Source organism: Paenibacillus sp. FSL H7-0918, from assembly GCF_038007025.1.
Taxonomy (GTDB): Bacteria; Bacillota; Bacilli; order Paenibacillales; family Paenibacillaceae; genus Paenibacillus_AQ; species Paenibacillus_AQ odorifer.
In genome coordinates this window covers 576715-634385 of record NZ_JBBOWJ010000002.1, presented here as the reverse complement: position 1 = coordinate 634385, position 57671 = coordinate 576715, and the positions used below count along the sequence as shown (strand labels likewise).

Below are 57671 nucleotides of genomic sequence, written 5' to 3'. Positions count from 1 at the left end.
GTGGTTGATAATAACAATAGTGCCCAGCATTACTCCGTACAGGCCAAAGCAGCCTGCCAATATGATCAATGGAAATCTAAGCATTCTTGAAGAGATTGCGGCATTGTAAGCGGGTGTGGCAAAAGACCCTATGGTCGTTATAGCCACAACAACTACGGTAGTTGGACTCGCCAGACCTGCTGCTACGGCTGCCTGACCAATGACAAGCACACCTACAATAGAAAGAGCCCCGCCAATCATTTGCGGTAGGCGAATGGTTGCTTCGCGCAGCACCTCCATGAAGACTTCCATAATCAGAACTTCCAATACGGCTGGAAAGGGTACGCCAGCTCTTGCACCTGTTATTGCTACGGCGAACTCTGTCGGCAGTAGCTCAGGATTGAAAGAGATAATGGATACATATAAGGCAGGGAAGAAAAGGGAAAATAATAATGCGATCAGGCGGATCATTCTTAGGAGGCTTCCTACGATAAAACGTTCCGTATAGTCATCCATCGTCTGAAAGAATTGATTGAAAAGTGCCGGGACGATGAGGCAGAAAGGTGAGCCATCTACAAGGATGATGACTCGTCCTTCTAATAAAGAGGCTATAGATTTATCAGGACGTTCAGTTGGCTGAACCTGTGGAAACGGGGAAAGGGGATGATCCTCTATAAATTGCTCGATATACCCCGCATCAAGGATGCCGTCTACATTAATTGCTGATAATCTCTTCATCACCTTTTGAACTAGCCCTGGATCGGCTATTCCTTCGATATAACAAACAGCTACTTTTGAGCGCGTCCGTACGCCAAGAGGGGCAGTTACTACACGAAAATCCGGCGTTTGTAGTCGATAGCGAAGCAAAGAGATGTTGGATTCTAAATTCTCTATAAACCCATCACGTGAACCGCGTATAACTTGTTCAGTTTGAGGTTGCTCAATGCTACGATGCTCAATTTTACGCAGATTGAAGTAAAGTGCCTGATCCATTCCATCTATGATTAGAACTACATTTCCATCCAACAAGACGGAGACTAGAGTATTTAGGTCCTTAGTGCGGTTACCTTGTGTGACTTGTACAGTCATACTCCAGATGTAATCAGGTAAATCCTTTAGATCTTTTGGAATTTCTGAGTGGTCGGAGGAAACATTCATTAATGGCTTTAAAACATAGTTCTGAATTTGATTCTGGTCCACCACAGAAGAAAAAAAGATAATAGCCGCATCATATCTACCGTATACCTTGAAGTTACGGACAATAAGGTCGCTGTCTTCTCCAAAGACTTGTCGAATGAAGCTTATATTGCTCTTCAGGCTGGAATCCAATGGCTTTACTGGACGATTGTCCTGGGCAGAGGACTCGTTACGTGCAGGCTTTTGTTTAAAGGAGGTATATTTTTGTTTCCAATTTTGCACGGTCGCTCCACCTTTCTATGAAATCACGCTTATTAAAGCTTGGCTTAAAAGAAGACCTTTTATGTAAATATTTCAAAAGAAGAACAGGGTGATGATAGTTAAGAAGTGTTGCTCATTACACCATTGACCGCTAAACTAAAGATAGAAACGCCTAAGGAGTTATGAGAGATATGAAGATGCAAGCACCTACTATTGAACAGGCGCAGGCTGAGCTGCAAAAATATTACGGTTATCCAGACTTTCGGGATGGCCAGAAAAAGATTGTTCAGAACTTGCTGGAAGGACGCGACACACTGGGAATCCTCCCTACGGGTGGCGGGAAATCGATCTGTTATCAGGTTCCTGCACTGCTCCTGCCAGGGCTGACACTGGTGATATCACCACTGATCTCGCTGATGAAAGACCAGGTGGATGCGTTAACTACTGCGGGTATTCCGGCAGCCTTTATTAATAGCACGTTAAGCGGAAAAGAAGTGAATGAGCGGATTCGGGCTGCCCGGCGGGGCGATTTGAAGCTGCTCTATGTTGCGCCCGAAAGACTTGAGCTGGACTGGTTCCGTCTGGAAATGGCTGAGCTGTCTATTTCCTGCGTGGCTGTTGATGAAGCGCACTGTGTATCCCAGTGGGGACATGATTTTCGGACAAGTTATCTGTCGGTATCTCCATTTGTAGATGAGCTGCCTAAACGTCCGATCCTGGCAGCATTTACCGCCACGGCGACGCCGGAGGTTATAGAGGATATGGTCCGGCTGCTGCGCTTACGCGAGCCGGGTATTTTCATGACGGGGCTAGGAAGAGATAATCTGGCAATGTCCGTGCTGCGGGGAGAGAACAAGCGGGAGTTCGTTATGGATTATGCGGCTACGCATTCTCACCAGCCGGGGATTGTATATGCGGCAACCCGCAAAGAAGTAGATGATCTGTATCAGAGGCTGCAAGCTTCTGGCATAGCGGCAGGTCGCTATCATGCGGGTATGAACGACCAGGAGCGGGCAGATAGCCAGGAAGGGTTCCTCTATGACGATATCCGGGTCATGGTGGCTACGAATGCCTTTGGGATGGGGATTGATAAATCCAATGTCCGGTACGTAATTCACTACAATATGCCCAAAAATATGGAAGCTTATGTTCAGGAAGCAGGTCGTGCTGGACGTGACGGGGAGCCGAGTGAATGTATTTTGCTGTTTAGTGCGCAGGATATTATGACGCAAAAGTTCCTGATCGAGCAGAATCCACAGGATACTGACCGTAAAGCTAACGAATATCGCAAGCTTCAGCAAATGATTGATTATTGCTATACTACTCGCTGCTTGCGCAGTGCCCAGCTGGATTATTTCGGGGAAGAGCATGGGGACAAGCCATGTGGTATCTGCAGCTCATGTACGGATGAACGAGAGCTAGTGGATATGACCGTCGATGCGCAAAAGATTTTCTCCTGCATCCACCGCATGCGGGAGCGTTATGGTGTAGCGTTGGTGGCATCTGTGCTGAAAGGCTCTCGCAATCAAAAGGTGATGCAGTACGGCTTCGATAAGCTGCCCACACATGGGGCGATGTCGAGCCGGACGGAGAAGGAAATCTCAGAGAGTATCAATGTGCTCATCTCAGAAGGGTATCTTGCCTTGTCGGAAGGCCAGTACCCTGTAGTACGGCTTCAGCCTCTGGCTGCTGAGGTCCTGCGCGGACAGCGTGAGGTGATGCAGCGTGTGGCACGGCCTTCGCGGACAGGTACAACATCTGGTACGAGAGTTCGTAGCCGGGGGCATGACCTGTCGCCATCAGCCGTCAATGAGACTGTCTTTGAGCAGCTGCGTCTTATCCGGCGTGAATTGGCAGGACGCGAGCATGTGCCGTCGTACATTATTTTTAATGATGCCACGCTGCGTGAGATGAGTGTGGTTTGCCCGCAGACCGAAGCGGAAATGCTGAGGGTAAAGGGTGTTGGGGAAGTGAAATACCGGAAGTACGGTAAGGCATTCTTAGAGTTTTTTCAAAATGAAATGTAGAAAAGGTCGTGTAGCATGAAAATCGTCCTGACCACGTTAAACGCCAAATATATTCATACCTCACTCGCAATCCGCTTGCTAAAAGCGTACAGTGAGCATGAATTTAAGGATATTCATTTGGCAGAGTACACCATCAAAGATCCCGTGATGAATATTGTGTCCGACTTGTTTCAGAAACGGCCAGATGTGATTGGTTTCTCCTGTTATATCTGGAACATCGAAGAGACGCTGAAGCTGATTGGTATTCTTAAGCAAGTGATGCCTGAAGTTAAGATTGTTCTCGGAGGACCGGAAGTTTCGTATGAGCCGCTTCATTGGATGAAAAGAGAAGCTGGTATTGATTTTATAGTTAATGGAGATGGGGAAGAGACGTTCCACCATTTGCTGCAGGAGCTAAGGGATGATCGTAAGTTTCACTTTGTGTATGGAGCCGCTTATCGCAAGGGAGAAGAGATCATTGTCAATCCACCACGTCCCAAAAGCGATCTGAATACGCTGCCTACGCCGCATCGTTTTCCTGAGGATATTCCAGATTTGAGTAAACGTATTGTTTATTTTGAGACAAGCCGCGGGTGCCCATTTAACTGCCAGTTCTGTTTATCCAGTATTGAGGTAGGCGTACGTTATTATGATATTGAACGAGTGAAATCCGATCTGCTCTATTTAATACAGAATGGCGCCAAAATCATTAAATTTCTGGATCGTACCTTTAATATCAACCGCAACTATGCGATGGAAATGTTTCAATTCCTGATCGATAATCATCAAGGCTGCGTGTTTCAGTTCGAAATTACCGCAGATATCATGCGGCCTGAAGTTCTGGATTTCCTATCTAAGAATGCGCCTCCGGGTATTTTTAGATTTGAAATTGGGGTGCAATCTACCAACGATGAGACGAATGAGCTTGTTAAACGCCGCCAGAATTTCAAAAAGCTGTCCCGTACCGTAATGAAGATTAAGGCAAGCGGCAATATCGATCAGCATCTGGATTTGATTGCCGGATTACCTATGGAGGATTACAGCACCTTCCGTAAAACGTTTAATGATGTATTCGTTATGGAGCCGGAAGAGCTACAGCTAGGATTCCTCAAAATGCTGCGGGGAACGGGGCTGCGGGCACAGGCGTCTAAATATGAGTACACGTATATGGAACACGCACCTTATGAAATCCTTAGCAGTCATATGATGCCTTTCTCAGACATTATCCGTTTGAAGCGGCTTGAGGATGTGCTGGAGAAATACTGGAACAGCCACCGGATGGACCATACGGCCAAGTACTTGATCCGTCATGTATTTGATTCGCCATTCGATTTCTTTCAGGAGTTCGGTGACTATTGGGAGGAGAGAGGCTGGCAAAAGATTGGCCATCAGCTGGAAGATCTCTTTACCCGCTTGCAGTCCTTCCTGATAGATCGCGGGACGCCGTCTATGGATGTTATAACTGGCTTGATGAAGCTGGACTATTTTCTTGGACACAAGTACAAGCCGCGCAAAATCTGGTGGGATTTCGTGCTGGATAAGTCGGATTGGTCGAGCTATTTGAAAGATATCGCGGCTAATCCGGGTCAAATTTCTGCCCAGTTAGCAGAAGCAGGACTTAACGAAAGAGAACTGCAAAAGTATACTGTGCTGGAAGTATTGCCATTCTCGCTGGAAGCGGTGCTGGATTCCATCAGCGGCATGCGTGCCGATGAAGGCTTGGAGGATAGTGAAGCTGATATGGCTAATCTGGAGGCGTTGCCTTCGGCAGACTCGCCATTACAGGGAGCAGCGGATAGTAGTTTAGAAGAGACTGCGCAAGCAGCAAGCTCGGCTGTAGCTGTAGCGGAGCCCGCTTCCATTAGAGAAGGGCGCACGCTACTAATCGTAATGTATCAGCAGAACGAGAGTCAACGCGCTCAGTACTACACACTGCCCTTGTAATAGGCGGGTGGAAGGATAGACCGTTCCTTTATGGGACGGTCTATTTTTTTGTCTTGGGCGATAGCGACAACGGAGTTCGGAAGTGGTGAGTAACCCGTCGCAGGCGGACCCAGCGGACCTTATACGTGGAAATATCCTGTTTTTTGGTGCTAACGGACCGCATAGTCGCTATTGGCACGAAAAACACCTAATATGAACCTGTTTCGCATGAATAGCTGCACTGGAGTCCGAAACCTAGCTCGAAAGGCTATAAATTAGAAAATAGCGTCATCTGAGTCCGGAAGCGGTGAGTCACCCGACGCAGGCGGACCCAGCGGACCTTATACGTGGAATTATCCTGTTTTTTGGATGCTAACGGACCGCATAGTCGCTATTGGCACGAAACACACCAAATATGAACCTGTTTCACATGAATAGCTGCACTGGAGTCCGATATCTAGCTCGAAAGGCTATAAATTAGCAAATAGCGTCAACTGAGTCCGGAAGTAGCGGGGAGAGTAATGACGCAGGCGGACCCAGCGGACCTTATACGTGGAAATATCCTGTTTTTTGATGCTAACGGACCGCATAGTCGCTATTGGCTTGAAAACATCCAATATGAACCTGTTTCGCATGAATAGGTGCACTGGAGTCCGAAACCTAGCGCGAAAGGCTATAAATTAGCAAAAGCGTCAACTGAGTCCGGAAGTAGCGGGAGAGTAATGGTGTGTAGTTAGTGTCAACTGAGTCCGAGAGTAGGGGGAATGGTGATGATGTGTAGCTAGCGTCATCTGAGTCCGAAAGCGGTGAGTAACCTGACGCAGGCGGACCCAGCGGACCTTATACGTGGAAATATCCTGCTTTTTGGATGCTAACGGACCGCATAGTCGCTATTGGCACGAAAAACACCTAATATACACCTCTTTGGAAGGAATAGGTGCACTGGAGTCCGAAACCTAGCTCGAAAGGCTATAAATTAGTAAATAGCGTCATCTGGGTCCGAAAGCGGCGGGGGAAGGTGATGATATGTAGCTAGTGTCAACTGAGTCCGAAAGTGGAGGGGGAAAGTGATGATGTGTAGTTAGTGACAGCTGAGTCCGAAACCTAGCTCGAATGTCTGAAAATAGCAAATAGCATCATCTGAGTCCGGAAGCGGTGAGTAACCCGACGCAGGCGGACCCAGCGGACCTTATACGTGGAAATATCCTGTTTTTTGGATGCTAACGGACCGCATAGTCGCTATTGGCACGAAAAACACCTAATATACACCTCTTTGGAAGGAATAGGTGCACTGGAGTCCGAAACCTAGCTCGAAAGGCTATAAATCAGCAAATAGCGTCATCTGAGTCCGGAAGTAGCGGGGAGAGTAATGAAGTGTGGTTAGTGTCAACTGAGTCCGGAAGTAGCGGGGAGAGTAATGAAGTGTGGTTAGTGTCAACTGAGTCTGGAAGTAGCGGGGAGAGTAATGATGTGTAGTTAATGTCAACTGAGTCCGAAAGTGGAGGGGGAGAACGATGAGCTGAAGACAGCGTCAACTGAGTCCGAAAGTGGTGGCGGAAGTTTATTTACTAAAGTTCAGATGCGCGGAGGAACTGGAGATTGTTAGATTGAGAAGTCTGCTGAGATAAGTTACGCAAACCGCAAAGAAGCGATCTCCCAAATACCGGGAGCATCGCTTCTATGTTGTCTCAATTCTCGTCTCATAAATTCACTAACAACCGCGTTTTCTCTTAACTTATCGTTGAAACCTCTGAAGGAAGGTGGCGCTCTAACCAGTTGAGCACATCGGCTGTGACTTGATCTCGATTCACTTCATTTAGCATTTCGTGTCTACCTTCTGGATAGAGTCGGAACTCAACGTCTGACACTCCTCGTTTCTTATACAACTCCGCAAGACGGGGAATGCCTTGACCGTTCATCCCGACAGGGTCCTTATCCCCACCAAATATATAAATGGGCTTACCTGTACATAATGTGCTAAGTGATTCCTCAGTATGGATCTCTCTTAGGAGGTGGAAGAAACCACGGAAAAAGCGTGTTGTACAAATAGCTCCGCAGAATGGATCGGAAATGTACTTATCTACTTCCGCAGTATCGCTGCTCAGCCAGTCAAATGTTGTTCTGACCGGGGAAAAGGCGCGGTTATAGCTGCCGAATACCAGACTGTTCAGCAGTACACTGCGATGATGCTCACCCTTTAGCTTAAGCTGCGCGCTAGCCAGAGATTCTCCAATACGCAGCATACTGCGTGGACCATTTGTCCCGCTTAGGATAAACCCTGAATAGATTTCGTTGCCTTCTTCGCACATGAGTTTTTGACCCAGAAAGGAACCCATACTGTGTGCGAATAAAATGATGGGCTTTCCTTCATGCTTGGAGAGTGCTGCGGCACCTACCTGCAGAAGATTGCGCCGCATCCAATAAAATCCGTCCTCCCCAACATCACCAAGCAGATTGACTTGACCAGCGGTTCTACCATGTCCCCGGTGGTCATTGGCATATACTGCATAACCAACCCCGGTTAAAGCTTCCGCAAAACGAGCGTAGCGGGCAGCAGTTTCACACATCCCGTGTGAAATTTGCACGATTCCTCTAACTGGCACATCGGACTCAGGTAACCATTCATAGACATGGATGGTTACACCTATGGGATCCGTTAGAGTAAAGCTGTTTTCCTTCATGGTCCATTCCTCCTAAAGGTTCTCGACTTATGGTAAATAAGAGCGAAGCACAGTAGAATGACCCTCGATAGTATAACGGCCTAGGTTGGAAGGAATCAGATAACATTCCCCTGCGGCATAAGGCTGGGAGCCGCCTTCCCAAGTCAGATGTCCGCTGCCTTCGCAGATAACCAGAATAGTGAAGCTGTCTTCTGAAGTGGTGAGATCCCATGAACCATTTACGATCCCTTTTTCGACAATAAAATAAGGTGAAGCGGCAAGCTGCAGCCACTCTCCAGGCACTGCATGATCGGTCTTCATCGAAGTAGCGCCAGCGCCTTCATAAGCTGTAACATTCAGAGAATCCTCGATATGAAGCTCGCGTGGTTTTCCATCTAGACCTGGACGGTCGTAGTCATAAATACGGTATGTAGTGTCGGAATTCTGTTGAATTTCCGCTACAACGACACCAGCGCATAGAGCATGTACCGTTCCGGCAGGGATGTAGAAGGAATCGCCAGCGGAGACAGATACCTCTTGAAGGCTATCCATAACCGTGCCTTTTTCCAGTGCTTCGCGTAATGTTTCACGGTCTACGCCTTCTTTAAGGCCGTAGATGATTTTTGCATCTGGCTTAGCGTCTAATACGTACCACATCTCTGTTTTACCCAGTTCACCTTTAGGCAATCCTACATAATCATCCGTAGGATGGACTTGAACGGAAAGGTTGTCGTTGCAATCCAACAATTTGATCAAGAGTGGAAATCTTCCACCAGCTTCTGATATTCCCTTGCTTCCGAACCACTCGTGACCAAATTGCTCACGAATTTGATCCAGACCTTGTCCAGCTAATTCTCCATTAACCACCGAAGATGTTCCATTCGCATGATCGGCAATCATCCAGCCTTCACCAATATGGCCTTCTGGTAGATTCAGGCCGAATTTCTCCAGCGCGCGGCCACCCCAGACACGTTCTTTAAACTCCGGTTGAAATTTTAAAGGATATGGTTGTGTCATTCGTAATCTTCCTTCCCAATTACAAGATTGTTTGATTGTTTACAAAGCTTAAGAGGGGGAACCTTTTTTCTTCTCGAGGGCAACTACATAAGGTGCGTCCGTGCGCTGCAACTGGCGATATACAATGCTCTGCGCTACCTTAGGGGAAACAGTCGCAGCCCAAGCTTCAACAGCGGCGGCCTCGAGATCTCCGCCTGCATGGCCAGGATACAGTACAGCCGTAATAATTCCCCCCGGACGCAGCAGCTGGAGTGAAGCTTCCAGGGCTGCAATAGAGCTATCCGGCTCAGTAATGATATTCTTGTCGGCATCGCCTGAAGGCAGATAGCCAAGATTGAACATTACAGCACCAACGGTGCCTGGCCAGTTAGCCGGGACGGCTTCTGCCATTTCGGCATGGCTGCGTTCCAGTAAGGTAACGGCAGAGAGTGAGGAAGTGTCCTCCCGCGTAAGCCGGAGACGTTCTTCTGCCAGCTTCAGCGCCGCAGCTTGAATGTCAAAGCCGTAGACTTCGCCACGAGCTCCGGTTGTTTTGGCTAGAAAAAGCGTGTCAGCACCAGTACCTACAGTTGCATCAATCGCACGGTCACCTAAAGTTAGCCGCTCAGAGATTAATTTATGAGCAAAGCTTAGAACGGACATAAAGCCCATTAGCCCTTCCTCCAATACTTACCCTGCCAAGTATCACGAGCAACAAGCTCATCGTCAATGGCATTTAGCACTTCCCATTTCTTGAGACTCCACATCGGTCCAACTAAGAGATCCCGTGGGGCATCTCCAGTCAAGCGATGAACAATCATCTCAGGGGGCAGAATTTCAAGTGAATCAGCAATCAGCTTCACATACTCGTCCTGTTCCATGAATCGGAGCAATCCTGCTTCATACTGCTTCACCATTGGTGTTTTGCGCATGAGATGCAGAAGGTGAATCTTAATTCCCTGCACATCCATGCGAGCTACAGCAGATACCGTTTCAAGCATCATTTCGTGCGTCTCCTGTGGGAGACCGTGAATGATATGGGTACAGATTCGAATATTGTGACGGCGCAGCTTCTCCACAGCCTCCACATAACACTGCGTATCATGCGCCCGGTTAATAAGCTCAGAAGTGGAGTCATGTATAGTCTGAAGACCCATCTCTACCCAAAGATACGTACGCTTGTTCAGCTCTGCTAAATATTCGACCACATCATCCGGCAGACAGTCAGGGCGAGTAGCAATAGACAATCCAACGACACCAGGCTGCTGCAAAATAACTTCGAAATATTCTCTCAGCTCTTCGACCGGAGCGTACGTATTAGTATAGGCTTGGAAGTAACCGATATATTTAGCATTTGGCCATTTCAGATGCTGTCTGTCACGGACGTTATTGAATTGTGTGACTAGGTCATCTCGGCGGCTTCCGGCAAAATCACCAGAACCTCTGGCACTGCAAAATGTGCAGCCTCCCTTAGCAATGGAGCCGTCACGATTGGGACAGGTAAAGCCTGCATCAAGCATAACTTTGAATACCTTGGTGTTCATGTGTTCACGCATTTCGTAATTCCAAGTATGAAAACGTTTATCTCCCCAAAGTTGCGGAGGAGAAGTGTATTGAAGATTAGACACGAGAAGCCCCTTTCTGAAAATATAATTATGGATAACATTCCTTATCCTTATATTTTTCTGAGACAGATGGCGTCCTTATCCCAGAGAACGCACAGCCGTTTCTTATAATCCAATACATTGTATCAAAAAACCGAGCTCGGCGTAACATTGACTCCTCATAACGGCATGAAAAATAGGCAGGAAATAAGGCGCTTTCAGCTTGAAAATGCTTACATAGTATGTTATATTCAGAGTGTGAAAAGCTGCTGTGGCATAAAGAAATTCATCCAAGAGTTCATAATTTCGTGTCGTCCGATCCATAATAATAACCGTGAGGTGATAGCAATGAATTCTCAAACGGTATATGCTGAGGGTAAAGATTCGATTGAAGTCCACTTAACACCAGATGAAGCCCTTGCACTAACGGGCGTGGAATTTAACGGCAACCCTAAGATCAAGACAGATGCGCAGCGCAAAATTCGTAGCGCATTCGAAAAAAAGACATTTGCCACAAACACAAAGTAAATCCTGATTTGCCAGACAAGAACGAAATCTATTCCAATATACAACAACGAAGGAATTCCTCTGAACAGCTCATTTAAGAGCTGAACCAGAGAATTCCTTTTTCTTTTTTACCGCAATCCCTTTACTTTTTGGGACAATTTCGGCACAATATTGCAAGTGACAGTTATCGTATAAGAGATAATCGGAGGAATACCTATGCGTTTACGCGGAAGAAAAGGAATACGTGAAAGTTTGGAAGAACAGACGGATTTAGTCATTCTAGATCCTCGGAGTTATAAAGGTGAGTGGTCCAAGCTGTTCGGTAACGATCATCCGATCCATGTGGAGTTCGGAATGGGCAAAGGACAGTTTATCAGCCAAATGAGCTTTAAATACCCTGATATTAACTTTATCGGAGTGGATATGTATGATGAGCTGATCCGCCGTGCTGGAGATAAGGCTAGAGCAGTATGGGAGCCGGCAGGACATGAAACACCGCCTAACCTGAAATTGGCACTTGCAAATATCGATTATGCTGAGGAAGTATTTGCTCCGGGAGAGCTTGAACGGATTTATCTTAATTTCAGCGATCCGTGGCCTAAAAGCAAGCATGCCCGGCGTCGTTTGACACATCCACGTTTTCTTGACAAATATCGCGGTTTGCTTAGCGATCTAGGTGAAATTCATCTAAAAACAGATTCCCGCAGTCTTTTTGAGTTCTCATTAAATGCCTTTGCGGACTTTGGCTTGCAGATGAAAAATATTTCTTTGGACCTACATGCAGATGGCATCATCAACGAGGATCATATCATGACAGAATATGAGACGAAATTTGTCGGACGTGGCGTGAATATCCATCGTTGCGAGGCAATTGTAGGTGCAGAAGCACTCAAACAGTATCAGGCTACCCGATTGGATAAATATCGGCTGTAGTTACAAAGCACTGCTTCAAATGGCATGCTTCAATAATAAAGCGGCAACTCTCCAAGTAAAGTAGTTTGGAGGCTGCCGCTTTTTTAAATTAACTATTCCAATAATTCAATGATACTCTGAGCACATTGTAAAGGATGGTAGCGCGCAATTTCTTCAAGATGAAGTTTGCGCTTGTTTTGCACATCCTCATAGTTGTTTAAGAGGCGCTCCATCCACATTTCGACAACCTCTAAAGATTCGATGGGTTCTCCGAAGCCGGCTGCAGTAAAGTAGCGGCAATTCTCCTCCTCCTGCCCGGGAAGAGGGTGATGGAAGAGCATCGGAATACCTTTTGCAAGCCCTTCACTGCAGGTCATTCCTCCCGGTTTTGTAACCAGCAGATCGGATACCTCCATCAGCTTGTGGATTTCACGCGTAAAGCCGAGTAAGGAGATATTAGGATGATTATAATGCGGGTCTTCTTTCATTTCCTTTAGCAGCTGTTCGTTATTGCCGAGACAGAAAACAATCTGAATCTTGTCACGCCATTCCGCCAGACAAGCATTTACGACTTGGTCGTTCATGATTCCCCAGCCTCCGCCCATGACAAGAACGGTTGGCATCTCCCGCAGATTGAATTGCTCTCGAATCTCCTGCTTTCCGGGATGCTTCCAAAAATTAGGGTGTATCGGTATACCTGTTACCTGAATTTTCGTGGCAGGAATATTTCGGCTGCGTAATTTGGATTTAACCTCAGGTGTTGAAACCAGGTAAAGGTCTACCTCTGGGCTAATCCAGGTTGCATGCGCATCATAATCCGTTATGACGGTGACGAGCGGCACATTTAGGGTAGGATCCAATCTCTTTAGGCGGGACACTACAGCACCTGGAATAAAATGTGTGCAGACAATTACGTCGGGTTTCAGTTGCCTCACAATATTTTTGGCATGCGTATAAAATATACGATGCAAGGCAAGCGTGGTAAGACGATTGAATGATTTCTGGTGACGGTAGACATAACCCATCAATTTTGGCTGTGTCGTTACCGTCTTTCGGTAAGCAGACAGAATAATAGGTGCCATCTTGGGGTTTAAAAAATTTCCAAGTTCTAGCACCTTCGTTTGTAAATTAGGCGATAATTGGCGCAGACTGCTCGACAACGCATAAGCTGCTTGTGTATGTCCGGCGCCAAAACCTTCCGAGAGTATTAAGATTCTTTTTTTACGCAATGTTGATTCACCTATTCTCAAGGGTTTTCCCGGTTATTAACAATAAATGCTTTACATCCATAAGGCTATAGTACCAGCTGCTACGCAGGAACCGATCACTGCGCCAGCTATAACATCTGATGGATAATGCAATCCAAGATAAATACGAGAAAATCCGACAATACAAGCTAGCGGCAGCAGAATAACGGTCAAAGCAGGAAACGCCAGCATATAAGGGACCGTAGAAGCAAAGATAGCTGTAGTATGACCAGATGGAAAAGAATGATCCTTTAATGGATTACGAAAAGTATTGGTTTCCGGTAACGCCAGATAAGGACGCATACGCGGGTACAGTTTTTTGGCGATAGCTACGGGTATATGGCTGACAGCTAGTGCTGTTAAGGCTTGTAAACCTGTAGTTCTCCAAGGCTCAGGAGCTAATACCCATACCAGTATATTGATAACAATCGTGCTTGTAGCTCCACCCAAATGAGTAAGGTAAAAGAGCCAAAAGTTCAAAAAACGATTATGCATTCGTCCGTTGATCCACTTAAAAAGATGCCGCTCCCAGAGATGTAGTTTCATGAATAAATGTCTCATATCTAATTCCCTCCGCTAGTCCGGCTACCGTTAACAGATGTTAATGCAGTAATCCGTTCTATAGCTTAGATCTGTCTTAATCATACTTTTTAAAGGTAGTTCATTTCAAGGAAAAGCTCAGGTTTACACGAAATTTGCCAGTTTTGACTTAGAGCACTATTACGCTTTACAATGATTCAAGCAGACTAAACCTGTTTAAAAGGGTAAGAGATAAATAAGGATTCAAAAAAAGGAATCCATAGAATTCTTTTAAACAGCATATATAAAAATTGTGAAGTCTGCCGAGAATAAGAATACTCTTGGTCTATTGTTAAGGGATGCAACAAAAGGGTCAGAAAGAACGTCAAGCAAGCTAGAGAGAAAAAAAGAACACCAAGAGTGAAAAAAGGGGGCATCAAAAGGTCATGACAGACGCACTGTTTGTTACGCTCCAAGTGATCTTGGCAGCAATCGCAGTCTATCAGTTTACGTTTTCATTATTCGGACTGCACAGGAAAAAGAAAAAAACGCAGTATAAGCCGGAAAAATCTTTTGCCGTACTTGTTGCCGCACATAACGAGGAAGAAGTTGTCGGCGCATTAATGGAGAATCTGAAGCAGCTTAATTATCCATCAGAACTGTACGATGTATTTGTAATTTGTGACAATTGTACAGACGGTACAGCTCGCATCGTTAGAGAACACGGCATGAACGCTTGTGTCCGCACCAATGCAAATCTGAGAGGTAAAGGCTACGCAATAGAATGGATGCTTAAAGAGCTGTGGGCTATGCCGCGGCAATATGATGCTGTTGTCATGTTCGATGCTGATAACTTGGCGCATACTGAGTTCCTGATGGAGATGAATAATGATCTTTGTTCAGGTGCACGGGTAATCCAAGGTTATATCGACACCAAGAATCCAGAGGATTCCTGGATTACAGCTGCTTATGGTATTTCGTACTGGTATATTAACCGTTTGTGGCAACTTTCACGCCATAATTTAAATATGGCTAACTTCCTTGGCGGAACGGGAATGTGTTTTGAGACCACACTTCTTAAAGAAATGGGCTGGGGAGCTACAAGTTTGGTCGAGGACTTGGAGTTTACGATGCGTAGTGCAGCACATGGTGTATATCCTAAGTTCAATTATGATGCAAAGGTATTTGATGAGAAGCCGTTAACCTTCAAGGCTTCCTCAAGACAGCGTCTGCGTTGGATGCAGGGGCACTTCACTGTTGCTCGCCGTTATTTTTTCCCATTGCTTTGGCAAAGTATTAAAGAACGCAGCTTAACGAAGTTTGACCTCGCGCTTTATGGAGCGAATGTATATATTGTATTGCTCACTTTTTTAATGACGGCGGTAATGTGGGTAGATATGGCGTTCTTTAACGGACCGAATATCGCTAACATTTACGGCAGCTTGCCGATCTGGCTCAGCTTCCTGGCTATTGGCGCCAATCTGGTGACTTTTGGTATTGCGATGGCATTGGAGAAGGTTACGTTCAAGAAAGTATATGCTTATCTTGTATTCTTCCCGATCTACTTGATCTCGTGGTATCCGATTACGTTCTATGCGTTCTTCACGCAGAACAATAAGCAATGGAGCCATACCAAGCATACTCGCGTAGTACGACTTGAAGAAGTACAAAGTAAGCAGGTATAAAATTCACGAAATTTCTGCATAAAAGGATTGACACCCCAAATAGTGTGGTGTATAGTATTCAAGTACGCAAATCATAGGGATTGCAAGAAGAAGCACCTGCTTCTCACCTGACTGGCATATTCGCCGGCTGGTTTTGATCTCAATGCTTTATGAATGTTAATGTTCATGAACGTTGATCAAACACGGGGTGTCGGGTGTTACCGGCACCCCTTTTTTATGGAGTTACGTGAGAATAGTTGTTAAAAAGATCCGGAGGTGGAGAGTTATCAGTAAGGAACATATGATCAATGATGAAATTCGGGCCAAAGAGGTACGGTTGGTTGGTGCGGAAGGTGAGCAAATCGGAATTAAACCGATCCGCGAAGCGCTGCAAATGGCGATCGATCTTAATCTGGATCTAGTCAATGTAGCACCACAGGCTAAGCCGCCGGTATGCCGCATCATGGATTACGGCAAGTTCCGTTATGAAACGCAGAAGAAAGAGAAGGAAGCGCGTAAAAACCAGAAGGTCGTTGATATCAAGGAAGTCTGGTTCCGTGCTAACATTGAGGAACATGATTATCAAACTAAGTTCCGCAATGTGATCAAGTTCTTGGGTGAGGGCGATAAAGTGAAGTGCTCCGTACGTTTCCGCGGACGTGAGATTACACACGCGAATATCGGCCAAAAAATCCTCGAACGAGTGAAGAACGAAGTGGCTGATATATCTGTTGTTGAGCGCCAGCCAAAGCTGGAAGGCCGCAGCATGATTATGATTTTGGCTCCTAAAGCTCAATAAATCTGGAGTCACTTGCTTATCTGCAATTTGGCGCCGCATAATATTCAAGGAGGAAACACCATGCCTAAGATGAAAACACACAGCAGCCTGAAAGGCCGCTTCAAAATTACCGGAACTGGTAAAGTAACACGTTACAAAGCTCACAAAAACCACTTGCTGTCCCACAAATCTAAACGCGCTAAGCGCGTTCTGAACGGAAATCCAGTAATGGCCCCTGGGGATGTAAGACGTTTGAAACAAGGATTGGCTAACTTGAAATAGTTTATTACACATTTTTGGGAGGTTTATTAATATGGCAAGAGTTAAGGGCGGATTTGTAGTTCGTCGTAAACATAAAAAAGTGTTGAAATTGGCAAAAGGTTATTTCGGTTCTAAACACCGTATTTTTAAAACAGCTAAAGAACAAGTAATGAAATCGATGGTTTACGCTTACCGCGACCGTCGTCAAACTAAACGTAACTTCCGCAGACTGTGGATCGTTCGTATTAATGCAGCAGCTCGTTTGAACGGTCTTTCTTACAGCAAGCTTGTATACGGCCTGAAATTGGCTGGTGTAGAAGTTAACCGTAAAATGCTGGCTGATCTGGCTGTGAATGATCTTAACGCATTCAACTCCTTGGCTGGTATTGCTAAAGAGAAAATCAACGCGTAAGTGTTGTAATATAACCGAAAAGCACCGCCTGCGGGTTGCCCATGCAGCGGTGCTTTTTTGTGCGGTAAGATAGGGATGAAGCAGCGTTGACATTCCCTACATAAAAGAAAAAGCTCTGCATCTGCAGAGCTATTCCCAGTACTTTATGGTGTTTAATTGAGCGGCGAGTTTTTTGCTGATATTGCGGCGAACTTTTCGTAGCTCGGAACGTTCATTAGCAGATTCGTTGATCAGCTTCTCTTCGTCTGTCTCTGGGATGATAGCTGGGACCGGAGTAGGTGTGCCATCCTCTTCGACTGCGACAAAGGTTAGGAATGAAGTAGCAGCGACAGCGCGCTCTCCAGTATATAGATTTTCTGAAATGATCTTCACAAACACCTCTATGCTTGTCCGTCCGGTCCAGGAGACGAAGGATTCAAAGCATACGGAGTCAGTAGGGCGAATGGGTCTCAAGAAGTCTACAGAGTCTGTAGAGGCTGTGACGACGTTAGTTCGACAATGGCGCATAGCTGAAATGGAGGCTACTTCATCAATGCCGCTCATAAGCTTGCCACCGAATAATGTTTTGTGATTATTGACATCATTAGGGAAAACGCGTCCGGTTTTGAAGACACGGGATTCACGGCAATATTTGAAGGCCGGTGTTGTTTGTGGATTTATTTCTTCGGTCATGATCTGATAACTTCCTTTCAGTGCAATTACTAAGGAATCATAATAATAGAAAACACTTAAGTGTGCAATAATATTTGTAATGTGTTGGAATACTATACAGAGTAAAATCAGGGTTTCTGACATTAACCAGACATAACTGTAACATGCTATGTCATGGAAAGCGGTTACTTGCTAAAAAGTGCAAATTATTATTGACCTGAGGTCATTTATGCACTGGATTTTAGATTTTATTGCAGTTATAATTTGAACTAATGGAATGTCCAAGCAGAACACAGAAGACATCCAATATTTTAAGGGGGATTACATTCAATGAAAAAAGGTTTAAAGCTATCTCTTGCAATGTTGCTGTCTCTTACAGTCGTTTTGACAGGCTGTGGAAACAACAATAACAACGCCGCTAAAGGTGAAACTAATGCAGGAACCAATGCAGGAACAAACGCACCTAAATCCGATTTCAAATTTGGTATGGTTACTGACATTGGTGGCGTAAACGATAAATCGTTTAACCAATCCGCATGGGAAGCATTGCAAGCTCTTGAAAAAGAAACAGGTAGTGGCGTTAAGTACTTGCAAAGTAAATCAAATGCTGACTATGAGCCAAACCTTAACTCCTTCGTTAAAGATGGATACAACTTGACTTGGGGTATTGGTTTTGATCTTGGCGACGCAATTAAAAAAGTAGCTACTGAGAACCCAAATGCTAACTTGGCTATCATTGATAGCGTAGTTGAAGCTCCTAACGTAGCTTCCGTTACTTTCTCCGAAAATGAAGGTTCCTTCTTGGTTGGTGTGGTTGCTGGTCTGACTACAAAAACTAACAAAGTTGCATTCATCGGTGGTCTGGAAAGCCCTGTAATCAAACGTTTTGAAGCTGGCTTTAAAGCTGGTGTAGCAGCAGTTAACCCTTCAGCTAAAGTAACACCTACTTATGCTGGTGGTTATGACAAACCAGACGTTGGTAAATCTCTTGCGGCTACATTGTATAACGACGGAAACGACATTATCTTCCCTGCTGCTGGACAAACAGGAAATGGCGTATTCAACGAAGCTAAAGCTCGTAACAAAGCAGGCGGTACTAAAGTATGGGTTATTGGTGTAGATAAAGACCAATCCATCGAGTTTGGTACTGACGTTACTTTGACTTCCATGATCAAACGTGTAGACGAAGCTGTTCTTAAAGTTTCTAAAGAAGTAATTGACGGTACGTTCAAGGGTGGTACTACAACCGTTCTTGGTCTGAAAGATAATGGTGTAGGTATTTCTGATACTAAGGACAACGTTTCTGAAGAGATCCTGGCTAAAGTTGAAGAATACAAAAAACAAATCATTGATGGAACAATCACTGTTCCTTCCGAGTAATAGTTAGTCTCCATTTATTGCATTACAATAAGGATCAAAGAATAAGGCCGGTGTTGTGCTGGCCTTATTCCTTGTTAAAGCACTGGTTATGATAAGAGGAACATAGATATACCGCCTTACAAAGGGCGGTACATCCGTGTCTATAAGGTAGTTATATATTCTGTGATGAGGGTGATTCCATGAGTGCTGCGGCTCCTGTCGTAGAGTTGAAGCAAATCACAAAACGCTTTCCCGGTATTGTTGCTAACGATTCCATTAGCTTGACGCTTAAAAAGGGTGAAATCCTTGCATTGCTTGGTGAGAATGGTGCAGGCAAGTCCACTTTAATGAACATTGTATTTGGATTGTATCAACCGGATGAAGGCAGTATTGAAATCGACGGGAAACCGGTTATTATTGATAACCCCAATAAAGCTATTGAGCTTGGTATTGGTATGGTTCATCAGCATTTCAAGCTTGTGGAGCCTTTTACGGTGACCGAGAATATTGTTCTTGGGATGGAGCCGAAAAAAGGTCTTAAAATTGACTATAAATCCGCTGCGGAACAGGTTCGGAAGCTATCGGAGCAATATGGCCTGCAAGTGAATCCAAATGCCGTTATTCATGACATTTCGGTAGGTATGCAGCAAAGGGTAGAAATTATGAAGACCCTGTACCGTGGAGCGGATATTCTCATATTTGATGAGCCGACCGCAGTACTTACGCCTCAAGAAATTACGGAACTCATGGCGATTATGAAGCGGCTTGTTGCAGAGGGAAAATCCATTATTTTGATCACGCATAAGCTTAAAGAAATCATGCAAATATCTGATCGGGTCACCATTATTAGACGTGGGAAAGTAATTGATACTGTGAATACCGCAGAGACCAATCCTAATGAGCTAGCTGAAAAAATGGTTGGGCGTGGCGTAACTTTCAAAGTGGACAAGAAGGCTCCTGAGGTTGGCCAATCTGTACTCAAACTGAAGGATGTCAGCAGTAAGAGTAAAGATGGGGTCTCCGTACTGGATGGTCTTAGCTTTGAAGTTAAAGCAGGGGAAATTCTCGGGATTGCTGGCGTAGATGGTAATGGACAAAGTGAGTTGATCCAGGCCATTACAGGTCTGCGCAAAATTGATTCGGGTTCGATAACCGTGTCTGGCAATGAAATTGCTAATTTATCACCGCGAAAGGTTTCAGAGATGAATGTCTCTCATATTCCTGAGGACCGCCACAAGCATGGGTTAGTGCTTGATTTCACCATGAGTGAGAATATGGTTTTGGAAACCTATTATAAGAGTCCTTACAACAAAAATGGCTTTTTGCAAAATGATGTCATTGATAAGTACGCAGCGAAGCTTATAGAGCAATTTGATGTACGTACACCTTCAATAGAGACCAAAGCACGTTCTTTATCCGGCGGAAATCAACAGAAAGCGATTATTGCGCGGGAAATAGATAAAAATCCGACATTGTTAATTGCCGCACAACCTACACGCGGTCTAGATGTTGGGGCTATTGAATTTGTTCAGAAGCAACTCATAGCTCAGCGTGATCAAGGAAAGGCTGTTCTACTTATTTCCTTTGAATTGGACGAGATTATGAACGTCTCTGACAGAATCGCTGTTATCTATGAAGGGAAAATTGTCGGTGAAGTGTTCCCGCAAGATACGAATGATCAGGAACTGGGTCTTATGATGGCAGGCAGCTTGCAGCGGGGAGGTAAGGCAGTTGAATAAGTTCAAAAAAATCTTCACAACTGACAGCTACATCGTTCCTCTGGTTGCCATCGTGCTTGGTTTTCTTGTGGGAGCAATAGTTATGCTTCTGGGCGGTTATGATCCGATAACTGCTTACTCCGCACTGTTCAAACGTGTGTTTGGTAATTTGTATAACTTTGGTGAAGCTGTGCGCGAAATGACACCATTAATGCTTACAGGGCTAGCCGTAGCTTTCGCATTCCGTTCAGGGATGTTTAATATCGGGGCAGATGGCCAAGTAATGATTGGTATGACAGCGGCAACAGTGGTGGGTATTAAGATGGCAGGTCTGCCATCCTTCCTGCTTGTCCCGCTTGCTGTAATTATTGCGGGTGTCTGCGGTGGTTTATGGGCAGGGATTGCCGGTTATTTGAAAGCAAAACGTGGGATTAACGAAGTTATTACCACAATCATGTTAAACTGGATTGCTCTTTACCTGTCGAATTATATCGTTAGAAACTTTTTGTTGCTTCCAGGACAAAATCGTTCCGAGGATATTCCGGCCTCGCTTTCCATGACCTTTTTGAATTCGATATTTGATAATGCACGTCTACACTGGGGTACAGCTATTGCTCTTGCTGCAGCGGTATTCTTCTATGTGTACTTATGGAAGACCAAGCAGGGCTACGAAATGCGTGCAGTTGGTTACAATCCACATGCCGCCGAATATGCAGGGATGAATGTTGGACGTAACGTTATGAAGGCAATGTTCATAAGTGGTGTATTCGCCGGTCTGGCCGGAGCAGGAGAGGTGCTTGGTGTATTCCATTATCAAGCTATTTTCGCGGCATCGCCAGGATATGGATTTGATGGTATCGCTGTTGCTCTCCTTGGTTTAACACATCCACTTGGTGTTATTCTGGCTGCGATTCTCTACGGTACGCTGACTTATGGTTCTGCGGGTATGAGTTTTGCTGCAGATGTTCCACCAGAGCTTATTCGTATCGTTATTGGTTCAATCATATTCTTTATTGCGGCACAAGGGATTGTGCGCTGGGTGCTTAAGCCCTTTTACTTCAAGCGCAAGAAAGAGAAGGTGTTATAGATGGATCTGCAGACGTTAGGTCAACTGCTTAATACAACGCTTGTTTTTTCCACAGCGCTCATTTTTGCCTCACTTGGCGGCATCTTCTCTGAACGTTCCGGTGTCGTAAACATTGGACTTGAAGGTTTGATGATGTTTGGTGCCTTTGCGGCAGCAGTAGGCGGTTATTATGCTCAGGACGCTGGAATGGGCGAATGGGCTCCTTGGGTTGGTGTACTCTGTGCTATAGCTGTTGGTGTGCTAGGCTCACTAATTCATGCGGTTGCATCTATAACCTTTAAATCTGATCAGACGATTAGTGGTACGGTTATTAACTTTTTAGCTGCAGGAAGCACGCTCTATATGGTAAAGCTCCTGTTTGATGGATCTGCTGAAACACCGATCATTGATGGGTTTAGCAAGGTTGCAATTCCTGGGCTCTCCAAAATCCCAGTGATTGGTGAAGGGATTTTTAATTCCTATCCTACAACTTATCTGGCCATAATACTGGTCATCGTTATTTATTTGGTTCTGTTTAAGACGCCATTTGGATTGCGTTTGCGTGCAGTAGGTGAGCATCCAAGTGCTGCAGATACACTGGGTGTAAAAGTTAATCGGATGAGATATATCGGTGTAATGTTGAGTGGATTGATGGCGGGTATTGGTGGAGCTACAATCACTTTAACAACAACCGGAACCTTTGGTCATAATACAATCTCTGGTCAAGGTTTTATCGCCATTGCAGCGATGATCTTTGGGAAATGGAATCCACTTGGTGCCTTTGGTGCAGCGGTATTCTTCGGATTTTCCCAAGCGATCCGCAACTATGTTCAATTGTATGAGTGGTCACAAAATATTCCTCAAGAGTTTATCTTTATGATCCCTTATGTACTGACTATCATCGTGCTGGTAGGGGCTGTAGGCCGATCCTCTGCTCCTAAGGCATTAGGACAGCCATACGATCCTGGTAAGCGATAGACATGTAACTTTTCAAAGCCGTATTTCCGGTCTTTTCCCGGAAATACGGCTTTTTTATTAGGATCAGCAAGGATAAACATTGAGGCAGGAGGGCAAGTGTACAGGCGAAGGTCCTTTCCATCGAATAGACTGTTTTGTAGATGATGCAAATGAGAGGCGTACAAAACATTTAGGAGGGGATCATATGACTAAGCCAGTTACGAAGAAGCAGGTTATGAGACTCGTAGGTAAGCAGATCATTGCAGTAAAAAAGGACGGTACTCAGGTGACAGGGAAACTGCGTCGTGTATCCGGAAATCGTCTGATATTACAACGCGTAAGTGGTAAAAAAGTACAAACCAAAGCAATCATTCCTTTAGTGTTGTTTGATTTGCTAGCTATTGGTACAGCACCTTATGCTTTTGGTGGTGGCTATGGCGGTGGAGCGCCTTATGGCGGAGGTCCTGGCTATGGCAATCCTTATGGAGGTTACGGGTACGGAGGCACACCCTATCCACCTTTCGGATTCTTTTAAGTTCAGTTGAAATTCGATTTAACTAGATGAACCTTTTCTCCAATTCGTAACAGAAGCTTAGGGATTGATAACGGGCTACGCTGTAGCCCAATTTTTGATAAAAGGCAAGAGCTGCTGTGTTTCCTAAATCGACGGATACCTTAGCCCGATGACATCCGCGTGATAGTGCAAATCGTTCTGCTCGATCCATGAGCATATTCCCCAAGTGTTTGCGCCGTGCTGCGGGTGCTATGGCTAACATATCGATATAAAGTAAATCACCATGCAGCAGGAAATGGACAAACCCCATTGGATCACTCTCATAGTCGGGACAGGCGACTAAGGTGATACCGTGTCCCAGACGACGGGGGATATCTTTTTTGATTTTGGCAATTTCAGTCTTTGGTAAATGAGATAATGGTACAAGCTGTCGCTCGATTAAATCAAGGATAATGACGTCATCCTGCTTGGGTCGACGATAACGGATCATAGAGCGCCCCCTTTCTACGCATTGTCGTACATCATATGTCGGGAGCGTGGTGGGGGTTCCCAGCACGTAGAAGTAGGAGTTGTGACAATATTAAAAATAAGGGTATTGACTTATCCATGTTAGGAATCATATAATGTGTCTAAACATTTTATCGAACATACATGTATCGGCAATGATGAGGACGAAGTTTTAAGGGCTCTTTTGCTCAGAGAGTGTGAGGATCTGCTGCAACCTCCACCGAAATCCCTTATATACGAGCTCACCTCGGAGCTGTTTTCCTGAAAGGTCCACTGGCTAGAGTGGTGGAATTATTAGGGGAAATCGTTTAGTCCGCGTTAGGGACTTCAGGTTACAGAGATTAGGGCCCTTGCCTACATCGATGGATTTTTGTATACCTGATAAGGCGTTGCATCGCGAGATGTAATGCAAACATGGGTGGTACCACGGAAGATCAACCTTTCGTCCCTCACGCGCTAATACTGTGCGTGGGAGGCGAAAGGTTTTTTTGTTTTATAAGGAACCATTTGCTGATGTATAAAGGACGGTCCGTCATTTGCATAATGAATGTTAAATATCGGAGGAGGAATACTGATGAGCGCGCAAATACCGGAATTACGGTCTACTGAGCAGTTAAAAGAAAAATGGATGGAGCCGGAGGTCATTTCCGGTTCCGAGATATTACTCCGCAGCCTTGTATTAGAAGGTGTAGACACTGTATTCGGATATCCGGGTGGAGCTGTACTGTACATCTATGATGCATTGTACGGTTTTACGGATTTCAATCACGTGTTAACACGTCATGAGCAAGGTGCTATTCATGCAGCTGACGGTTACGCTAGAGCAAGTGGCAAACCAGGGGTATGTATAGCTACCTCAGGTCCCGGAGCAACGAATCTTGTAACAGGTATTGCTACAGCATATATGGACTCCACTCCATTGGTTGTAATCACAGGTAACGTATTCTCCAGCCTGATCGGTACAGATGCTTTCCAGGAAGCAGACATTACCGGGATAACGATGCCAATCACTAAGCATAGCTACTTTGTAAGAGATGTTGAGGATCTCCCCCGTGTTATACATGAAGCTTTTCATGTGGCGAATACCGGTCGTAAAGGTCCAGTGTTGATCGATATTCCGAAAGACGTATCAGCAGCGAAAACGTTGTTCACACCAGTGAAAACAGTGAATCTTCGGGGCTACAATCCTTGTACAGTTCCAAACAAACTGCAGCTTGATAAATTGGTTCGTGCGATTGCGGTTGCTGAACGTCCAATCATCATTGCAGGTGGTGGAGTTATTTACTCCGGAGCACATGAAGCTATGTTCGAATTCGTGAAACGGACAGAGATTCCAATTACTACAACCTTGCTGGGTCTCGGAGCTTTCCCTAGTGCAGAAGAACTTTGGATGGGAATGCCGGGTATGCATGGTACGTATACCGCGAATAATGCGATCCAACAGTGCGATTTGCTCATTAATATCGGTGCACGTTTTGATGACCGTGTTACTGGCAGACTGGACGGCTTCGCGCCAAAAGCCAAAATCGTGCATATCGATATCGATCCTGCAGAAATCGGGAAAAATGTATCGCCTGATATTCCGATTGTAGGCGATGTGAAAACGGTATTGGAAATGCTGAATCCTGAGGTTGGCCGCGCAGCTAATGCTGATGCTTGGAGAACACAGATTGCTCAGTGGAAGCTAGATCAGCCGCTTCGGTATAAGGATTCAGAAACAGAGCTTAAACCACAATGGGTGATTGAAATGATCAATGACACCACTAAAGGTGAAGCGATTGTTACAACGGATGTTGGTCAGCATCAAATGTGGGCTGCACAATACTATAAGTTCAATCATCCGCGTTCATGGATTACTTCAGGCGGTCTTGGAACGATGGGCTTCGGATTCCCGTCAGCTATCGGTGCACAGATGGCACATCCTGAACGGCTGGTAGTATCGATTAATGGTGATGGCGGCATGCAAATGTGTTCCCAAGAGCTAGCGATATGTGCGATTAACAATATACCAGTCAAAATTGTAGTAATTAACAATCAGGTGCTTGGCATGGTTCGCCAATGGCAGAATCTTATCTATGATAAACGTTACAGCTTTACAGACCTCGCAGGCAGTCCGGACTTCGTTAAGCTGGCTGAAGCCTATGGTGTAAAAGGTCTACGGGCGACGAATAAGGAAGAAGCACGTGATGCATGGCAGAAAGCACTGGAAACACCGGGTCCAGTATTGGTAGAATTCGTTGTTCCAAAAGACGAGAATGTCTACCCGATGGTAACTCAAGGTTCAACCATCGATCATATGCTGATGGGGGATGAATAACAGTGACAAGACATACGATTTCTGTACTCGTAAATGACCAGCCGGGTGTGCTTCAACGGGTGTCGGGTTTGTTCGGTCGCCGCGGATTTAATATTGAGAGTATAACGGTTGGCCAGTCTGAAGAGGTTGGATTGTCCCGGATGGTTATCGTTACTCTTGGAGACCAGCATACGCTTGAACAAATCGAGAAGCAGCTCTACAAGTTAATTGATGTAATTAAAGTCGTTGATCTTGGATCTAAGCCCATGGTTGCTCGTGAGCTGGCTCTGATTAAAGTGAATGCTGATCCAAGTGAGCGTCCGGAAATTATGGGCGTTGTAGAAACCTTCCGGGCTTCAGTTGTTGATATTGGCAGCACTACATTGTTAGTACAGGTAGTTGGAGATACAGTGAAGATTGATGCGATGATCGAGCTTTTGAAACCTTATGGAATCAGAGAGCTGTCTCGCACGGGTATTACGGCTATGGTACGCGGTAACTCTTAAATAGTTTATTTTGCGACTTTAACGGATTACTGCTTGATTGCATTAATCTGATATGATATGAATGAACTTCCCGCTAAAGAGCGGGAGCTTGAGGAGCAGCTAGATCTTCTATGATTCCAGTTCTCTTGAAGCACCCGCTCTTTATGATGGGTCTCAAATTAAAGGAGGATATTGACAATGGCAGTTACAACGTACTATGAACAGGATGCAGAACTTAGTGTATTAAAAGGAAAGACAATTGCGGTAATCGGGTACGGTAGCCAAGGACATGCCCAAGCACAAAACCTGCGTGACAGTGGTCTTCAAGTTGTCATCGGTCTTCGTGAAGGTAAATCTTTTGAAACTGCGAAAAATGACGGTTTTGAAGTATTGCCAGTAGCTGAAGCAGTATCCCGTGCAGATGTTGTGCAAATCCTAATGCCAGATGAAACACAGGCTTCGGTATATAAAAATGAAGTAGAACCAAACCTCAAAAAAGGCGCAGCTTTGATGTTCTCCCACGGCTTTAACGTACACTTTGGACAAATCGTTGCTCCTAAAGATGCAGACGTGTTGCTTGTAGCACCAAAATCTCCAGGTCACATGGTTCGTCGTACTTATGTTGAAGGCTTTGGCGTTCCTGGCTTGATTGCTATCGAACAAGATGCAACTGGAAAAGCTAAAGAAATCGGTCTTGCTTATGCAAAAGGTATCGGATGTACACGCGCAGGGGTTATCGAAACTTCCTTCCGTGAAGAAACCGAAACTGACTTGTTCGGTGAACAAGCTGTACTTTGCGGTGGTGTATCCGCACTGATCAAAGCTGGCTTCGAAACATTGACAGAAGCAGGATATGCTCCTGAGATGGCTTACTTCGAATGTCTGCACGAATTGAAGCTGATCGTTGACATGGTATACGAAGGCGGATTGTCCAGCATGCGCGATTCTATCAGTAACACTGCTGAGTACGGTGACTATGTAACTGGACCACGCATTGTAACTGAAGATACTAAAAAAGCTATGAAAGCTGTTCTGACAGATATTCAAGAAGGTAAATTCGCTCGTGACTTTATCCTTGAGAACCAATCCGGACGTGCTTTCCTTACCGCTACTCGCCGCAACGAAGCTGCTCACCCAGTAGAAGTTGTAGGTAGCCAATTGCGTGAAATGATGCACTGGATTAAGAAATAATCATAATCATACTTATGATTAAATAGTATTACCTTCAAATGCGGCCGTGACTTTGCGAGCCGCATTTGAGAGTTTCAGCACAATTTTTGGGAGGTGCTTAGCATGCGGAAAATTTATGTGTTCGATACGACACTGCGAGATGGAGAGCAGTCACCAGGTGTGAACCTCAACACGCGTGAGAAAGTGGAGATCGCTTACCAGTTAGAGAAGCTGGGAATTGATCGCATGGAAGCGGGTTTTCCTGCAGCTTCTCCAGGTGATCTAGCTTCTGTTAATGCGGTGGCAAGGGCTGTGAAAAACGTCACGGTAATCGGCCTTTCTCGTTCTAGAGAGACAGATATTGATGCTGTAAAAGAAGCACTACAGGGAGCGCAGGACCCTTGTATTCATATTTTTCTGGCTACATCTCCTATTCACCGCCAGCATAAGCTACGGATGGATAAGGCTCAGGTGCTGGAAACTGCACAGTCTGCTATCCGATACGCTAAAAAATATTTCCCTAAGCTCGAGTTTTCATTAGAAGACGCGGGCCGTACGGAGTATGATTTCATGGCTGAAATGGTCGGCATGGCTATCCGGGAAGGCGCTAATGTTGTTAATATCCCGGATACTGTAGGTTATTTGAATCCTTCGGAGTACGGAGCTATCTTTAAATATCTAAAAGAGAATGTGCCTGATATTGAACGCGTACAGCTTAGTGCCCATTGTCATAACGATCTTGGTATGGCTACAGCAAATACGCTGGCTGCGATTCAGAATGGTGCAGATCAGATCGAAGGAACGATCAACGGTATCGGTGAACGTGCCGGGAACACAGCGATTGAAGAAGTTGCGCTAGCGCTTGAGACACGGGCTGAATTTTTTGGTGCAAAAACATCGCTTACGTTATCTGAGATCTCTCGCACAAGCCGTCTGGTCAGCAAGCTTACAGGTATGGTGGTTCCAGGGAATAAAGCGATTGTAGGAGCTAACGCATTTGCTCATGAATCGGGTATTCACCAGGACGGGATGCTAAAAGAGAAAACTACCTACGAGATCATGACACCGGAGACTATTGGACTTAAAGAGAGCAAGCTGGTACTCGGCAAACACTCTGGACGGCACGCTTTCCGCGATAAGTTGAGTGATCTTGGGTATGATTTGTCCGAAGAAGAGCTGAACACCGCTTTTTCTAGATTTAAGGATTTGGCAGATAAGAAAAAAGAAGTATCAGATGAAGACATTTTGGCTTTGATTGAAGAGAAATTAATTGATACGCCAGAAGTCTTTAAGCTGCAAACGATGTTCGTTACTTATGGTAATGAAGCTGTTCCAACCGCCAAGGTTATTATTGCGGGTCCGGAAGACCAGCCGATTGTAGCTGAGGCCGAAGGTAATGGTTCAGTAGATGCCATCTACAATGCTATTGATAAAGCCACGAATGAGGAAGTTACCCTTGGAGATTATTCGATTAAATCGGTCTCCCGTGGTAAAGATGCGCAGGGTGAGGTTCATGTGGTGCTTTCGCAGGGAGAAGTAGCTGCACAAGGCCGTGGACTTAGCACCGATATTCTAGAAGCAAGTGCCCGCGCTTATATTGATGCGCTGAACAAGCTTCTGGAGAAGCGTAAGACTTACACCAAACGTGATCACGCTAGTCTATAAGATGTACAATGTTATTTTTATTTTCCACTAAGTAGTAAATACGACAGGGATATGCGAGTTATTGCGCATATCCCTGTTTTTTTTTTGCAATAAAAAGATCTCCAAGACTGCAATAGGACGCTGTTCAGATTATGTATAGATGGACTATTTACAATAGTTGTTAGGTTGCAAATTTATATCATGAGAAAGAGTCAAGGAGGTTAATGCGGGGGAGTAGAGTACGGGATTCAAAGGATAAAGCTTAGGAAAAGCACGATAAACGGAGTGATAAAGGAGGCATTTTTAATAATGTTATCAAAAAAGAAAATTAGCGCATTGCTCGTAGTATTCTTGCTTGTGACGCAATGGGCTTACAGCTTTGGCTTTGGAGTCAATTCGCAGGCATATGCGAGTGGCAACGGTACTGTAATTGGAGATGACCTCATTACTAGTGTTACGCTTGCTGTATACACCGATGATAAATACACAAATACGGTTACAGAAAGCGTATATGAACTTGATTCCTATTCGGAATTGAACTATACATGGTCACTTCCAGATGGGCATGGATATAAGGATGGGTCCACCTATACCTTTGATCTTCCAACACAGTTTGAACTTTATAACGATCTGAATGGTGATCTTATTTTTGACGATGAGCCTGTAGGGACTTATACCGTCGACAAAAATACTAACCGCGTTGTATTTACATTTAATGCTTATATCGAAACTCACGATAAAGTGGGAGGGACTTTCTCCGTAAGGTCGCTTTTGAGCTCCAAGAAAATTACAGGCTCCACGAAGCAAACCCTGATTTTCCCGATACAAGGCGGTACTCAGACCATTGAGCTTAATTTTAAGCCGAAGGTTAGCTCTACTATAGAAAAAGACGGTTCGCCTAAGCCGCAGTATTATAATCCAACAAGCATCGCTTGGACGGTTGATGTGAATAAGGCACTGGAAAGCGTAAAAAATGCAGTTGTCACCGACACACTCCCTGCGGGATTATCACTGAATACGGTATCTATTGCTGTTTATGAGCTTGATGTGAAGGTCGATGGGACTGTGAGTCTTGGCAATCTAGTGGACAGCAGCAAGTATGATGTGACAGGATCCACTTTGGGAGAGTTAAAGCTGAAATTTGCGGATAACCCGCTTACTAAGGCTTACCGGATTGGCTTCTCTACGGATATTACTGGTACTGGTGTAGATGCGAAAACCTTTTTGAATGAGGCAGTCTTAACAGGAGATAACGGATTTTCTAAAAAGGCTAGCACTACAGTTACAGTAGGACGTGGTAAACCACTATCGAAAGAGTCCACCAATTACGATGCAGCGAATCAGGTGATTTCCTGGGCTGTTAATTTCAATTACAATGAAAAAACAATTTTAGCGGCAAATGCTATTTTGAAGGATACATTCAATAACACCCAAGATCTAATTCTCAGCTCGGTTAAAGTTTATCCTGTAACGATCGACAGTAATGGCGACGGGGTTAAAAGCGCGGAAATCGCTTCAAGCGAATATACAATAACTCCAACAACTGCAACGGGATTAAATGGTTTTGATCTGAAATTTAACAATGATATAAATTCTGCCTACCGTATTGAATATCAGACAAAGGCAAATGGCAGAGTATTTGATGATGGCAAGATTACGAATAAGATTACTTATGATGGAAAAACAGAAACAGGTTACAGTGATATCAAGCAGCAAATTCTCCATAAAAATTATAGCAACGTTAATTATGCGACTAAGACCCTCGATTGGACTATCCAAATTAACGATGACAGCAAGACTATGGAAAATCCAGTGGTGACAGATACTTTTGGCAATGCTGGATTAAAGCTTGTCCCGGGTACATTAAAGGTTCAACCAACTAAAGGCGGAACTGCTACCGTCCATAGTGTTGTTTACAATGCGCATGATCCGGTTGCAGTAAACGATGGATTTGTGATTACTTTTAATGCGCCGATAAATGAACCTTACACAATTACTTATACAACAAGCTTTAACTATGATTGGCTGGCTCCGGGCAAAACTCAATTCACTAATACAGGTGCACTCGATTGGAAAGAAACGGTTAATGGGGTGCAGGAGTCTAAGCATAAAGAAGCGACCGTAATCTTTAATCCAAGAGATGAGGTTAAAAACAATGGGAAGAAGAGTGGTTCCTACAATGCTGTAACTAAGGAAATCACTTGGAACATTGGGGCTAATTATAATCAGAAAACGTTAAACCAAGCTCAACTGGTTGATACCATTTCAGCTGGCCAAGTTGTAAATATGGATTCTGTGAAAGTGAATAAATGGGAGTATGGAAAGGATGGAAATCCTTCTCCTCAAGCTAGTGTGAATTCCGCGGACTATAAAGTGGAGCTGGATGGCAGTGAGCTGAAGGTGACATTTAATAAAACGATTAATTATGCGTTCTACGTCACTTTCAAAACAACGTTCGCGGATCAAGCGATTGATTCAAATGAAATTAAAAATACAGCTACGTTATATGACGGTGCGAAAGTAGAGTCCGCTAAACTGCAAGCTTCTGTTAATATCCCTCAGGGCGGGGAATACGTTAACAAAGAAGGTGCGCAGGATGGCAATAAAATACATTGGACGGTTTACATCAACCGTAACCAATCTTTTGTAAAAGAAGCGGTAATTACGGATATTCCAAGCGACAATCAAATCCTGCTGTCCAATACATTCCATGTCTACAAAACGAAAGTTGCAAGCAATGGGGATGTAACATCGACCAACCAAGAATTGGTGAGTGGTACAGATTATAAGCTGGAAATCACTACGGATAATGACGGAAAAGAAAGCTTTAAGCTTAGTTTCCTGAAGGATATTTCCGAAGCTTATATTTTGAAATATGACTCCCTGATCACAGCACAAAACAATGATAAGGTAACCAATAAGGTTAGTTTCGATGGTAAAAACATCAAGGTAGTTCCAGGTGTAAGCACCGAGGAAATTATCGTTAAGCTCTCTAGCGGCTCCGGCACAGGAAGCGGCGTAAGAGGACCGTTGACGATTACCAAAGTAGAAGACGGGAATACGAGTAAGGTGTTAAGTGGGGCCGTTTTTGATCTGTATCGGGTAGTTGATGCCGATAAGATCTGGATTAAGGAAGGCACTACGGATACAAACGGGATACTTGAATTTACCAAACTGACAGGTGGGAAATATATATTAATTGAGAAAACAGCGCCTGCTGGTTATGTTCTTGATCAAACACCACATGAAGTGACTATTTCTTCGACGACAGGGATAAGCCTTGAGGTAAAAAACAAAGTTCCGACACCAACAGCAACGCCTATACCGACCGTAACGCCCGCACCAACGGTAACACCAACGCCAGCGCCAACAGCAACACCAACGCCAGCGCCAACAGCAACGCCAACGTCGACACCGACAGCAACACCAACGTCGACGCCAACAGCAACACCAACGTCGACGCCGACAGCAACACCAACGTCGACACCGACAGCAACACCAACGTCGACGCCGACAGCAACACCAACGTCGACGCCGACAGCAACGCCAACGTCGACGCCGACAGCAACGCCAACGTCGACGCCAGAGGAACCGACAGGTCCTATCTGGACACCATCACCGACACCGGAAGTAGTCGTTACTTCTACACCAACAGCAACACCAGTTGTGGTGGCAACACCTTCGCCAACACCGATGGTAACGCCAGTGTCGACGGCAACGCCAACGGTTACGCCAACAGCTACTCCAAGCCAGCCTGTGGCAACTAGTACGCCTGTTGTTCCGCAGGTAACCCCACCTGTGCAGAAAGAGATTACCAATGAAGATGTTCCTATTGAAGGTGAAATTCCACTTGGGGGAGTGCCAAGCTTGGGAGATGAGCCGGGACATGGTAAAGTGACTATTACTAAGGATGGCAAATGGGTCTACACACCTGATCCGGGCTATATTGGTAAAGATAAGTTCACCATTATTGTTACAGATGAGAATGGAAATGAAGAAGAAATCCTCATAGAGATTGATGTGGAGGAAGTACCAAAGGGTACAGTTACTGAGCCGGGAAATAACAGCAATAAACCGACTCAGCTTCCGAAAACAGGAGAAGACAGCGCGTTTCCGATCTACTTGGCTGGTGGAAGTCTGGTGCTTTTAGGGTTTGTATTAACAAGACGATTCAAACGTAATAACTAGGAAGGTAATAATAAAGACACCCGGTTTTATCCGGGTGTCTTTATTATGTCTTGATAGGTTATTTAGCTCATCGCACTCTATGGTTAAGCTGTTCCCATTGCTCGTACCATTGCTCAACGCTGGCTGGAAGGCCAAGGTTAAGTTCCTTTTGGAACAAATCCTTGAGCAGCTTGTACTGCTCTTCCACAGCGGAACGTTCTCCAATGCTGTCGTAGACCTTCATTAATCCTAAATGCCCTTGTTCAAAATAAGGCTGTAACTGCACTACTCGTTGATAGACAGTAACGGCCTCGGCAATTCTGTTGCTTTCTATATAAAATTGGGCTATGCCCATTGCATGGTGCAGCCAAATGGTACGAAGACGTTGCCGCTCACTTTCAGCCCATAAATAATCATAATCGTCATAGTAATCTCCAGAATAAAGCTCGAATAAAACTTGATGCTCCGCACAATTAACTTCACTGATGGTTTCCAGAGCCAGGATACCCTGTTCCCACTTATCTACATCAATCAACATTGATCCGGTTTCAAGGGTATAGCCTTCCCCCCCGCTAAGGTTGCTGATATGCAGGTCAACTTCATTCTGCTTTAAGCATTGCCGGACTTGATAAATTGTTGTATAGAGATGGGTAGAGGCCTTTTTCAGATTGAAGTCTGGCCACAGCAGTTCAATCAGCATGTCTTTACTTACGAAGCGGTTGCGATTATGGAGCAAAAAGGCAAATAACTCTTGGGCCTTAGAGGTTCTCCAACGCAGATTATTCAGAGATTGTCCGCCTCGTTCAAAACGAAGCGATTGAAGACAACGAATGGTTACCTCTTCTTTTGCAATTATGAGTTTTGGTGCAAGTGACAATCTTTCTTCTAACCGCTGGACAGCTTTCAATAGTCGGTCATTTCGCACAGGCTTCAAAATATAATCGAGCGCATTAATCTCAAAAGCCTCCACAGCATAATGGTTATACGCGGTAACGAAGATAATATTTGCATTTGGACAGGCCTCTTGGAGCATCTCCGCAGCTTGAAGACCATTAATTTCTGGCATTTCAATATCAATAAAAATAACGTCAGGATGATAAGACGGAGCCTCTTGAATGGCCTGTGAGGGGTCCGTATAGGAAGCGGCTATATGTAAAGATGGTATTTTTTTTAACATAAACTCTAATTTCACAAGGGCAAGCCGTTCATCGTCAACTAATATTGCCTGAATCATTATTAATCACCACTCAGATATAGTATTTTAGCCAAAATACGTCGAATCCTTACTTGATATTTCGGTTCACAATAGTTTGTCTGTTAATCAGAAAGTTTTCGAAGCGGATTTTTTTTGTCAGAAGGAATAATAAAACTCACAGAAGTTCCTTTCCCTTCGGAGCTTTTAATCTGCAGCCCTTTTCCGTAGACCCGCAACAGCCGTTTATGTGTATTTAAAAATCCGATTCCTCTTGCATCATTAGACGGATTGCTGAGCAACTGCTGGAGTTGTTCGTTTTTCATGCCTTGGCCATTGTCTGATATCGTGATTTCAATATCGCCAGCTTGTTCCTTGATGGTTATGGACACCGTTCCTCCTTGGGAGCGACTCAAAATACCGTGCCGGACAGCATTTTCAACCAGTGGCTGTATAGTCAGAGGCGGCAGTTGAAAATGCAAGCTTTCCTCATAATCCCAAAGAATGGTCATCCTATCTTCAAAGCGCTCCTTTTCTATGTAGAGGTAGGCATGAACAAGCTCAAGCTCTCGTTCAATCGGTATCATAGGCTCAGCATTCAGGAAATTGAAGCTTAAACGCAAATAAGAGCTGAAGGCATCCACAAGGTGACTCATTCTATTAATATCAAAAGAAGCCAGCGCGGATATTGAATTTAATGTGTTGAACAAGAAATGTGGTTGTATTTGCGCTTGAAGATAGGCAGCTTCCACACGAAGCCGTTCGTTTACGGACTGTTTTAGATCTGTTAAGGAGCGTACACGGGCCTTCAGCTCTATTGCATTCATAGGCTTCATTACATAGTCATTTGCACCTGAAATAAAACCGGTATAAATATCTTCCGCTTGGCCTCGTGCCGTCAGAAGCAGAATGGGAAGCTCAGCAATGGTGTAACGTTCACGAATTCTATGCGCCAGCTCATACCCGGACATTTGTGGCATCATTACATCTGTAATAATTAAATCCCACTGAACGGTATCCAGCAATAGTAAAGCATCGTTTCCGCTGGTCACCGTAACGATTTCATAGTCCTTGATGGAAAGTACGTTGGTAAGTATTTTTAGATTAACCGGATCATCATCTACAGCCAGAAGCTTGGGTCTCCTTCCTTGGGCTGATGAAACGATACCCGGTGCGGTTAATTTGGATAAAGTGATCATAGATGGCGTGTCTGAGAATTCAGTCATAGAGGGCAGTTCTGAACTCAATACCCGGCTGGTTGAATCGTATAATGGCATTGTGAATGTAAAGGTAGTACCTTCTCCAAGTGTGGAGACTACACTTATTTTCCCGCCGTGAAGTTCAACTAACTGCTTGCTGGTGCTTAATCCAAGCCCGATGCCACCGCTAACTTCGTTCATGCTGGAATCGCCCTGTTCATAGGGCTGGAAAGCTCTGAGCAACGTCTCCTCGTTCATGCCAAGACCCGTATCCGTAATATGAATCTGCGCCGATTTTTTATGAATATCTGCATGGATTCTTATCGTGCCTACAGTCGTATATTTAACAGCATTTTGAAGCAGATTGAACAAGATCTGAATGAGTCTTTTTTCATCAGCCACAATAGAAGGGAATGAATCTGGTATTTCTGAGATTAAGGTTAAAGATTTCCCTTCCGTTAAGAATTTGAACATATCAAGCACACCCACTGCGAAGGATTGGATCTTAAGTTCTCTGAGCTGCAATTGTATATTGCTTTCACGGAGCTGGGATTGATCCAGCAGATCGTCTACCAGAAGGGACATACGTCTTCCAACGGTAATGAGCAGTTTTAAATTCTCAGCATTTTGATGCGTTACAGTGTCACGCTCGCTGTCCAGGACAGTTTCGGCAATGTTAATGATACTGTACAGCGGATTTTTTAATTCATGTGAGGTGTTAGCCAAAAAAGCATCCTTTTGTGTAACACTTCTCTGCAGGCTGTGCGCCAGTTTTTCTGTCTCCTTAGTATTCCAGTGATATCGCTTAAATCCAAAAGTCGCAAAGCACAAAAAGGCGATAATTAGATCAAAAGGATAATAGGTAACGTTAACCCAGTTATAATTCTTGAACATTCCCCAAAGTGTGCTGTTAACGATGGCAAACATAGATAACAACAGGAAAATAGAGCCTTCGTAATTTTTAACAATAGATCTCAGAAAAAGAATTACGACACCTAATGCTAAAACTAATAAATTTATGCCGAAAATCAGTGTGTGAAATTCATAATAGTGAACAACGGGTCCAAATAATATGAACAGGATGTCTACTACGGACAGGATGGTTAGGATACGAATACTTTTTATTTTTAAATCCGTGAACAAAAGATGTTTGCTTGTCTGCAGGATAAAAATAAATACAGCAATATAAGAGATAAAAAATAGCTTGAAATTCCATTGATAGTTCAAGGGAAATACGTGCAATAAAAGCCTGTCATCATCTATGAGTACGGTAGTTATAGCGGATATTACCAGTAGAAAAAAATAGATCAACATCTTTTGCCGCAGCCCAATTATATATAAAATAACAGCATATACAGCGTGCAGTATTAGAACAACACATAATAGCAACTGTAGGCTAATAGAGAGCAGTCTTTCCTGTGTTAAAGCTTTTTCGCTGCCAAAAACAATCGTTTTAGAAATTCCTCCCGTTTGGGAAAAGGAATAGTTGGCTACATGGATCACAATTTCAAGTTCACTTTTATCGGTTGTAAAGGATACTGAATAAGGCAGTATGTACGGAATATAGTGTTCTTTACTCTCAGCAGGAGTGCCAGAGCTGTCCAGCCGTTCACCGTTGATATACACTTCTGAAGAGGACCGAGCTCCGGAAATTAGAAGACTATAGGATTGCTTCTTATGATTATCTGTTAGGACACGTAGCCGATAGGAGCCGTAGCCATAAGCAGATTTATCGCTATCGCTAAGGGCATCTTTCCAGTTCCCCGGGACTTGTATATATTTTGCAGGAGCAGCAGTTACAGATTGTTCGTTGAATGAAGGAAGCAGCATACCCGGATAGAACTCCCACTGCCCATTTAAAATAAGGAGTTTGTCCTGATTCCATTGTTTATCCCGTAAATCCAACACACCATTGATCAGTGGTGGTTGTGTGGTGTGCGGAGAAATCTTTACCCATAGGATACGGAATCCAGTGAGTATAATAAGAAACAATGCGATAATTAAGAAGAGTTTTCTTTTAGTCATAGTAGTTAAACATTATTCGACAACAAACTATATATTCCTCTCTTCAGCCTATTTCAAAAAAACCAAAAAAATTTATGTATAGGTTGCAGGGGAGAACGATTGGTTGGCGTCTAACGTTATGAAGGTGAAGGAGGGGAGAAAGCTGGAAGAGGCAGAATGGATTGCTGCTGTGCTGAACGGTCAACATCAAGCCTTTGGGCATTTGGTGACACGTTACCAAGGCATGGTATACAGAGTATGCGTCAAAATCACAGGAGAAGCCGAATCGGCCAAAGATATGGCCCAGGAGGTTTTTATAAAAGCATATAAAGCGCTCCCCTCTTTCAGAGGACAATCCTCCTTCTCGACATGGCTGTATCGGATTGCCTACCGAACCTGTCTGGACTGGAAACGGGCCAACGATAGGGAGTGGAAGTACCGAAGTGCAGCTGATTACACAGAAAATGATTGGGTAACGTCTCAAACTCCGGAGCATGAGGTACTTGAGCAGGAAACATCAGCTGAATTAGGAGAGAATGTGAACAGTCTGGCGGAACCGTACCGGTCGGTCGTCCAGCTGTACTATTTTCAGCGGAATTCCTATCAAGAGATTGCAGAGCAAAAGGGAGTTTCCGTGAAAACAATCGAATCGCAGCTTTATCGAGCCAGACAGATGATGCGTAAACAAAGGGAGGAATGGCGATGAATTGTGCAATAGTGAAGGAATGGATGCCACATTATATAGACGGCCTACTGTCTCCAGAGATGGAGCTGAGTATCCGATTGCACATAGAGTCATGTCCTGATTGCGCAGAGTGGCTGGAGGAAGCCAAAGCAATGTCGGAGCTGTGGTCGGAAATGGATGCTGACAGAGAACAGTTGCAGGCGCAGATGGACTTCCCGGATCTCGCAGCAGATGTTATGACACATATTGAGCAGCTCGAAACAGGGCGCAGATCACGAGCGACTAAGGCAACCAATGTAAGACGTCGTTCTGCCCCAAAAACCTCATGGATTCATTATGGAGTGGCTGCTTGCCTCAGTTTGTTATTGTTGCAGTTTGGGGTATTTGAGAATTTGGCCTATGGCATTACCGAAATAAACGGCCATATGTCGAATTCAGTAACCCAGTGGTTTGGTGGCTTTGGGAGATAGTAATAAAATAATTGATCATCAATAGATGTTTAAATTGGCTAAAGTTTTGCTACCCAAATTTTAGGAGGATGTATTATGATTAAGAAGAGACGTTGGCTCACTTTTATGCTGGCTATGATACCTGGAGTAGGTCATTTGTACTTAGGCTTTAAAAAGCAGGGTTTACAGTTTATGATCGGGGCCTCCTTATGTATAATGTTTATTCCGTCCGAGCCCTTGATCTTCCCGTTTGCCCTGGCGGCGCTGTGGTTTTATCAGTTGTTTGATGCCCTGCAGAAGGCGGCTTGGATGAAAATAACGGCTGCTGAACACGAACGAATGATGTTTCATCCAGACAGCTTCGGAGCCCCTTGGACCATGGGGATGTCCTCTATGCCTGGATATCCACATGAAGAGATCAATCCAGCTTGGGTGGGAATCGGCTGTGTTGTTGCTGGGTTCCTTATGTTGGTAATCACAGCTTTCCCTACCCTTTGGGATATGCTGACTGAGATCAACATCGGCACGATCTTATTATCAGTGGGTCTGATTGCGTACGGACTGAAGATGTTAAGGAACAATACGAGAGCATAAGAAACGGGGATTTAACTATGGGGAGATGGAAAATAGGAAGTTTCACAGCAGCCTTGGGCTGCATTGCCCTTGGTGTCATTATCGTGATGGCTCAGTATGATATGATCAGCTATGAGGTGCTTGGTTTTTTATGGCCGGCGTTGTTGGTCTTATTCGGAATTGAGATGTTGATTAGACTTTTTATCAAATCCGATGTCAAAAGCCGTGTAAGCGGCTGGGCCATCCTGTTAATTATTGTACTGATCGGAGCAAGTGCTGCTCAGACAGTAATGGCTGGAGGTTCACTCAGCAATCTGATCGGTAATACACATCTAACTCCGCTTAGTGGGAATGTGGAAGTGAAAGAGAATATTACGACGCTCAAAATCGTACTTCCAAGTGGAAAAGTAAAGGTTGAGGGTGTAGCTGGAGGCTCTTTGGATTATGAGGGGAGTTTACTGCTGCCTGGAAACTCGCAAAGTGATGCTGAAAGTGCGCTGGAAAAGAAATGGAAGGTTAGTACTGAAGGAGATACACTGATTATGGAGCTTGATACCGATCATAATTGGTTCTCTAACATTCAGTTTGGATTCAATACCAAAAGTCCTTATTTAAATATAAGTGCACCCAATAACCTTGCTGTTGAGGTTGAGACAAGTGATGGCTCTATAGAAGCCTGGAATCTTAAGTCAGGTATAGAGGTTGAGACAAGTAATGGTGCATTAAATATTCATGATATTGTCGGCGAAGTGGATGCACATACCAGCAATGGGTCACTATCCGTACAGAATATCCAAGGTGAAGTTGAACTTGTGAGCTCTAATGGAGCCATAGTATTGGATAACATTGATGGGGCGTTGTCAGCCAAGAGCAGCAACGGCAAAATTACTATAAACTCAGCAGTGACCGGAAACTGGAAATGTACATCCAGTAACGGAAAGATTATAGTGGGCTTGCCGGCCGTGTCGGATGCGAAAATTATTGCAGATACAAGCAATGGCTCGCTGAAGGGGAATGTACCCTGGGATCGGGACGGCGATAGCTATGGTACCGCTGTGCTTGGTAAAGCCACGTATACTGTGGATTTAAGCACGAGTAATGGAAGTGTGACCGTGGACACAGCTGAATAAGTATGAGTAAAAGGGAGCTGAGGCTTCAGCGAATGGATTCTGCTGAGGCCTCAGCTCCTTTTGTGATAGAACTTACCTACCAAGCATAGGCTTTAGGGGCTTCACCGCCGGGTCCAGGGAATATTTCATCTAGTCGTTTAAGCACAGCTTCATCTAGTACAATCTCAAGACTGCGCAGCGCACTCTCAAATTGCTCCAGTGTGCGGGGGCCGATAATAGGAGCTGTTACAGCAGGATTAGCCAGTAGCCAAGCAAGAGCGACATTATCCTGTGGTTCTCCTAGCTCCATACATAAGCTGGAAAAAGCCTCAAGCTGGCTCTTGTGCTGTTCTACACGATCTGCATTTCCGCCACTTCGGCTGCCCTCTATTTTTTTGAGTGCATTTCTTCCGAGCAGACCTCCATCGAGTGGACTCCAAGGAATAATACCTAGCCCCAGATGGCGAGCGGCTGGCAAAACTTCAAGTTCAGGAAGCCGACAGGTCAGACTGTATTTATGCTGCTCTGAGACTAGTCCAAGAAAACCACGAGCCTTTGCTTCTTGTTGTGCTATGGCGATATCCCAGCCTGCGAAGTTACTGGAACCGACATAACCAATCTTGCCTTGACTCACAGCCAGCTCGAAAGCCCCCCAGAGCTCTTCCCAGGACGTACTGCGGTCTATATGATGCATCTGGTACAATTCAATATGATCGGTCTGAAGACGCTGCAGGGACCCTTCAAGATGGCGGCGAATGATATATGAGGATAATCCTTCTTCATCATTAGGACCATCAAGCTTATCATTCATGGCTCCATAAACTTTGGTGGCTAGTACAACCTTTTCCCGCCGCCCGCCGCCTTGTTTAAACCAGCGTCCGATAATGGTTTCAGTCAGGCCAGAATTTTCGCCCCAGCCGTAAATGTTAGCGGTATCAAAAAAATTAACACCTGCATCCAGTGCAGCGTCCATGATGCGGAAGGCTTCTTTTTCATCCGTCTGTGGGCCAAAATTCATCGTTCCTAGACATAGGCGACTGACCTTCATGCCGGATTTGCCAAGCTTTGTATAATGCACTTCGCATTCACTCCTTTGATAGATGACTTCATAGTAATTGTAAACATCTTCAGAACTAAGAGCAAATATGCTCAGCATTTACGGTGGTGTTCTGATTCTCACTGTTTATAGGCTATACCTATCAGTTCAATAGAATCTATATCTTTGTCCTTTACGACTGGGTATGATACAACAATATAAAGAAGAACTATGTCTGTTAGAGCAGAAAACTTGAGGAGTGACTGAGATGAGTGAAGTTAAAAAAATCGCCGTTATCGCAGGGGACGGTATTGGACCAGAAGTTGTAGCAGAAGCGGAAAAAGTATTGAAAGTAACAGAAGAAGTATTCGGTTATGCCTTTGAAACAGAGCATGCATTATTTGGCGGTATCGCTATAGACGAGAAGGGCACTCCGCTGCCGGAAGATACACTTGAAATCTGTCGTAGCGCAGATGCTGTGTTATTGGGTGCTGTTGGTGGACCAAAATGGGATAATAATCCAAAGGAGCTTCGTCCTGAAACCGGACTGCTCGGAATTCGCAAAGCACTGGGGTTGTTCTCCAACCTGCGTCCAGCTGTCGTATTTGACTGTCTTAAGGATGCTTCGACTTTGAAGCCTGAAGTCCTGGAAGGCACAGATCTTATGGTAGTTCGCGAACTGACTGGCGGGATTTATTTCGGAGATAAATTGCGCCGTCAAGGAGAACATGGTGAAGAAGCTGTGGACACCTGTGTATATAACGTAATGGAAGTAGAACGAATTGTCCGCCAAGCTTTTGAAATTGCCGGCAAGCGCCGCAATAAACTGGCGAGTGTTGATAAAGCGAATGTACTTGAAACTTCACGTTTGTGGCGTGAGGTTGTGAATAAGATCGCTCCAGAATATCCGGAGGTAGAGGTAGAGCATGTACTGGTTGATAACTGCGCAATGCAGCTGCTGCGCCGTCCATCTAGCTTTGACGTTATCGTTACTGAGAACATGTTTGGTGATATCCTAAGCGACGAGGCTGCTATGCTGACAGGTTCTATCGGTATGCTTGCTTCGGCTTCGATGGGTGACGGCAACTATGGTCTCTACGAGCCCGTTCACGGCTCTGCTCCTGATATTGCCGGACAAGGGCTTGCGAACCCGATCGCAACAATCTTGTCACTGGCCCTTATGTTCCGCTTAACCTTTGGTTATGAGGATGCTGCTGCTGCAATCGAAGCTGCAGTTGCTGCAGTATTGGATGCAGGACACCGTACAAGTGATATCGCCGTGGATAAGAGCAAAGCGATCAGTACAACTGAAATGGGCGACCTGATTGTTGCAGCAATCCGCAAAGCTTAATTATTAGTTTATAATGATTATAAATAAATAATTGATCTAATCTTGACTTTGATTTTGTGCGATGATACCATTTGTTTAGTAGACAAGATATTATCGATTTCTGCAAATTTCAATATATTTCAGTATATTTCAGTATATTGAGAGATACAAATGGTACTTTTTCTTACATAATCAGAGGGAGGATTCTAGCAATGGCGGAACGTTTAGTAGGTAGACCGGCTCCCGATTTTACTATGGAAACCGTATCAGGTGATGGTAAGGATTTTGGTAAAGTAAGCTTGTCTGATTATCGTGGCAAATGGCTTGTATTCTTCTTCTATCCGCTTGATTTCACATTTGTATGTCCAACTGAAATCACAGCTCTCAGTGACGCAGCAGCACAGTTTGAAGCACTTGATACAGCGATTCTCGGCGCAAGCATCGATTCGATCCACAGCCACAAAGCTTGGATCAATACCCCTAAGGATTCTAATGGCCTGGGTCGTTTGAATTTCCCGCTTGCAGCTGATATTACGAAACAAGTCTCTAAAGACTATGGCATTCTGATTGAAGAAGAAGGTATCGCATTGCGTGGTTTGTTCATAATCGATCCTGAAGGCGAATTGAAATATCAAGTCGTTAACCACAATGATGTAGGCCGCAGCGTGGAAGAAACACTTCGTGTTCTGCAAGCCTTGCAATCTGGTGGTTTATGCCCAATGAACTGGAAGCCGGGAGATAAGAATCTGTAAATTTTAGACCGTTATCATAGTGATCCTTGATATTCTGATTTCTACCTCCTTGCAGAAAATTTTCTGTAAGGGGGTTTTTTGCTCCAAAAGATCTTGTATATCTAAATAGATTTGAAAATAGGCGCGAAAAGTTATATTATGTCCTCGAGTGGAGGAATCTCCATTGGGGTAATGTAATACAATAATAAACAATCAAAGGGTTATTTCTAAGGAGGGCGAACAAATATGAGCTTTTGCTGTGGAGCGAGTATGGTAGGAACAAAGGGGACCCTAAAACATTATCGCACGCAAGTCCATAATGTTCCCCTGCTTTTTTGTCCGGTATGTCATCGTGTGGAGGTTCACTACAAGGTCGAGAATGAATATGAGATCTTAGCGGAATATGCACATGGAGATGGTGTTACCGACGTGGACTTTCAGGACTATGTCATGGAAGACGAAACTGCAATATTCGAGAACGTCATTAACGTCGAGAGTGAAGATCCTCTAGCCGTTGTACGCAATCAGATCGATATGGCGCTTGACCTGCTAGCTGTAGCCAAACAGATTGAGGATACCAAGTGGGAACGGGAATTGAAAAAAAGGTTAGCTGTGATGAGTCAGCGCCGTCTACGCCTGCAACAAAAGGCATAAGTTTATTACTAATTTTTTGGGCATGCCCCATTTTTCCATGTAAGCCTCCGCAATCGCGGGGGCTTTTTAGCTTTTTATAATCCTTTTTAGTTTTTCGTGATCCTTTTTAGATTTTTTTAAATCATTTAGGCGAATAAATAGCGATAAATATAATTTGATGTGATGTTTCATATGTCTTTGGAATCATTTTATGAATTTTTTTACCATTCGACAGTTTCTCCGATTGCGTTGTCTAGTTCTCTTGGATATGATTGGAATATAATTGAACCGGTTGGAAAAAGTGCAACGATTACCGAATGTTCTGGCGGCTTCGTCATACACTCAAATACATAGTAATTTGATGTCGCTTAAGCGTCTTCGTCAAATGCAGTAAAAGGGGGAACTTCGTATCGTGATTAGCCAATATCAAGAAAGTCTTCTATTACCGGGAAGAACCTATCAAACTGGACCTGTGGATACTACATACGAGGATGTTCTAGAGAATATTGACAGCGGAATCATGCTTTTTGATGAAGAGGGAGTTATAAGTTTTGTAAATAAGCAAATGTACGGGATGCTTGAGCTTACCCGTCACTCTCTTGTGGGCTGCACATTTTCCCATCTGCTGTCTAATGTTCGACTGAGCCGTTCCAAGAAAAAACAAGTACTGCAGAGCTACAGAGAGATGGTATACAAAGGAAAATCAAATTATGAGTTTCTAGACGAGTATGGCCGTTACTGGAAGGTTACTTTATGCTGCGGAGAGCAAATGAAAGGCTGTTATTTGTTCACTGTCAAGGAAATCTCGGATTATAAGTTAATCGAACAAACGGCTTACCAGAACGATAGCTTGGCTATGCTAGGCAAATTATCCGCATCTATTGCCCATGAAATCCGGAATCCGTTGACCGCGATCCGGGGATTTATTCAACTGCTTCATCCATACTTGCATCAACTGGGGAAAGAGGAATATGCCAAGATTATATTGGCCGAGATCGATCGTGCGAACGATATTATCCATGAATTTCTGTCCTCCTCTAAGCCGTCAGTTCCGCAGGTGGGGATGATACCCGTGTCCGCATTGCTCAAGGAGGTTGTTCTCCTTACAGAGAGCGAAGCTTTAATGAAGGGCTGCCAGATCAATCTTCATCCTCTTCAAGAGGACATGGTGATTTCTGGCGATGTCAAACAGATGAAGCAAGTTGTGCTTAATATGATTAGAAATGCAATGGAGGCTGTAGCGGATCGAGAAGATGATTCGATGGGGAAAATCGAGGTTGGTGCCCGCAGAGAAGGCTCTGAGGTCCGTATGTTCATATCTGACAACGGTAAAGGAATGGATATTCGTACACTGGACAGGTTATTTAATCCTTTCTTTACTACCAAAGAGAATGGTACAGGATTGGGTCTTTCCGTAAGTGACCGCATCATCAAAAATCATGGCGGATGCATTTCTGTTAGCAGCAGAGTCAACGAGGGTACTCATTTTGTGATCTCTTTGCCATTAATCCATTAGAATAAGTAATAAGAGGCTGATCCCTGCGGATAATACAGATGCGGAGATCAGCCTTTGCTTATGTTACAATGGGTGTTGGTTTGGGGAAACAAATGGAGGGAATCACAATGAATATAGAATACAACAGTGGTGTTGCCAACAATGTGCAGGGTGATGCCCTTATCCTTATTATTTCTGAGTCTGAGGTCGAAAATGGAGGATTTTCCGAGGGCTGGGATGACAGAATTCGCCTATTGGGAAAGGCAGGTTTATTTAAAGGCAAGCTTAATCAGACTTATGTACTACCTGCTGAGAATTCATCTGGTTGTCCTGTTGTTATTTTGGTTGGCAGGGGGGACCAACTTCTCACGACTGAGGATCTAAGGCAAATGGGGGCTCAGACAGCCCGTGCAGCACTTCGTTTGAAGGCGCTCAAGCTGGTATTTGAAGTGCCGGAAAAATTACAGGAGCTTACCGTAGAGAAGGATGTGACTTCTATTGCTTATGCGCTGACGGAGGGGCTAATGCTTGGTTCCTATCGTCGGGCTACCTATAAGCAGGTGCAGTCTTTTTATACAGGCCCAACAGCAGTTGTTTTCACTATAAAAGAGAAATTAGAGGGTACTGCCGGGCGGGATTGGACTCAAGGCATTCAGAAGGGGCTAGCTTTCGGTGAGGCCACGAATTTGGCGCGGAGCTTGACCAACATGCCTGGTAATCTATTGACCCCCTCAGACCTTGCTGTGGCCGCTATAGAGGTTGCTGAGCGATATGGCTTTCCTTCTGAGGTGCTGGATGAACGGGAAATTGAGCAAAAAGGAATGGGCGGATTGCTCGCCGTCGGAAAAGGAAGTGTAAACCCTCCACGAATGATCGTCATCCGTTATCAGGGGACAGGGAATTGGGATAACGTAGTGGGGCTTGTAGGGAAGGGAGTTACCTTTGACACCGGCGGGATCTCCTTAAAAAGAGCATCAGGTATGGAAGAGCTGATTAGTGATATGGGAGGGGCAGCGGCAGTACTCGGAGTAATGGTGGCACTTGGCCGCTTACGTCCACGAATTAATGTCGTTATGGTTATTCCTTCTGCGGAGAATATGCCATCGGCCAATGCTTTTAAGCCTGGAGATGTTATTACCTCCATGAGCGGACGAACGATAGAAGTGTTGAATACCGACGCTGAAGGCAGAATTGTCCTGGGAGATGCGCTGACTTATGCTAGGGAATGGGGAGCGAAACGTATTATCGATGTAGCTACGCTGACAGGCGCTGTGTTGTCCACTTTGGGAGATATAGCAACGGGTGCTGTGACTAATGATGAAGCGTTTCTGGAGCGATTTCTGGCCGCTTCAAGCTATTCAGGGGAAAAGGTCTGGCCGCTTCCGGCATACCCGGAATTTCGTGAGATGCTAAAGAGCGAGGTTGCCGATATCCGTAACACTGCTGGAAGATATGGTGGAGCTACTACAGGCGGATTATTTGTAGGTGAGTTTGCTGAGGGCTTGCCATGGATTCATCTAGACATTGCTGGCACTGCATATGTATCTAAAGAACGTGGAGTTAATCCTAAGGGAGCAACAGGTGTCATGGTTCGTTCTATCATTCAGTGGCTGCTGAGCGAAAGCGAGATCTAAACATCCGGGGAGCTGTCCGTTCTAAACAACAAGGGGTGTTCCCTAAACCAGAGTCTGGTTTAGGGAACACCCTTTATTGAAATCCAAGAGCAGAAGCTTAAACAGTACCACTGGATTTTTTGGCCTTCGATTGGGAAGTGTAGGATTGAATGCCGTTCATAATTTTATCGCGAGTTCCCTTATTCTTCAGTAAATATACTGCTCCCAATGCGACTGTTGTAAATAATGTCTTTTTGGTATTCATAGGAATTACCTCCTTGGTATTGTCTGTAGTTGCTTATAACAAACATACCCGTTAGTTAAGGAGGCTAAACGATAAATCTCTATTTATTGCTCGTTTTACAAGCTTACTTCTTGTTGTTAACCGGTGTTGAACAACAAGAAAGAGGGGAATCCACCGATGCTGCCGAGCAGCTTTTTCCTTTATCACAGCCTGCACAAGCGCCCTGCTTCCCCTTTTGCACATGTCGATAGATGGTCCAGCCAGAATAACCGAAAATTAAGGCGACAATCACAACATTTATCATAATGGTACCCCACTTTCATCATGAGAATCTTATAATTTACAAGTCTACGACCATCCTAATAACCGTCCGCCTTGAAAAATAATTAAAGATACGATATACGCCAGAACGAGAGAATAGCCCATGGAGAAGAAGGTCCATTTCCAAGACGCTGTTTCTTTTTTGATTACCCCTACAGTAGCCAAACAAGGAATATATAGCAGGATAAAGGCCATAAAGCTGATCGAACTCAATGGTGTGAAGACTTGAGAAATTTGATTTTCTAAACCAGCAGCATCTGGTGCATGATAGATGATATTCATGGTAGAGACTACGACCTCTTTTGCCAAAAAACCCGGAACCAATGTAGAGCCAGCCTGCCATGTTCCGAAACCAAGCGGTGCCAGTAGCGGGGCGATCATACCTCCAAACTTAGCCAGGAAGCTGTGATCCATGTCCACATCAAACCCGCCAGGACCGGCATAAGACATAAACCAAATAATTGCTGAGCCTGCAAGAATAATAGTTCCAGCTTTTCGCAGGAAACCTTTGCCCTTTTCCCAAGTGCTGCGCGATAAGGTCTTGATCTGCGGCATGCGATAAGGTGGAAGCTCGATCATGAAAACTGAGGATTCATTTTTGAATAAATATTTAGAGAATACCTTACAAAGAATCAGCGCAAACACAATACCCATCACATACATGGACAGAACTGCTACGGCCTCTTGCGCCGGAAAAAACACAGCTGCGAATAAAGCGTAAACAGGCAGTCTCGCAGAACAGGACATCAGCGGCATTAGCAATGTGGTCAGCATTCGGTCTTTGGGCTGTTCGATGCTGCGCGCCGCCATTATGGCAGGTACATTGCAGCCAAAGCCAATGATGAATGGAATAAATGCTTTTCCGTTTAGTCCCATACGTTCCATCGTGCTGTCCATTAATAAGCAAACCCGAGCCATGTATCCTGAATCCTCCAAGAAGGAAATGATCAGGAAGAGAATGAAGATTTGCGGGACAAAGACGAGGACGCCCCCTACACCGCTAATTAATCCTTCGACGATCAGGGCATGGGTGAAGCTGGATGCTCCAAGCGTCTGTAGCAGGGAATTGGCTCCATCACTAATCGGTCCGGAGATCAGGCCATCGAGGAGATCTGATAGAGGTCCGCCGACCCAGTCAAATGTGGTCTTAAAGAGAGCATACATAAAGAAGATAAATAAGGGCAGTCCTAGAAAACGATGCGTCAATATGGAATCTAATTTTTCTGTTAAGTTATGAGGCTTCTGCGTTGTTGTATCAAGTACAACCTCACAAATGGAGTGGATATAATCCATCCGCTGTGAGCGAATCCATTGGGGGAGCGTCAGGGCCAGCTTTTTGATCTGTAGCTCACTCTGACAGGATTCACAGATATTTAGCAGGCGGGTGGTGTCCATACGTGTCTTTAGAAAATGAAGAATAACCGGATTCTGCTCCATAAGCTGTAGAGCAATCCAGCGGTGATTGGGTAAGTCCTTGATAGGAAGTAATTCCTTTTCTATAGAAGATATCGCATGCTCTACAATCTCACCGTAGTTTAACTTGAACTTTACAGCGGGAATCGCAGAGGATTTCTCTAAAATACTGAGGACTTGTGCGCAGCCTTTTCCCGTTCTTGCAACAAGTGGGAGGACAGTTATACCCAGTCGTGATTGTAAGACTTCATGATTGATGCGAATTCCACGTGCATTAGCGACGTCAATCATATTCAGTCCGAGTAAGGTAGGTTTGCCATACTCAAGTAATTGAAGCGTGAGCAGCAGATTTCGTTCCAGCTGTGAAGCATCCACGATATTAATTAAGGCTTCAGGAGATTCTTCTATTAAATACTGGGCAGCAACTCCCTCATCACGTGAGAGTGGGTGCAAGGAATAAATGCCCGGCAAATCAATGAGCTTGCCAGCGCCGTTCTTCAGGCTGCCGATCTTCTTTTCTACCGTTACCCCAGACCAGTTACCAACATATTCGTATGAGGAGGTCAATGTATTGAAGAGAGAGGTTTTACCTGTATTGGGGTTACCTACAAGTGCTATTGAACTCAAGACACGTTCACCTCAATCAATGAAGCTTCCTTCCGGCGGATGGCGAACAGTTGTCCATTGCATTCCAAGGTAATAGGTCCTAAAAAAGGTCCTTTTCCTTTCAGGCGAATGCTTACACCCTCGGACACTCCAAGATCAGCCAGACGACGACGCAGGATGGGGTTGATTCCTTCTATTTTATGAATACATCCAGTCGAACCCGGTTGTAGTCGCAGTAATGAGCAAGAGGTAGAAGCCATTTTTATCCCTCCAAAAGAGACTGATAATCAATCTCAATGATTTTCTTGTAATGTAGCATTTTTAGGGCTTATTTACTGTGATCATTGTCGCTGACACGATGTGGTAATAGCATTAAAGAGAAGAAGATGAAATTCCTTTACATTTTATTCTTCATTAAAGTATGATTATACGATATAAATTGCATAGTAAAGCTATATTCGCGGTTATAATGATTGCAATAGTTGAAGGGAGATAATTATGAAGACTAATCAATGTAAGATTGTTGACTGCACCATCCGAGATGGGGGCCTAGTGAACAACTGGGATTTTAGTGTGGAATTTGTACAAAACTTATATGCCGGCTTGAATGAAGCTGGTGTTGATTATATGGAAATCGGTTATAAAAATTCACCAAAATTGCTCAAAGGAGCAGAGGGTGCCGGACCATGGCGTTTTCTGGACGATGATTTCCTGCGTAAAGTGATTCCGCAAAAAGGTCACACCAAGCTATCTGCTTTGGTTGATATCGGCCGCGTGGATGAGAATGATATTTTGCCCCGCAGCGAAAGTATGCTGGATTTGATTCGTGTGGCATGCTACAGCAAAGATGTAGAGAAAGCCTTGCAATTGGTACAAACTTTCCATGATCTAGGCTATGAGACAACGATCAACATTATGGCTTTGTCTAATGTTATGGAGAATGAATTGTTGGAAGCTTTTGAAATGATCCGTGAGAGCGTTGTTGATGTGGTATATATTGTAGATTCATACGGCAGCTTGGATCACAATGACATGAATTATCTGGTTGAGAAGTTCAAGACACATCTGCCAAACAAACGTCTAGGCGTACATACTCACAATAATCTTCAGTTGGCGTTCTCCAACACGTTGATTGCTGCTGAGAATGGTGTAGAGTTACTGGATGCTTCTTGTTATGGAATGGGACGAGCTGCAGGAAATTGCCCTACAGAGCTGTTAGTAACTCATTTGAAGAAAACACGTTACTCCTTGCGCCCTGTGCTTGATATTATTGAACGCCTGATGATTCCTTTGCGTGAGAAAGAGGAGTGGGGCTATATCATTCCTTATATGATCACAGGTACACTTGATGAGCATCCACGTTCAGCAATGGCACTTCGTGCATCTGCAGACAAGGATAAATCCGTTGATTTTTTTGATAAGCTTACAACACCAGAAGTAACCTTTGGTGACAAATAAACTTGAGTTTCTTAGAAGCACTGAACCCTTTCGTAGGGGGAAGTGCTTTTTTGGTTGCCTGCTAGCAGAAAATGGTTTATATTTATGCAAGATTTATGAATATATAACTTATAAACGCGCCTTCCTTTTGAATGCCCATAAAAGAAATGTAACTTAAAAGTCCTATCCCGCCGATATTTATACATAGGACATAACTATACTTGAATGTTAATTAATAGATATTATTTTCAGACGCGAGGGACTTATGAGACAAGAAGAGAAAAAGACAATTCAAGCAGCTGCTGTAGGCGCCTTGCTGTTCCTTTTAATTCAAATTTTCCATACATCGCTTAACCGATTGGACGATTGGGATATTATTTCTTCTCTCTATCTCATTGTCGGCTGCTGTAATGTTGCTTTTGGATTTGCGATATTTGCACAGGGCTGGTTATTCTTCTCTAGCAGATTATCTAAAGGAAGATTATATGCCGCTGCTCTTTTTGGTGGAATATGTATTATTGATTTCTTGCATACACTGGGTTTTGTCGGCGTCCCGTTGATTTCATCATTCATAACTTTTGAAGAATCGTTGTGGCTGCGAACCCTCTCACGACTAATCAGCGGTTTAGGAATGTTGTTTATTTTTAGCAGGGAAGATAAGCCCGTGTCTGTCTCTGAAAAAAGAAAATTGTTTAGAATAGCCTTCATGTTGATTGTGCTTTCCATTGTTTTGTTTATTTTCAGCCACTCGGCATTGCCTCAGTTATTAACTAAGCCTTGGATGAATCCATTGAAGCAGATTGCTGATTTAGCAGTTCTTTTTGTTTACTTGGCAGGTGTTGCAGTTATTGTATTTCCTGAAAAAAGTGAAAAGTCAGCCTCACTGCTTATTATTATTCGAGCACTTATCTTTTTCTCTTTGGGCCAAGCCTTTTTTATGAGTCCATTCAGTAGTGGCAATATAGATGATCTTTTTGGAATGGTGTGTAGCGGAGTTGCTTACTACTTGCTGCTTACCGGAGTATATCGTCTGACGATTGAAGAACCTTTTTACGAAAAGCAGTTGGCTGAGGAGCGGATCAATTATTTAGCCTATCATGATGATTTAACGGGACTTCCCAATAGACGTCGTCTGACGCAGCGTGTAGAAGAGATGATTATTGCTGGAGAGAAGAAAACGAGCGATAAATTCTCAGCGTTAGCTATTATGAATATTAATCATTTCAAGAATATAAATGACTCCCTGGGCCATTTTGCCGGAGACCATTTATTGAAGCTGGTGTCTGAGCGGCTTGTGAATGAGGCCAAATCTACTGAAGAGCTTTATAGTATGGGGGCGGATGAGTTCGCTTTTCTTATGATGGAGAGAGCAAGTCTTGGAGAATGTTTGGTACGAGCTACGGAGCTGCATCGATTGTTTGAGGTACCTATTGCCTTAGAGTCGGGGGAGTACCATATTTCGCTTAGTATGGGGTTAAGTATTTATCCCGGTGACGGTGAAACTGCGGAACATCTGATTCAGAATGCTGATACGGCTGTACATAATGCCAAGGAACAGGGAGTGGAGATTCGCCGGTATATCCCAGCTATGCAGATGAAAGCAAAGGAACGTCTAAAGCTGGAAAATGACCTCCGCAGAGCGCTTGAACGCAATGAATTCTTTCTGGTGTATCAGCCAAAGGTTTTGCTGGAGACGGAAGAGATCGTAGGAATGGAAGCTCTGCTCCGCTGGAATCATCCGAAACGTGGTCTGGTCTCTCCTGCGGAATTTATCCCGTTAGCTGAGGAGAGTGGACTCATTGTTCCGATTGGGGAATGGGTACTCAAAACAGCTTGTCTGCAGAATAAAAAATGGCAGCTGGCCGGCTATGTGCCGATTTGCGTCTCCATCAACCTATCTATGCGGCAATTCCTTCAGCCTAATCTAGCAGGGAGGATTCATACCATCTTAACCGACATTGGATTAGATCCGTGTTATGTCGACCTTGAGATTACTGAGAGTATGACCTTGGATAAAGAAACAGCCTTTGATCAGCTGAAACGTCTGAAAGAGCTTGGTGTCTTCATCAGTATTGATGATTTTGGTACAGGCTACAGCTCCCTGCATTATCTAAAGAACATGCCAATCGACAGATTGAAAATCGACAGGTCGTTCGTATCAGAGGTTATGGAGGACAGCAACAATGCTGCTATAGTCTCTACAATCACTTCTATGGCGCATCATTTGAAGCTGAAGGTTACGGCTGAGGGTGTTGAGAACAAGGAGCAGCTGCAGTTTTTGCGTGAGCAGCATTGTCATGAAGCTCAAGGATTTCTGTTCAGCAAACCTATTCAACCAGCAGAGTTTGAGGCGATATTTTTAAAAAAGGCACCCCTCGGCGCTTCCCTGTAAACTAAAAAAATGTTGATTTTTACTTGTAGAGATGATACAATAACTCTTGTATTCACTTTCTAGTGCGGGTGTAGTTCAATGGTAGAACTTCAGCCTTCCAAGCTGATAGCGTGGGTTCGATTCCCATCACCCGCTCCATAATTCAAACTTCCAAATCCTTGCGATGCAAGGGTTTTTTTATATCCCATCAGCCTATTAATGGTTGGTGGGATTTTTTTGTTTATGCTATTTGCCTAATGGAAAAACTTTAATATAGCGTACTTTTAAGAAAAGGTTGTGAAACTTTTGAATGGTGCAAAGATTGCGTTCCTATCTGTACTTAGCAATACATTTATCGTTTCTTTAAAGCTTATGGTCGGAGTACTTACAGGTTCAGTAGCAATTATCTCGGAAGCGATCCACTCCTCCTTAGATTTAGTTGCTTCGTTGATTGCTTTTTTCTCGGTCCGATGGTCGAGTCGCTCTGCGAATAAAGCTCATCCTTATGGTCATGGCAAAGTGGAGAATATCTCAGGGACGATTGAAACGTTGCTTATTTTTGTTGCTGGAGATATTACATGAAGGATAATAATTGTGATTAAGCACAGAGTTTCTCTGCTATTTCAATATTTTGTATTAAGTGATATGGTGATTATATCTCTTTTATATTCATTCTATATGGGGGACGGATAATGATCGCTTATTTAAGACCTTTAATAATAAGTAGCTCAGTTAAAAGCCTGATTTTTCTTTTAATAATAATGGTGATAGCAATGGTATGGTGGTTTTATAAATGGACTAAGCAATGATGCTCTTTTGTTTGGCCGCATACTAAAAAGCCAGGCTCCCAATTTAGGGAACCTGGCTTTAATTGTTTGTAGGGAGCTTATACAGTCTTTAGGAACTCAACAATGGTGAGTAATCCCTTGTCGAAGTTCTCCAGGTTAAAATGCTCATCCGGTGCATGCAGGTTCTCATCATCGAGACCAAAGCCCATCAGAACGACAGGTGCTTCCAGTACACGGGAGAAGCTCTCCATGATCGGAATGGAGCCGCCGTCTTTGGTGAAGAGGGCACGGGTTCCATATACTTTGCCATATGCGTCTGCTGCAGTTTGCAGAATAGGATTCGACGGATCGATGTTAAAGGCACGTGCCTTCTCCATTTGCTTAACATGCACTTTCGCTCCGGTCTGAATATTAGCCTTCAGATGTGCTTCAACGGCATCGAGGATATGCTGTGGATCCTGATCGCCTACTAGGCGGCAGGTAATCTTCGCATGGGCTTCTTTAGGGATAACCGTCTTACTGCCTTCCCCTTGGAAACCGCCGTATACGCCGTTAAGCTCAAGCGTAGGACGAGCGCCAATCCGTTCTACAAAGGAATAACCTTCTTCCCCGTATAACGATTCCAATCCAAGACCTTCGCGGATTTTATCTTCATTCACACCTTGCTTCACGAATTCTTCCCGCAGCATTGGGGAAAGTTCAGGAACACCATCATAGAATCCGTCTACAGATACACGTCCTTTGTCGTCATGAAGCGAGCTTAGTAAAGATACTAGGGCATGCAGTGCATTCGGAACACCGCCGCCGTAAGAACCGGAGTGCAGGTCTGTCAAAGCGGTAGTTACATCAACTTCAAGGGAAGCTAGTCCACGTAGCCCAGTGCAGATGGCAGGACGACCGCGTTCCAATAGGGATGTATCGGAGACTAACACCGCATCCGCAGCGAGCTTTTCTTTATTGGCTTCAAGGAACGGAGGCAGATTCACACTGCCGATTTCTTCTTCCCCTTCGATGCAAAGCTTGAGATTCACAGGAAGAGTACCTTCTTGTTTCAGGATCGCCTCAATGGCTTTGAGGTGAACGAATACTTGTCCTTTGTCATCTGTTGCTCCGCGTGCATAAAGCTTGCCATCACGAATCTCTGGTTCAAATGGAGGTGTGGTCCATAGGTTTAATGGGTCTACTGGTTGTACATCGTAGTGACCATACACGAGAATGGTTGGTTTGCCTGGAGCATGAAGATAATCGGCATATATAACGGGATGTCCCGCTGTCGGATGCAACTCAATGTTCTCAAGTCCGGCTTTTTTCAGGGTGTCTGTCAGCCAATGGGCTGCCTTCAGTACATCGTCCTTATGTTCAGATAAGGCAGAAATACTTGGAATTCTGAGCCATTGTTTTAGTTCTTCGAGATGTTCATCCCGGTGGGTTGAAAAATAAGTTTCGTATGACATAGTGAGTATGTACCTCCTTAAGTTTTGCTGCGCAAAACCGGCTTTGTAAGCGCCTGGGCATAAGCTTATTGGCCATGCGTGACCGTCTTGTTTAGCATTCTATAGGAACCATTATACTGGAGAACTCACTATGGATCAAAAGCGATGGGGCAAACCTCTCACCAGATGATTGTAGCCGGTGTCACACCTTGGGGAAAAGTATCCTCAGTTTTGCTTTTGTCCATATACATCTCATACCAAACATCAGCGATGAGTCCTGGATCTGTAGCAGTGCCGGGTTTAATGAATACACCAAGTGCTAAATGACCTACATAGATTCCTTGTGGAGCCAAATCTGCATGCAGGTTAAGTGCGTAGTTTCTTAATCCGCTAAGCGCAATGCCAACATTACCCATCATCTGCATGGGATAGACGGAGGACAATCCGGTTGTGAACAGCAGTGCGCCGCTGCGTTTCTCCAGCATCTCAGGCAATACCTGTGCTACGCTGCGGATAGCGGCTACAACCAGTGCCTGAAAGGCATCCTGTGCATTTTCTTCGGTTACTTGTGAAGCAGGAGTAGGAGGGTAATTTCCACTTGTCGGGCTGAATTCGAGCACATCGATAAAGCCGTATTTTTTCTTGATATTATCGAAGGCTGTGGCTACTTGTTCTTTATTGTATACGTCGGCAGGAAAAGCAGCAGCCTCGATATTTAGTGCTTGCAGTTCCTGAACAAGGGTGTTCAGCTTCTCTTCATTTCGAGAGATTAATGCCACTTGAAATCCGTTGGCTCCGAATTTTTTGGCGATTGAGAGTCCTAGGCCGGGTCCAGCACCCATGATGGCAATGGTCTTTTTCATGATTTATTAGTTCCTTTCCGGTTGTTGATTACTAACAGTAACCATGATAAGCTGAATAGGCTTGAGGGACAAGAAGGCACTATTACATGCTTAAGTTACATGGAGGTAACCACAGTTGGAACATTCAAAGGAAGAACCCACCCGGTTCATGCCGATGCTGGAGGATTGCTCCATTACCCGCCAGATTCTGGACAGGGTCGGAGACAAATGGAGTGTACTGATCATAGTCAATTTAGGTGCTGAAGCTTTGCGGTTCAAAGAGTTGCAAAGGCGCTCTGGAGGGATATCACAACGGATGCTGACCCAGACCCTGCGCCATTTGGAACGGGATGGATTAGTTTGGCGTAAAGCGACGCCTACAGTCCCACTGACTGTGGAATACGGTCTGACGAGCATAGGAGAATCATTGTTGGGACCTTTAACCTCGCTTGTGGACTGGGTCAACAAAAACAATGGGAAGATCGCCAAAGCGCGTATAGATTATGACCACCAGCACGACACACAGGAGTAACAAGACAGCAGAACAATTCACTGGGATAGAGGATGGATTATATTGCATACGGAAAGTGGAACAAACACATTTATTTATACTTACACCTGTTCAGAGGACGAATTATCGCTGTGTCAGATGGAGCTGCGATGTCTTTTTGGCGAGCAGGTGCCGACTGCTCTTTTTAAGAGTGAGGTTGAAGTGGATGTCAGCCGCAGTCCCTTCATTAAAGAGCGGATAGATGTAATGTATGAAG

At 44.5% G+C, this 57671-nt stretch carries 49 protein-coding genes, 1 tRNA gene and 1 pseudogene (2 of these 51 only partly in view); 33 read left to right on the top strand and 18 right to left on the bottom strand.

Going from position 1 to position 57671, the window contains the following annotated elements:
* On the bottom strand, positions 1–1398 hold the 5' portion of the coding sequence (locus tag MHI15_RS16735) for a spore germination protein (RefSeq protein ID WP_139330130.1). Its footprint begins 216 nt before the window's first position; the window shows 1398 of its 1614 coding nt (coding positions 1–1398); it begins with the start codon at positions 1396–1398; its stop codon lies off the left edge, out of view.
* 170 nt (positions 1399–1568) lie between these two features.
* Between MHI15_RS16735 and recQ the strand changes: the two genes are divergently transcribed.
* Positions 1569–3404: a DNA helicase RecQ gene (gene recQ, locus MHI15_RS16730; protein ID WP_341164627.1), complete on the top strand. Its 1836-nt coding sequence runs from the start codon at positions 1569–1571 to the stop codon at positions 3402–3404.
* 15 nt (positions 3405–3419) lie between these two features.
* Positions 3420–5327 carry a B12-binding domain-containing radical SAM protein gene (locus MHI15_RS16725; protein WP_341164626.1) on the top strand — a complete coding sequence of 636 codons (1908 nt, stop codon included), beginning with the start codon at positions 3420–3422 and terminating at the stop codon, positions 5325–5327.
* Between the two features lie 1709 nt (positions 5328–7036).
* On the opposite strand, the gene MHI15_RS16720 is transcribed toward MHI15_RS16725, so the two are convergent.
* The 4 genes from MHI15_RS16720 to MHI15_RS16705 are packed head-to-tail and all read right to left on the bottom strand — an operon-like array spanning position 7037 to position 10590.
* Positions 7037–7987 (bottom strand): alpha/beta fold hydrolase, encoded by a 951-nt coding sequence (locus MHI15_RS16720; RefSeq protein ID WP_076279506.1) that lies wholly within the window; start codon positions 7985–7987, stop codon positions 7037–7039.
* Positions 7988–8014: 27 nt separating this feature from the next.
* Positions 8015–8983 carry a type I phosphomannose isomerase catalytic subunit gene (locus MHI15_RS16715; RefSeq protein ID WP_076128070.1) on the bottom strand — a complete coding sequence of 323 codons (969 nt, stop codon included), beginning with the start codon at positions 8981–8983 and terminating at the stop codon, positions 8015–8017.
* 48 nt (positions 8984–9031) lie between these two features.
* A complete protein-coding gene (locus tag MHI15_RS16710; RefSeq protein WP_341164625.1) occupies positions 9032–9634 on the bottom strand; it encodes a class I SAM-dependent methyltransferase in 603 nt (200 codons plus the stop codon).
* Positions 9634–10590, bottom strand: coding sequence for a TIGR01212 family radical SAM protein (locus MHI15_RS16705; protein WP_076107276.1), 957 nt, complete (start codon positions 10588–10590; stop codon positions 9634–9636). Before MHI15_RS16705 ends, MHI15_RS16710 begins: the two co-directional genes overlap by 1 nt.
* A 324-nt stretch (positions 10591–10914) precedes the next feature.
* Between MHI15_RS16705 and MHI15_RS16700 the strand changes: the two genes are divergently transcribed.
* Positions 10915–11094: a hypothetical protein gene (locus MHI15_RS16700; RefSeq protein ID WP_036679526.1), complete on the top strand. Its 180-nt coding sequence runs from the start codon at positions 10915–10917 to the stop codon at positions 11092–11094.
* 195 nt (positions 11095–11289) lie between these two features.
* Entirely contained in the window at positions 11290–12006 is a 717-nt protein-coding gene (gene trmB, locus MHI15_RS16695; RefSeq protein WP_036679523.1) for a tRNA (guanosine(46)-N7)-methyltransferase TrmB, read from the top strand.
* A 92-nt stretch (positions 12007–12098) separates the two neighbouring features.
* On the opposite strand, the gene MHI15_RS16690 is transcribed toward trmB, so the two are convergent.
* Together MHI15_RS16690 and MHI15_RS16685 are read right to left on the bottom strand one after the other, a co-directional pair.
* A complete protein-coding gene (locus tag MHI15_RS16690) occupies positions 12099–13214 on the bottom strand; it encodes an MGDG synthase family glycosyltransferase (protein ID WP_076128064.1) in 1116 nt (371 codons plus the stop codon).
* A 51-nt stretch (positions 13215–13265) separates the two neighbouring features.
* Positions 13266–13793, bottom strand: a complete 528-nt coding sequence (locus tag MHI15_RS16685; protein WP_076128062.1) for a phosphatase PAP2 family protein — start codon at positions 13791–13793, stop codon at positions 13266–13268.
* A gap of 404 nt (positions 13794–14197) precedes the next feature.
* Here MHI15_RS16685 and MHI15_RS16680 point away from each other — a divergent pair, with 404 nt between their 5' ends.
* The 4 genes from MHI15_RS16680 (at position 14198) to rplT (ending at position 16866) form a co-directional block, all read left to right on the top strand.
* Positions 14198–15436: a glycosyltransferase family 2 protein gene (locus MHI15_RS16680; RefSeq protein ID WP_036679513.1), complete on the top strand. Its 1239-nt coding sequence runs from the start codon at positions 14198–14200 to the stop codon at positions 15434–15436.
* 280 nt (positions 15437–15716) lie between these two features.
* Positions 15717–16214, top strand: coding sequence for a translation initiation factor IF-3 (gene infC, locus MHI15_RS16675; RefSeq protein WP_036679510.1), 498 nt, complete (start codon positions 15717–15719; stop codon positions 16212–16214).
* Between the two features lie 60 nt (positions 16215–16274).
* The gene (gene rpmI / locus MHI15_RS16670; RefSeq protein WP_036679507.1) at positions 16275–16475 is read left to right on the top strand and encodes a 50S ribosomal protein L35; all 201 of its coding nucleotides are present in this window, start codon (positions 16275–16277) and stop codon (positions 16473–16475) included.
* A 31-nt stretch (positions 16476–16506) separates the two neighbouring features.
* Positions 16507–16866: a 50S ribosomal protein L20 gene (gene rplT / locus MHI15_RS16665; protein WP_036679505.1), complete on the top strand. Its 360-nt coding sequence runs from the start codon at positions 16507–16509 to the stop codon at positions 16864–16866.
* Positions 16867–16995: 129 nt separating this feature from the next.
* Here rplT and MHI15_RS16660 read toward each other — a convergent pair whose 3' ends face one another.
* Positions 16996–17538, bottom strand: a complete 543-nt coding sequence (locus MHI15_RS16660; protein ID WP_051491073.1) for an acyl-CoA thioesterase — start codon at positions 17536–17538, stop codon at positions 16996–16998.
* A 309-nt stretch (positions 17539–17847) separates the two neighbouring features.
* Here MHI15_RS16660 and MHI15_RS16655 point away from each other — a divergent pair, with 309 nt between their 5' ends.
* From MHI15_RS16655 to MHI15_RS16635, 5 genes are all read left to right on the top strand, one after another.
* The gene (locus MHI15_RS16655; protein ID WP_076107271.1) at positions 17848–18897 is read left to right on the top strand and encodes a BMP family lipoprotein; all 1050 of its coding nucleotides are present in this window, start codon (positions 17848–17850) and stop codon (positions 18895–18897) included.
* A gap of 179 nt (positions 18898–19076) precedes the next feature.
* Positions 19077–20615, top strand: coding sequence for an ABC transporter ATP-binding protein (locus MHI15_RS16650; protein ID WP_036679500.1), 1539 nt, complete (start codon positions 19077–19079; stop codon positions 20613–20615).
* Positions 20608–21681, top strand: a complete 1074-nt coding sequence (locus MHI15_RS16645; RefSeq protein ID WP_076107269.1) for an ABC transporter permease — start codon at positions 20608–20610, stop codon at positions 21679–21681. Before MHI15_RS16650 ends, MHI15_RS16645 begins: the two co-directional genes overlap by 8 nt.
* Positions 21682–22638 carry an ABC transporter permease gene (locus MHI15_RS16640; protein WP_036679496.1) on the top strand — a complete coding sequence of 319 codons (957 nt, stop codon included), beginning with the start codon at positions 21682–21684 and terminating at the stop codon, positions 22636–22638. It abuts the gene before it with no gap.
* A gap of 184 nt (positions 22639–22822) precedes the next feature.
* Complete coding sequence (locus tag MHI15_RS16635) at positions 22823–23152, top strand: hypothetical protein (protein ID WP_341164624.1); 330 nt, start codon at positions 22823–22825, stop codon at positions 23150–23152.
* A 22-nt stretch (positions 23153–23174) separates the two neighbouring features.
* Here the strand turns inward: MHI15_RS16635 and MHI15_RS16630 are convergent, their stop codons facing one another.
* Complete coding sequence (locus MHI15_RS16630; RefSeq protein WP_036679492.1) at positions 23175–23621, bottom strand: GNAT family N-acetyltransferase; 447 nt, start codon at positions 23619–23621, stop codon at positions 23175–23177.
* A 591-nt stretch (positions 23622–24212) separates the two neighbouring features.
* Here MHI15_RS16630 and ilvB point away from each other — a divergent pair.
* From ilvB to MHI15_RS16605, 5 genes are all read left to right on the top strand, one after another.
* Positions 24213–25955: a biosynthetic-type acetolactate synthase large subunit gene (gene ilvB, locus MHI15_RS16625; protein ID WP_076304533.1), complete on the top strand. Its 1743-nt coding sequence runs from the start codon at positions 24213–24215 to the stop codon at positions 25953–25955.
* The gene (gene ilvN / locus MHI15_RS16620; RefSeq protein ID WP_170914191.1) at positions 25952–26440 is read left to right on the top strand and encodes an acetolactate synthase small subunit; all 489 of its coding nucleotides are present in this window, start codon (positions 25952–25954) and stop codon (positions 26438–26440) included. The genes ilvB and ilvN overlap by 4 nt, the downstream gene beginning before the upstream one ends.
* Positions 26441–26617: 177 nt before the next feature.
* Entirely contained in the window at positions 26618–27610 is a 993-nt protein-coding gene (ilvC, locus tag MHI15_RS16615; RefSeq protein WP_036679485.1) for a ketol-acid reductoisomerase, read from the top strand.
* A gap of 102 nt (positions 27611–27712) precedes the next feature.
* Positions 27713–29254: a 2-isopropylmalate synthase gene (locus tag MHI15_RS16610; RefSeq protein WP_038569217.1), complete on the top strand. Its 1542-nt coding sequence runs from the start codon at positions 27713–27715 to the stop codon at positions 29252–29254.
* 288 nt (positions 29255–29542) lie between these two features.
* Positions 29543–33421 carry a collagen binding domain-containing protein gene (locus MHI15_RS16605; protein WP_341164623.1) on the top strand — a complete coding sequence of 1293 codons (3879 nt, stop codon included), beginning with the start codon at positions 29543–29545 and terminating at the stop codon, positions 33419–33421.
* Between the two features lie 67 nt (positions 33422–33488).
* Here MHI15_RS16605 and MHI15_RS16600 read toward each other — a convergent pair whose 3' ends face one another.
* Together MHI15_RS16600 and MHI15_RS16595 are read right to left on the bottom strand one after the other, a co-directional pair.
* Positions 33489–34634, bottom strand: a complete 1146-nt coding sequence (locus MHI15_RS16600) for a response regulator (protein WP_081386357.1) — start codon at positions 34632–34634, stop codon at positions 33489–33491.
* A gap of 83 nt (positions 34635–34717) precedes the next feature.
* Positions 34718–37816 carry a hybrid sensor histidine kinase/response regulator gene (locus tag MHI15_RS16595; RefSeq protein WP_341164622.1) on the bottom strand — a complete coding sequence of 1033 codons (3099 nt, stop codon included), beginning with the start codon at positions 37814–37816 and terminating at the stop codon, positions 34718–34720.
* 103 nt (positions 37817–37919) lie between these two features.
* Here MHI15_RS16595 and MHI15_RS16590 point away from each other — a divergent pair, with 103 nt between their 5' ends.
* The 4 genes from MHI15_RS16590 to MHI15_RS16575 all read left to right on the top strand — a co-directional run bounded on the left by MHI15_RS16590 (position 37920) and on the right by MHI15_RS16575 (position 40632).
* On the top strand, positions 37920–38501 hold the full coding sequence (locus tag MHI15_RS16590) for an RNA polymerase sigma factor (protein WP_076125482.1): 582 nt from the start codon (positions 37920–37922) through the stop codon (positions 38499–38501).
* A complete protein-coding gene (locus tag MHI15_RS16585; protein ID WP_038569222.1) occupies positions 38498–38950 on the top strand; it encodes an anti-sigma factor family protein in 453 nt (150 codons plus the stop codon). The genes MHI15_RS16590 and MHI15_RS16585 overlap by 4 nt, the downstream gene beginning before the upstream one ends.
* A gap of 75 nt (positions 38951–39025) precedes the next feature.
* Positions 39026–39523, top strand: coding sequence for a hypothetical protein (locus MHI15_RS16580; protein ID WP_076125480.1), 498 nt, complete (start codon positions 39026–39028; stop codon positions 39521–39523).
* 17 nt (positions 39524–39540) lie between these two features.
* Positions 39541–40632, top strand: coding sequence for a DUF4097 family beta strand repeat-containing protein (locus tag MHI15_RS16575; RefSeq protein WP_341164621.1), 1092 nt, complete (start codon positions 39541–39543; stop codon positions 40630–40632).
* A 76-nt stretch (positions 40633–40708) separates the two neighbouring features.
* Here the strand turns inward: MHI15_RS16575 and MHI15_RS16570 are convergent, their stop codons facing one another.
* The gene (locus MHI15_RS16570) at positions 40709–41689 is read right to left on the bottom strand and encodes an aldo/keto reductase (RefSeq protein WP_076125476.1); all 981 of its coding nucleotides are present in this window, start codon (positions 41687–41689) and stop codon (positions 40709–40711) included.
* A 226-nt stretch (positions 41690–41915) separates the two neighbouring features.
* Between MHI15_RS16570 and leuB the strand changes: the two genes are divergently transcribed.
* From leuB to MHI15_RS16545, 5 genes are all read left to right on the top strand, one after another.
* Positions 41916–42998, top strand: coding sequence for a 3-isopropylmalate dehydrogenase (gene leuB, locus MHI15_RS16565; RefSeq protein WP_036680106.1), 1083 nt, complete (start codon positions 41916–41918; stop codon positions 42996–42998).
* 191 nt (positions 42999–43189) lie between these two features.
* Positions 43190–43729, top strand: coding sequence for a peroxiredoxin (locus MHI15_RS16560; protein WP_036680102.1), 540 nt, complete (start codon positions 43190–43192; stop codon positions 43727–43729).
* A 225-nt stretch (positions 43730–43954) separates the two neighbouring features.
* Positions 43955–44362 (top strand): hypothetical protein, encoded by a 408-nt coding sequence (locus MHI15_RS16555; RefSeq protein ID WP_036680100.1) that lies wholly within the window; start codon positions 43955–43957, stop codon positions 44360–44362.
* Between the two features lie 391 nt (positions 44363–44753).
* Positions 44754–45857, top strand: coding sequence for an ATP-binding protein (locus tag MHI15_RS16550; RefSeq protein ID WP_036680098.1), 1104 nt, complete (start codon positions 44754–44756; stop codon positions 45855–45857).
* A 107-nt stretch (positions 45858–45964) separates the two neighbouring features.
* Positions 45965–47470, top strand: coding sequence for a leucyl aminopeptidase (locus tag MHI15_RS16545; RefSeq protein WP_175623600.1), 1506 nt, complete (start codon positions 45965–45967; stop codon positions 47468–47470).
* A gap of 97 nt (positions 47471–47567) precedes the next feature.
* Here MHI15_RS16545 and MHI15_RS16540 read toward each other — a convergent pair whose 3' ends face one another.
* From MHI15_RS16540 to MHI15_RS16525, 4 genes are all read right to left on the bottom strand, one after another.
* A complete protein-coding gene (locus MHI15_RS16540) occupies positions 47568–47714 on the bottom strand; it encodes a hypothetical protein (protein WP_172628785.1) in 147 nt (48 codons plus the stop codon).
* A 103-nt stretch (positions 47715–47817) separates the two neighbouring features.
* Positions 47818–47997: a FeoB-associated Cys-rich membrane protein gene (locus MHI15_RS16535; protein ID WP_076125472.1), complete on the bottom strand. Its 180-nt coding sequence runs from the start codon at positions 47995–47997 to the stop codon at positions 47818–47820.
* A gap of 44 nt (positions 47998–48041) precedes the next feature.
* Positions 48042–50054, bottom strand: a complete 2013-nt coding sequence (gene feoB, locus MHI15_RS16530) for a ferrous iron transport protein B (protein ID WP_341088643.1) — start codon at positions 50052–50054, stop codon at positions 48042–48044.
* Entirely contained in the window at positions 50051–50293 is a 243-nt protein-coding gene (locus MHI15_RS16525; protein WP_076218517.1) for a FeoA family protein, read from the bottom strand. Before MHI15_RS16525 ends, feoB begins: the two co-directional genes overlap by 4 nt.
* Before the next feature lie 238 nt (positions 50294–50531).
* Here MHI15_RS16525 and MHI15_RS16520 point away from each other — a divergent pair, with 238 nt between their 5' ends.
* From MHI15_RS16520 to MHI15_RS16505, 4 genes and pseudogenes are all read left to right on the top strand, one after another.
* Positions 50532–51491: an aldolase catalytic domain-containing protein gene (locus MHI15_RS16520; RefSeq protein ID WP_339189972.1), complete on the top strand. Its 960-nt coding sequence runs from the start codon at positions 50532–50534 to the stop codon at positions 51489–51491.
* Positions 51492–51735: 244 nt separating this feature from the next.
* Positions 51736–53862: a putative bifunctional diguanylate cyclase/phosphodiesterase gene (locus tag MHI15_RS16515; RefSeq protein WP_076192986.1), complete on the top strand. Its 2127-nt coding sequence runs from the start codon at positions 51736–51738 to the stop codon at positions 53860–53862.
* A 64-nt stretch (positions 53863–53926) separates the two neighbouring features.
* Positions 53927–54000: transfer RNA gene (locus MHI15_RS16510), tRNA-Gly, on the top strand.
* Positions 54001–54147: 147 nt separating this feature from the next.
* Positions 54148–54411: pseudogene (locus MHI15_RS16505) on the top strand (cation diffusion facilitator family transporter); the annotation flags it as partial.
* Between the two features lie 316 nt (positions 54412–54727).
* Here the strand turns inward: MHI15_RS16505 and MHI15_RS16500 are convergent.
* Together MHI15_RS16500 and MHI15_RS16495 are read right to left on the bottom strand one after the other, a co-directional pair.
* Positions 54728–56083 (bottom strand): dipeptidase, encoded by a 1356-nt coding sequence (locus tag MHI15_RS16500; protein WP_036680069.1) that lies wholly within the window; start codon positions 56081–56083, stop codon positions 54728–54730.
* A 158-nt stretch (positions 56084–56241) separates the two neighbouring features.
* Positions 56242–56925, bottom strand: a complete 684-nt coding sequence (locus MHI15_RS16495) for an SDR family NAD(P)-dependent oxidoreductase (protein WP_076282243.1) — start codon at positions 56923–56925, stop codon at positions 56242–56244.
* Between the two features lie 115 nt (positions 56926–57040).
* Here MHI15_RS16495 and MHI15_RS16490 point away from each other — a divergent pair, with 115 nt between their 5' ends.
* Positions 57041–57436, top strand: a complete 396-nt coding sequence (locus MHI15_RS16490; protein ID WP_244886429.1) for a winged helix-turn-helix transcriptional regulator — start codon at positions 57041–57043, stop codon at positions 57434–57436.
* A gap of 42 nt (positions 57437–57478) precedes the next feature.
* Positions 57479–57671, top strand: partial view of an RNA methyltransferase gene (locus MHI15_RS16485; RefSeq protein ID WP_076125464.1) — the 5' portion only. The gene runs 761 nt beyond the window's last position; 193 of the gene's 954 nt are visible here — the first part of the coding sequence; the start codon lies at positions 57479–57481; its stop codon lies beyond the right edge, outside the window.

What these genes read in the sequence shown, in the direction of transcription:
- recQ (WP_341164627.1), top strand. Translation starts at nt 1,569, where the DNA reads ATGAAGATGCAAGCACCTACTATTGAACAGGCGCAGGCTGAGCTGCAA.
- MHI15_RS16725 (WP_341164626.1), top strand. Translation starts at nt 3,420, where the DNA reads ATGAAAATCGTCCTGACCACGTTAAACGCCAAATATATTCATACCTCA.
- MHI15_RS16720 (WP_076279506.1), bottom strand. Translation starts at nt 7,987, where the DNA reads ATGAAGGAAAACAGCTTTACTCTAACGGATCCCATAGGTGTAACCATC.
- MHI15_RS16715 (WP_076128070.1), bottom strand. Translation starts at nt 8,983, where the DNA reads ATGACACAACCATATCCTTTAAAATTTCAACCGGAGTTTAAAGAACGT.
- MHI15_RS16710 (WP_341164625.1), bottom strand. Translation starts at nt 9,634, where the DNA reads ATGGGCTTTATGTCCGTTCTAAGCTTTGCTCATAAATTAATCTCTGAG.
- MHI15_RS16700 (WP_036679526.1), top strand. Translation starts at nt 10,915, where the DNA reads ATGAATTCTCAAACGGTATATGCTGAGGGTAAAGATTCGATTGAAGTC.
- trmB (WP_036679523.1), top strand. Translation starts at nt 11,290, where the DNA reads ATGCGTTTACGCGGAAGAAAAGGAATACGTGAAAGTTTGGAAGAACAG.
- MHI15_RS16685 (WP_076128062.1), bottom strand. Translation starts at nt 13,793, where the DNA reads ATGAGACATTTATTCATGAAACTACATCTCTGGGAGCGGCATCTTTTT.
- MHI15_RS16680 (WP_036679513.1), top strand. Translation starts at nt 14,198, where the DNA reads ATGACAGACGCACTGTTTGTTACGCTCCAAGTGATCTTGGCAGCAATC.
- infC (WP_036679510.1), top strand. Translation starts at nt 15,717, where the DNA reads ATGATCAATGATGAAATTCGGGCCAAAGAGGTACGGTTGGTTGGTGCG.
- rpmI (WP_036679507.1), top strand. Translation starts at nt 16,275, where the DNA reads ATGCCTAAGATGAAAACACACAGCAGCCTGAAAGGCCGCTTCAAAATT.
- rplT (WP_036679505.1), top strand. Translation starts at nt 16,507, where the DNA reads ATGGCAAGAGTTAAGGGCGGATTTGTAGTTCGTCGTAAACATAAAAAA.
- MHI15_RS16660 (WP_051491073.1), bottom strand. Translation starts at nt 17,538, where the DNA reads ATGACCGAAGAAATAAATCCACAAACAACACCGGCCTTCAAATATTGC.
- MHI15_RS16655 (WP_076107271.1), top strand. Translation starts at nt 17,848, where the DNA reads ATGAAAAAAGGTTTAAAGCTATCTCTTGCAATGTTGCTGTCTCTTACA.
- MHI15_RS16650 (WP_036679500.1), top strand. Translation starts at nt 19,077, where the DNA reads ATGAGTGCTGCGGCTCCTGTCGTAGAGTTGAAGCAAATCACAAAACGC.
- MHI15_RS16640 (WP_036679496.1), top strand. Translation starts at nt 21,682, where the DNA reads ATGGATCTGCAGACGTTAGGTCAACTGCTTAATACAACGCTTGTTTTT.
- MHI15_RS16635 (WP_341164624.1), top strand. Translation starts at nt 22,823, where the DNA reads ATGACTAAGCCAGTTACGAAGAAGCAGGTTATGAGACTCGTAGGTAAG.
- MHI15_RS16630 (WP_036679492.1), bottom strand. Translation starts at nt 23,621, where the DNA reads ATGATCCGTTATCGTCGACCCAAGCAGGATGACGTCATTATCCTTGAT.
- ilvB (WP_076304533.1), top strand. Translation starts at nt 24,213, where the DNA reads ATGAGCGCGCAAATACCGGAATTACGGTCTACTGAGCAGTTAAAAGAA.
- ilvC (WP_036679485.1), top strand. Translation starts at nt 26,618, where the DNA reads ATGGCAGTTACAACGTACTATGAACAGGATGCAGAACTTAGTGTATTA.
- MHI15_RS16610 (WP_038569217.1), top strand. Translation starts at nt 27,713, where the DNA reads ATGCGGAAAATTTATGTGTTCGATACGACACTGCGAGATGGAGAGCAG.
- MHI15_RS16605 (WP_341164623.1), top strand. Translation starts at nt 29,543, where the DNA reads ATGTTATCAAAAAAGAAAATTAGCGCATTGCTCGTAGTATTCTTGCTT.
- MHI15_RS16600 (WP_081386357.1), bottom strand. Translation starts at nt 34,634, where the DNA reads ATGATTCAGGCAATATTAGTTGACGATGAACGGCTTGCCCTTGTGAAA.
- MHI15_RS16595 (WP_341164622.1), bottom strand. Translation starts at nt 37,816, where the DNA reads ATGACTAAAAGAAAACTCTTCTTAATTATCGCATTGTTTCTTATTATA.
- MHI15_RS16585 (WP_038569222.1), top strand. Translation starts at nt 38,498, where the DNA reads ATGAATTGTGCAATAGTGAAGGAATGGATGCCACATTATATAGACGGC.
- MHI15_RS16580 (WP_076125480.1), top strand. Translation starts at nt 39,026, where the DNA reads ATGATTAAGAAGAGACGTTGGCTCACTTTTATGCTGGCTATGATACCT.
- MHI15_RS16575 (WP_341164621.1), top strand. Translation starts at nt 39,541, where the DNA reads ATGGGGAGATGGAAAATAGGAAGTTTCACAGCAGCCTTGGGCTGCATT.
- leuB (WP_036680106.1), top strand. Translation starts at nt 41,916, where the DNA reads ATGAGTGAAGTTAAAAAAATCGCCGTTATCGCAGGGGACGGTATTGGA.
- MHI15_RS16560 (WP_036680102.1), top strand. Translation starts at nt 43,190, where the DNA reads ATGGCGGAACGTTTAGTAGGTAGACCGGCTCCCGATTTTACTATGGAA.
- MHI15_RS16555 (WP_036680100.1), top strand. Translation starts at nt 43,955, where the DNA reads ATGAGCTTTTGCTGTGGAGCGAGTATGGTAGGAACAAAGGGGACCCTA.
- MHI15_RS16545 (WP_175623600.1), top strand. Translation starts at nt 45,965, where the DNA reads ATGAATATAGAATACAACAGTGGTGTTGCCAACAATGTGCAGGGTGAT.
- MHI15_RS16540 (WP_172628785.1), bottom strand. Translation starts at nt 47,714, where the DNA reads ATGAATACCAAAAAGACATTATTTACAACAGTCGCATTGGGAGCAGTA.
- MHI15_RS16535 (WP_076125472.1), bottom strand. Translation starts at nt 47,997, where the DNA reads ATGATAAATGTTGTGATTGTCGCCTTAATTTTCGGTTATTCTGGCTGG.
- MHI15_RS16525 (WP_076218517.1), bottom strand. Translation starts at nt 50,293, where the DNA reads ATGGCTTCTACCTCTTGCTCATTACTGCGACTACAACCGGGTTCGACT.
- MHI15_RS16520 (WP_339189972.1), top strand. Translation starts at nt 50,532, where the DNA reads ATGAAGACTAATCAATGTAAGATTGTTGACTGCACCATCCGAGATGGG.
- MHI15_RS16515 (WP_076192986.1), top strand. Translation starts at nt 51,736, where the DNA reads ATGAGACAAGAAGAGAAAAAGACAATTCAAGCAGCTGCTGTAGGCGCC.
- MHI15_RS16500 (WP_036680069.1), bottom strand. Translation starts at nt 56,083, where the DNA reads ATGTCATACGAAACTTATTTTTCAACCCACCGGGATGAACATCTCGAA.
- MHI15_RS16495 (WP_076282243.1), bottom strand. Translation starts at nt 56,925, where the DNA reads ATGAAAAAGACCATTGCCATCATGGGTGCTGGACCCGGCCTAGGACTC.